The organism is Lysinibacillus halotolerans, from assembly GCF_003711845.1.
Taxonomy (GTDB): domain Bacteria; phylum Bacillota; class Bacilli; order Bacillales_A; family Planococcaceae; genus Ureibacillus; species Ureibacillus halotolerans.
The window spans coordinates 1-57,671 of the sequence record NZ_RHLQ01000015.1; the positions used below are offsets into that span (position 1 = coordinate 1).

Sequence of the window (57,671 nt, forward strand, 5' to 3'; positions counted from 1 at the left end):
ATAGACATGGTTGGACCATCTTATCGAATATTAGATACAAAAGAATGGCTAGAAAATAGTTCGGTTTAAGTGGATCAGTTTTTAATTAATAAATGGCTCAATTTTTACTTGCGAAATACAAACGTTTGTATTAAACCAATTTAATGAAGAAATATTTAAGTGCTCAAGTTCAATATTTGGGGTATTATGGATGAGATCTTGGCCTCTAATAAAGTCGGTTAACAATAATTGAACATAAACCCACATATTTGCATAATTTCGATTAGCTACTGCTTTCTTAGTGTGTTGTATTATATCGATTGCATAATTATAAAGAGTATAAAATTCTTCAGGAGAGTATATTTCCTTTTCCTGTATCGTTTTTCTTTTGGTTGAAATATATATTCTTTCTTTAGGAACAATCCCTTTTATATCGAAATAATAATTAACAAAAATTGAGAAAATCTTCTTTTCATGGACTGTTAGTTTTGAATCATCAGTTATTAACTTTGAGATAGAATCTATTTGGGTTTTAGATAGTTCATTTTGAATTTCTTTAGAAAATTTAGTGTATAGATTTATGAATGACTTAACTCTACTAATTTTATAAAGATTCTCTCCAGATAAATTATTTATTTGTATTTGGCAGAAATCTATATAAATTACTGTAGTTTCATAAAAATGAATGTTATTAAAGTTATTAATAATTGCTAAAACTAAATTAATAAATTCATTTTCAGGTGAAAATTTATTAATATTAGAAGCATTGTTACTCTTTTCAATAAGCGATTTCAATTCATTAATATTAAATTTTTCAATAATAGTTAACTTAAGTGCTCCTAAATCTAAATTAGAAATTTCTTTTTGGGGAGTGGTAATAACCTTATTAGAGTGTTCAATACTGACATTAGAGATGGAAATTAAATAATTATCCAAATCACTCTTAGGAATTTTCCAATAATTTTTCTCTTTAATAGCATTAGGAAAAGAATTATTCATTATTAAATTTCTGATATTCGTTTTATTAGAAAATCCTAAGTAAGAAATTGCATGGTCTTCTGTAAGGAATTCACTTTTAATATCTTTAGGGGAATCTATCATTTTTCTGTAATTTTCTAAATCAATTTTTGTAATTCGCCACTCAAATACCCCTTTATAAGTATTCGGAAAATTACCTTTTTTAAACAAACTTTCAACGGAGTGCCTACCTATCTTAAGTATGTCTGCTACTTCATTTATAGTGAGTGTTAAGTCATTTTCATTCTTTATATCAGATTCTAGTTTTAAAATACTTTCTAAAGGTATATAGAAAGTTCTCTTGAATTTGAATGCTCCCTTAATCTTATTCGCATACATTAAATACTTTACAGACTGGCCGCTTTTTTAATTAAGTCGTTTGGCAGCTTGTTTTAAAGTAAGACACGGTGATGAAATTAAAGTTTTTAAATGCTCCTTATAATGATTAATATCTTCAATGGGAAGTTTCCATTCACCTTCTTCTTTTATAACATTAGGAAATTGTTTATCTTCTATTAAATAGTTTAAAAATGTATTAGAGACATTTAAACATTTTAAAATTTCATTTTGGGATAAAAAAACCGTATTAAAACATTCCTCTTTCACTTTTTAGTCACCACTCATCTCTATTATCTATATTAATTAACGATGGAATATACTTAGTATGCATAGTAGAAAATTTTTCTTCTATTTTTTCGTGTATTCGATCAGTTGAACTCATATAAGTAAGTGCAGAGTTTATATTTAAATCACCACGTAAATGTGCTATTTCGTAAGGATTTTTTGCTTCTTCTGCAATCATATTCGTGAAAGTTCCTCTGCCAATATGTGTAGACCATTTCATATATTTAAGATTTTTAGCAAGAAGTTGTTGTTCGTAATCTCCCTTTGATTCTAATAGGGAAATAAAAGTATCTTTAATTTTTTGAAAATATTGTCGATAACTTCTTACAGACATAGCTTTTCCATCTCTATTAATAAAAAGTGCATTAGTATTATTTTCTTTTGGTTTATAAAGGTTAATATGATCTCTAAATAATGACTGCCCCCATTCGTGAATTTCGAATACTTCTTGGTGACGTGGTCTTTTCACAGAAGGATATTCTTTTAAATCTGTCCTATAGTTTTGATTTTTTAATATAAATAAAAAATTTCCCTTTTTTAATTTTCTTGCAACATCCGTTCTACTTAAGTTAATAACTTCAGAGATTCGAAGTCCTCCAAAAATTTGAAAATATAATCCTAATACAATTGGTTTTGCTACTAATATTGCCACTTCGATTAGAAGGGGAATATAGCTTAACGGAAGGGTATGTTCTATATATATAATAGATTGTTTAGGATATAAGGGGTTAAATGGCGATTCTATATATTCCCCAAACTGGGTGTTTGTTTTTCTAAATACATCTTTATTAAATTGCAAACAAATATTTTTTGATGATAGCCAATAATAAAATTTTGTTAGAGTACTTTCATAATCTTTTATTGTGTTTTTACTTACTCCATTTAAAACTAATTTATTTAGGTATTCAGTACCATGTAATATTGTTAGTACATTAAGTGATTTTATTCTCAATTGTTTTTTATTCTCAAATAAGTAATTTAAAAATTTTACTATATTTATAGCGTGTTTGCGTTGGGTATTGAAACTTTTATTTTTCCAATGTTCCACAATAAAATTACTTAAAGGGTGTATTACGTGAACATCTAATTTCGTATTTTTTATTGCAATTAATGCAAAATGTTTTTTTCAATTTCCTTTTTATTCTTATAAACATAGTCAATACTAACTGGTAAGACAGTAAATTTTATTGTTAGTTGATATAATTCAAGAATATTACTGTTCAATTTATCCACCACCAAAAGTTATAATTATTTTAATTGTTTAATAATTCTGTATTTATAAATACTAACAATTACCAGAACAATATACAATGATTATGTGCAAATTAATTATGTGCATTATTATAGAGATAAGCCGGTATGGAAGGAGAAAACATTTTTTATTCCTTCTATAAAAAAATTGGTTGCAAGCTTCCGGTGAAACGGTTTTGGACGTCCCAAACGACAGATGGAGCTATCCAAAAAGCGTTTACATCTAATCGACGAACAAGATGGACTGATTCGTAACTTACGAAATGCCGCCATGTATCGCTCCATTTTTGACTGGTTAATTGGTTTAAACTTAACGAGGGCGGCTACTGTAAAAGGTGGAAGGGTCATTAAAATTGGGCGGGTGATGACACCGACTCTAGCGATTGTCGTTAAAAGAGAACTAGAAATTCAACAATTTCAACCGGAACCTTACTTTCAAATTGAAATTGAATTAGGGCAATTTAAAGCTCTATGGTTTAATCCGGATAAAAATGAAAATAAATTGAAATCAAAAATAGAGGCGGAACAAATTCTTTCTAACATTGGATCAACAGTAATTGTTCGTGATATGAAAACTGAACGAAAAATAATGACTGCTCCGCCACTCCATTCACTATTAGAGTTGCAAAAGGAAGCGAATAAGTTCTTTGGATTTACTTCATCGGAAACATTAAAAATTGCACAAAGTTTATATGAAAAGAAACTGATTACATATCCTAGGACCGAGTCAAAACATTTACCAACAGCTTTTGCTCAAAATATTCAAACGAACTTACAATCCTTAAGGTCATTAGAGGAATATGAAGCAATTGTTCAACAAATTGTACAAAATCCAGGGCAAATGCAAAAAACGATCCGTTCTAAAAAATATGTTGACGATAAAAAGTTAACAGATCACCATGCGATTACAGTAACAGAAGTACCGATTGGAAAGAAAAAACTCTCTCCATCAGAGTTAAAGATTTATCATCTTATTGCGAGAAGATTATTGGCAATCTTTTTGCCCCCATATGTAATCGATAAATCGGAAATCCTTTTACAGTCTGAGGAAAACTTCTTTAAAGCAAACGGTAATGTAGTCATTGATAAAGGATATACGATTCTTTATGAAGTATTTAAAAAAAAGCAGGAGGAGCCTCTACCAACACTACGAATTAATGAAGAAATAAGGATTTTTGAGAAAAAATTATTGTCTAAAATGACAGAACCACCCGCTCGATATACGGATAGTACCTTATTAGATGCGATGTTTCACGCAGGTAGATTTATTGAAGATAAGGAACTGCAAAGAATATTAAAGGATGCAGAAGGAATTGGAACTTCAGCAACGCGGGCGGAAATCATTGAAAAGCTCATTTCTATTGGAATGATTGCAAGAAATGGGAAATCCTTTATGGCTACTCAATTTGGAATTGATGTGATTACGAGTATTGGGGAGCATGATATCGTTTCACCGGAATTAACAGCGATATGGAGTAAAAAACTGAAAGATATTGTTGATGGTCAACTTAGCTCAAGCCAGTTTTACAAAGAAATGTTGCAATACGTAAAAAATACGACCCAAGGTTTTATTAATTTAAATATGAATGTTGCAGAAAAAACCATTGAGGTGGTAGGGAACTGTATTCAATGTGGCAGTCCAGTAGTCGAAGGTTTTAAAGGGTATAGTTGCACGAAGAAAGGGTGTAAATTTTTCATCAGTAAATCGATTATGAAGGGGAAAATTACTCCTGTCGATGCGAAAAAATTATTAAGTGGTAAGGAAACAAGGGAAATCCGATTTACTTGGAAAAGTGGTAAAAAGGGGAAAGCCCGATTAAAACTAAATGGCGAAAAATTAGAATTTGTTTTTAGCGCGCCATCCCGAACTAAATAAAAATTGAATGAAATATTTCCTCTCTAAGTTAAGAAATTACACATGAATGTAATGATTTCTTTAACGATGAAGAGGTTTTATTTTTGAAAAAAAGTAAGGATTTTCTATTTAGGATTCTTTTTAAAAGTTATAAAAGAGCGGAAAGAATTGTTATAAAGGAGAAATTTTTCAGTTTTTGTGTTGTCGTTAAAGACTATTAACATAAATCCTCCTATTAATAGGATAGGAAGATTAGAATGGTTGTCTTATAAGAAAATTTGTATGGATATAACAATTATTTCTATCTTGCTAAACCGTCAACATAGTATATAATTAATTGACGAAATTATTTTAGTTTATTACTTGGTACAACGATATTATCGTTTTGTGCATCGTCTAGGAGCGGTGTGCATCTTTTATTTTCGGGTGCTGTTTTGATTTCTATTGGTTTTAGGCAAGTATGCTACCATCCAATAGAAAATGACATATAATAAACTGACCTGAGTAACTGAAGGCCAATTTTCCCATAATATAGTTGCAATTTTGGCTTCTTTCAGGTCCATTATGTTCCTTTTCATTAAATAAGCTTGACGCAAGTTTATAAAATTTGTACACTGTGAACAATCAAATGTTTTTTCAGAAAATACAATTTTTAATAGTAAGGATTTGGTGATATTGATAGTATGTAAATTTGGTGGTACTTCCGTTGCGAACGCAGAACAAATTAAAAAAGTGGCGAATATTGTGAGAGCCAATCCTGAGAGAAAGATTGTTGCAGTATCAGCACCTGGTAAACGTTTTGGCGATGATATTAAAGTAACGGATCTTTTAATCGAACTAGCTGATGCAGCCTTAAATAATGGGGATGTTTCGGGGAAATTACAAATCGTAGTAGATCGATTTAAAGAAATTACCGAAGAACTTGGAATAGATGATTCAATTTGCGATGTTATTGCAAAGGATTTGCAAGAACGGGTCGCTTTAGATAAAACAAATGAATTTTTATTTATAGATAATATTAAAGCTAGTGGAGAAGACAATAACGCAAAATTGATTGCGGAATATTTCAATGCCATTGGTTTACGTGCAAAATATGTTAGCCCCAAAAATAAATTAATATTAAACGATTATCCAGAGCGTACAATTGCACTTCCTGAAGCATATGAAAACTTAAAAGACCTAGGTAAAGGCGATGAAGTAATTGTCTTCCCAGGATTCTTTGGTTATACAAGGGAAGGTATTTTACGTACTTTCGATCGTGGAGGCTCAGACATTACAGGGTCTATTCTTGCGGCAGCGGTTAAAGCGGATTTGTACGAAAACTTTACAGATGTTGATTGTGTATTTTCTGCCAATCCTAAAGTTGTTAATAATCCAGTTGGTATTTCTGAAATTACGTATCGTGAAATGCGTGAATTATCTTATTCTGGATTTACCGTTTTCCATGATGAAGCATTAATGCCTGTCTATAAATTAGGTATTCCAGTTACTGTGAAAAATACAAATAACCCATCTGCCCCTGGAACAAAAATTGTGCCAACACGTGCCTTAACAGGGCGTCCTGTAACTGGGATATCGGCGGATAGCGGATTTTCTATTTTATATGTATCGAAATATTTAATGAATCGTGAAATTGGATTTGGACGTAAACTTCTTCAAATTATCGAGGAAGAAAATATTTCTTATGAACATACACCTTCAGGATTAGACGATATTTCTGTTGTCATTCGTTCAAAACAATTAACAGATGAAGCGGAAGAACGTATTGTTAAGCGGGTAAAAGAGGAATTACATGCGGATGACGTTTATTTCCGTCATGGATTGTCGTTAATTGTAATTGTTGGAGAAGGTATGCGTAACAATACAGGTCTTGCGGCTCGTGCTACTTCGGCCATTTCAAGAACTGGAGCAAATATCGAAATGATTAATCAAGGTTCTTCAGAAGTGAGTCTTGTGTTTGGTGTATTACAGCAAACGGAAAATCAAATTTTACGTGCCCTTTACGACGAATTTTTTGCTCCCATAACAGTCGGCTAGGAAATGACTAGCCGTAAATAAGGAAGGTTCTACAGACATACTGTAGAACCTTTTTACTTTCTTAAACCATCATTTTCATCTAGTATTGTATAGTGGAAAATAATTTGAAATATTGGTGAAGAAATAATGAAAACATATGAATACATACACCCGGAAAATATTGAATATACGGGAGAAGTGGCAATAAGAGAAGACAAGGGAGAAACAATAGCCCATTCAAGACGGGTTTACAAACATTTTTTTCAACGGATCATTGACTCTATATTTGATTATCGCTATTTTTTAAAATACGATGTTGTGGATACAGAGGGGAAACAACTATTCACAGTGAAAAAAATCAGTAGAAGAGGAAAGCTTTGGTTTGAAGGATACGATATCCAATTAAACAAAAAATATGTTATTTCTTATGAAAATTGGCGAATTGGCATTCCAACCCTTTATATAACTGATGGAGACATAAAAATTCAATTGGAAAAGGAAATGGAAGACTGGTCAAAGTTTATTTATAATGATCAAGTGATAGCTGAGTGGAAAGCAGAGTATATGGAAGATCAATTCCATATGGTGCTACATATTCATGATCAAAGTCCAATCCAAAAACCGGAATTTTTCATCGCAATTTGCCAAGCAACTTTATTTGTTGGCGCATAATGAAGGAGTGTAATTTATGAACGTTGTTTTTGTCATTACGAAAACGGGAGAAGAAATTTTGGAAATGGTGTCCAATGATGTAGCTGGTCTTCTTGCAGCAGTAAAAGGGGATAGTGTAACATTTCCCTTCGGTAGTTATCAATATGATTTTCATACATTAGACCATTATTTAGAAAATGGAGTTTATCGACAAGAACTCGTTATTTATTTAAAAGAAGAAGACAATCAATTGACTGTCATCCCTGAAACAACAGTTTGAACGTCATGAAAAGTGAGGCTAAATAGTGGTTCAACTATTTTTTATTGGAATTGTATGTTATCTTTTTTTGTTTCTATTAGCAAAACTAAATATTTTTAATGGACTAACTCGTATTTTATCTGTCATAAATATGGTTATTGTCATTGGTTTTGGACTGTTTGTACTAATAAAAACAGGTCTTTTACGTACTATAGCTACTTTTATTAGTTTACTCATCATTCGAATGTCCGAATTGGTGACGGATTTATTTTAAAACCATTTAGAAATTAAATGGGAAGTTGAATCGTAAGCAAACTTTGTGTAAATGAAAGTAAACAGTTGTTATAATGAAATTGGTAATAAAAAAGAAAGAGGGCGATATATGATGAACGCTTATGATGAATATATGAAAGGCATTGTGCAACCAATGCGCCAAGAATTAGTAGATGCAGGTTTCACAGAATTAACAACTGCCGATGAAGTAAATGAATTTATGGCGACAACAAAAGGAGTTTCTTTAGTAGTTATTAACTCAGTATGTGGTTGTGCAGCAGGGTTAGCACGTCCAGCAGTTCGCCAAGCTATTGAAGAAGTAAAACCCGATCATTTAGTAACGGTATTTGCAGGTCAAGATCGTGAAGCGACAGCTGCTATGCGCGGATTTTTTGAGGAAATTCCTCCAAGTTCACCGTCTATTGCAATTTTACGGGACGGTCAATTAGAGTATTTTATTCCACGTGAACAAATTGAAGGATATCCAGTAGAGCAAATTACGGATCATCTTGCTGGTGTTCTGAAACAAGCATGTGCCAAGTAACTGTCGTGACAACAGCTGGGAGACCAGATGAGTTATCCATGATGCTTGCTAAAAAAGCATGTGAGGAATTAAATGTACCCTTCGAACCAAGGAAAAAGCGATCTGTTACGAAAATAAGCCAACTATTAGACGCCAATGTAATCGTAGCAGGAAAAAATCGATATGAATATTATCCGAAAGGTGCTCAAACACCTTTCTTTTTTCATCCTAATTCAGCAGCCTTTCGTTTAAAGCGGGTTGCCCGTGGGGAAAAGGAACCTTTTTTACAAAGCTGTCAACTTGCAGAAGGTCATTCTTTTTTAGACTGTACTTTAGGAATGGGTTCGGATGCCATGTTAGCTGCGTATGCGGTAGGAGAAAAGGGGCGAGTTGTCGGCTTAGAAGCTGATCCGAATGTAGCTTTCATTGTGCGTAATGGAATGAAAACCTACGATACATCCGAACTACCATTAACAAACTGTATGCGTCATATTGAAGTCGTTCAAAGTGAAGCAGTTGCCTTTTTAAAACATCAAAAAAACGATTCCTTTGACGTTGTCTACATGGATCCAATGTTTGAAGAAGTTATTGAAGAAGCAAATAATTTCGAAGCATTAAGGGAAGCGGGACGTCATATTGAGCTTTCAGATGAATGGGTGATGGAAGCGATAAGGGTGGCTAAAAAACGAATTGTTTTAAAGGCCCACTATAAATCAAAGTTATTTGATCGCTTTCATTTTCAAAGGGAAATCCGATTTACTTCGAAATTCCATTATGGCGTAATAGATAAGTGAAATATTGTGTTAAACGGCTGTAGTATCAATGGATTTTACTTTACAGTGAAATGATGTTATAATGTCTATATGCTATTTTAGGGTAGCAGGTAAATAAATTTGGCGTTTCGCTAGAGTTTTTGAAGATACTTATTCACACTGGCGCAAGTATAGGCTTGCAAGGACGCGAAAGTAGGTAGGGTTTGCGTTGCTTAAGTTAGAAGGCGTTTAGTGGAATTTTACCGCGGTTAAGAACGATGCATGTTGTGCATCTATTTATAAAATTCCCCTGATGATAGGGTTGAGATTTAATTTATTTATATGTTACCTTTGAATGCTAAAGGGGTGCCTGATAAATCAGGCACCCCTTGTCTAATTTTCAGAATGAAAAAAGCTACTAAACAGTAGCTTAGGATTTACCTTTATTAGTCGGTAAAGCACATTGAAGTTAAATAACCTAATAATACAAATAAGCCAATTCCGATAGCAGCAGTCATTCAGTTGAACCTCCCTTGTGAAAAAAACAAGCTTTATTTACTTACTTATTGTACAATGAATTAGAAAAAGTTGAAACCTTTTAATGTGTAAAACGTATATATTAATAGAAGCTTTTTACAATATTGTGCGAAATTGAAGGTGATTCCATGAAAAAATGGCTACAAAAAACGCTTGTTATAACCGTAGCATTACTAACGTTTGGGTTGATAACGCCTAACCATGAGATATGGGATGCATTAGAAAATGGACACGGTAATAACGGTTCTTCAGATAGTACTATTCAAAGTAATGCCTCAAACGAACAAGTTACAACTGTTGTTGAAGATGGTTATGCTATTGAACAGTCTGAAGATAAACAAGATTTGGATTCCATCCTATTCGCAGCGAAAGAACAATCATACATAAAGTTTGGACCTAGAATCGCACCAGTTATTGGTCAAGAATTTGAAGAAAAAATTTTCCCGAAATTAGAAGAAGTCATTACGATGACATTATCTAGTTTGGACGAAGACTCAATAAAATATTTAGCAATTACAGATCGACCAAGTGGCCAATATGGAGAAAAAATTTTCCATATTTCCGATGGGACAAGCGGTAAAGATTTAATCCGTTTCCATGTGCGAACTGAAAAACGCCCACAAGACGGTTATTACTACAATTTCCATTACCACACTTCAAAAGATAAATTTGTTGCCCACCATTCATTAGGTGATATTTTTTATTCGAAAAATACTCCACCAAAATGGTTATCTTAAAACGCTGCCCATCATAGGCGGTGTTTTTTTAATGAAAATTGCTACTTTGAAAAGTGACAAACGAGCAAATAATTAATGGGTGAAAGAGTAAAGACAAAACGAATAACTGTCGCATAAAATGAGTAAATTACAAATAAATAAACTAATTTCACGCTTAAATAGTGAAAAATTTCTAATTACAAGGTAAAATAAGAATATTAAAACAATGAGGAGGATGCCGATGATAACCGGTCAGTTAGAGCGAGCGTTTCAATTAGCAGAGAAACATAAACTCGACGTAAGTACAATTTTGGAACTAAACAAAATTATTATGAAGGAGGTTAATTCAACTCCGAAAGTAGAAGATAAAATTCTTCAACAAATTATTCAAATTATTGAAAACAATAAACAGATTTTACGGGAGGCAACATAACAATTGGAAAAACAAATTGAATTGTATGATGATTTAGACACATTTGATTAAAGGCGCTGCTCAGCATAAGGAATAAGAGCAGCGCCTGTTTTTGTTTTATGCCTATTGGTTTATTTATCCAAATCTAATATAATTACATAAAATTCACAATTGGGAGTTTAGTTTTGTACATATTTATTTTAAGACATGGTGAAACAGAAGCAGATCTACTCGATGTTCATGAAGGACGAGCAGATTTTCAATTAACTAAAAAAGGTTACCTTCAAGCAAGTAAAATAGCGAAATACATTACAAATCATTATCAACCTGACGTCATTATTTCTAGTCCGATGACGAGAACAAGACAAACAACTGAGCATATTTTAAGATATTGTGATACGTATGTTGAGTTTGATGAGAGACTGATGGAGTGGAATAATGGTGTACTTGCTGGAATGAAACGAGCAGAAGTGATGGAGAAATTTCCGTTGCCACGAAACGGTCGCCCATTAACAGAAGCAATTGAAGAAGGTGAATCAGAATTGGCTTTTCGCCATCGTGTTGAAGAAGTCATATTTGAGATGCTTGAAAAACATAAAGATTGCCATCGGATATTAATTGTAAGTCATGGTGGGACTATTTCGCACATTATGAACATATTACTTAACCATTCTATAAATGAGCAGGTTATTTTTCCAACTTCAGATGTAGGACTTCATTGTATCGAAATTAAAAATGAAAAGAAAATAGTCCATTTTGTAAATTCAACTTTAAATGACTGATAATTCTGTATTTTGTTCGTTTTCACTGCTCAAATTGATTTTCAGAGAAAACATTTAATAACAACTATCCGCCATTAGATTTAGAATTATTGAATTTGCTGCTTGTTGGTTTTCGGATGCAGCGCAAACAGTTATTAGTAGTGGTGGTTGTTCGTTTCAATTAGCTGTGAGGTGATTAGATGAATAAAGTTTTGGCAATCTCGATTTTAGGAATGGGTTTAACTGGTGCCGTTTTAATTATATCGATCCCTTTGTTGTTCAAATCCCCAATAGGAAATATGTTGCAGATGGTTACTGGTTCTTCAACAATAGCTTTCGTTATTTTTGCTATCTTAGCTTTAATAGCTCGTCGGCGATTAGATGAAAAAAGTGAGTAATCTATTTGTTTGTATTATGGGATAGACAAAAATTTGTCTACTCCTTTTTTACGTAGAATGAATTTGAATATGGCGATAGTCAGTGGAAAGTAGCTGTGCGGACCGAAGAGTGGATAAGAGCTAGTCTCTATTGACTACCTTACAGCACCCGCTTCCTTTTGGGCAATAAACAAATTATTCCTTATCTAGGTTAGCACTTGATACTTAAGAATCGTTTAAAACCCTGTTCTTTAACAAGAAGTCTTCCTCTAAAATTGTAAATGTTCTTGTTATGAAATTCACTTTTACAAGTTCCTTTAAAAATATCTGCAAACTTCATTATTAATGTTTATTCTATTCCCATCAATATTTAAAAGGGAATAGTGGCAAGGTACAATGTTTTGAAATAGATAAAATGATTGCCTAACCCAGTTAGTACTTTAATGGTAATAAGTAAAATGATGAATATCACAAATTTTTCATTAAGTCTATTTGCTAATTTCTTTCCCTCTATAGGAGTCTTTAGTTGTGCTTAGAAAAATTATCATTGGTCTATTTTTCATATTTTATACATATGTTTAATTAAGAAAAAAGAATAGAAATGAAATTAACTTTCTAAAGGAAATGGAAGGCGTTTGAAGGCAACAGTTGTCAGTAAAATGGTTGGTGCTAATATAGAGGATAATACATTTTTAGTATGGATAACTAGAAATGAAGAGGGTGAAGAGATGATGAATAGTGAATATGAAACTAAAGATTTAGAAGTTGAAATATTAAAACATAACATTCGGAAAATGAAGGTTATGAATCAGATTTTTACTATTGTCATTGTGATAATCATGCTCGTCATCAATTTTTTATCCTTATTTCCTTCTTTACAATTTCCTCAAAATGCAGGTAGTCATTTGGGGTATATCCTATTACTTGTTTTTCATTTAGTCATTTATTCTATATTTCGATACCGTAAAATACATTTAACTCCATTGAATAATAAAAAAATGGCGTTTTTTATTAACTTCTATGTTACGTTTTCATTATCTTTAGCAGCACTCGTTTCGATAAAAGATTTAACTCTATATAATCCTTTTCTTATTTATACATTTATTTTATTTACTTGTAGCTCCTTTTTAATTTTAAAAGCGAAACAATTTCTACTTCCGCTAATCATTTCAAGTTTTATTTTACTTATAGGCCTATATAGTGAGCATGGTGAGTTCTCTGTTTCTTATTTACAATGGGTTTATATCGCCATTCTGCTTCCGACTGCCTTTTTACTTTCCCGTTCTCATTATGTATCCTTTGAGAAAAACTTTTATCGTCAATTGGAAATGTTAAAAGAAAGAAATCATACTCGAAGTTTAACCGAGAAGTTGAAAGAAGCAAATGATCAGCTAGAATTACAAACTTTACTTGATCCACTTACGAATTTATATAATCGAAGGGCTTATAATGAATATTTGGAAAAGTTGCAATTACAAACGTTACAATCACCGATTTTACTTTCAGTCGTGATGATTGATGTCGATTGTTTTAAATTGTACAACGATACATATGGTCATATGGAAGGTGACAATGTATTAATTCAAATCGGAATATTATTAAAAGAGCTATCCGAACAATGGAATTGTTTTACTACACGATGGGGTGGGGAAGAGTTTATATTATTATTAACGGACGTTTCAGAGCAACAGGTAGACAATATTTGTCAAAAAATACAAGATGGAGTTTCAAATTTAAATATTCATCACCGTTCATCTACGATTTCTTCGACAGTAACGGTAAGTATAGGTGCTTGTACAAAGAGAATTTATAAAAAAGAGGAAATCACTCATTGTATAAACGAAGCAGATGCTGCCCTCTACTATATTAAACAACATGGTCGGAATAACTATGAACATCGTTCTCTTATACATGTACCATAAATCTATGAAAGTATTTACCCTCATATTTTTAAAGGCCACATTATCTGTTATAATGAAAAAATTAGAGCAAGGAGTGTGGTAGAAATGGAACATCCAGATACTACTTATTTAAATTTATTACAACATATTTTAGACAACGGTGTAACAAAGGAAGACAGAACAGGGACCGGCACAATGAGTGTATTTGGGCATCAAATGCGGTTTGATTTATCGAAGGGGTTTCCGTTATTAACGACAAAACGGGTGCCTTTTAAGCTAGTTGCAAGTGAATTGTTATGGTTTATAAAAGGAGATACAAACATTCGTTATTTATTACAAAATAAAAATCATATTTGGGACGAATGGGCTTTTAAAAAATGGGTAGAATCAGAGGATTATCAAGGTCCAGATATGACAAACTTTGGTTTGAGAGCAGCAAAGGATACCGAGTTTGCTAAAGTTTTAGAGGAACAGATGTCTATTTTTAACAATAAAGTTTTAGAAGACGATGTATTTGCCGAAAAGTATGGGGAATTAGGGCCTGTTTACGGTAAACAGTGGCGTTCATGGCCAACTTCAAACGGTGAGACGATCGATCAGTTGAAAAAAGTCATCGACCAAATTAAAAATAATCCTGATTCAAGAAGACTAATCGTAACTGCCTGGAATCCTTCTGAAGTCGATGATATGGCATTACCGCCTTGTCACGCTTTTTTCCAATTTTATGTGGCAAATGGTAAGCTTTCGTGCCAGTTATATCAACGAAGCGCTGATGTATTTTTAGGTGTTCCGTTTAACATTGCATCGTATGCATTGTTAACCCATCTCATCGCCCACGAATGTGGACTGGAAGTAGGAGAATTTGTTCATAGTTTAGGGGATACGCATATTTATTTAAACCATTTGGAACAAGTAAAGGAACAGCTACAAAGAGAACCGAAAGAGTTGCCGACGTTGAACATTAATAAAAATAAAACATCGATTTTTGATATGGAATTAGAAGATATAACAATTGAAAATTACAATCCACATCCAACAATTAAAGCACCGATTGCGGTGTGAAAAACGAAGCACACTGCTATTTATTAAACAATAACAGTGTGCTTATTTGTTATTCACTAATCCAAAGGGTTAATAGTTCATCCAATCGATGTTCTAATTTTTCTAATTCCTTTTGATAGGTGATATTATTTGTTTGAGTAAATTGCTGTTTTTTCTTTTCTATTTTTTGTTCCAGCTGTTCAATTTGTTGTTCAATTGAAATAGTCTTTTCTTGTTTTTCTTCAGATGGACGATCAACTTTTTGAACGGTTGTACGCTCACTATGCTTTTGACGAGCCCAACTATAGTTTCCTTCGTATAAAAACAGTTGTTGAGCTTCTAACCAGGCGATTCGATGGAACAGCTGATTGATAAAATACCGGTCGTGGGAAACTGCGACAACGGTCCCTTCAAACTGTTGAATCGTTTCCTCTAATACTTCCCGGGATTCGATATCCAAATGATTCGTTGGTTCATCTAATATTAGCAAATTAATGTCTTGTTGCATTAATTGGGCTAAACGAAGCCGCATTTTCTCGCCTCCGCTTAAGTTCTTTACCTTTTTAAATACATCATAGCCATAAAATAAAAACTTGGCTAAAATATGTCGGGCATCGCCTTCGTTCATAGATATATTCTCTCGAAACACATCAATTAATCGGGCGTTTACATCGTTATATAAAAACTGTTGGGAAAGGTAACCTATTTTCACATTACTGCCGATTCGACATTTCCCTTCATCTTGAATAACATCACCAGTAATCATTTTTAATAATGTAGATTTACCAGTGCCATTGGAACCTACAATTGCAAAACGATCTTGCCAATTGAGTTGGAATGAAACATTTTGAAATAGCAATTTATCAAAGGTTTTACTAACGTTTTCGAATAGAACGACATCTTTTCCGCTACGATCATTTACTTGTAACTTAAGCTGCATTTTTTTCCCAATCGAAGGTTTTTTCACTAGCTCAATCCTCGCCAACGCCTTTTCCATACTTTTTGCTCGTCGATGGAGGGAAGCGTTTGGGGGATTCGCTTCATTTGCCCACTGTTTGAGCCTTTTAATGGTTTCTTTCATCTTCGTAATTTTCTTTTGTTGTTCTTCGTATTGTGTAAACTCGCTTAATATACGTGCTTCCCGTTCTTTTATAAAGGCATCATAATTTCCTATATAAGGGTAGGCAACTCCATTATCAATTTCAATTACTTTCGTGACGACTTCATTCATAAATTGTCGATCATGGCTAACAACAATTAACGTTCCTGAATAATGACTCAAGTAACTTTCTAACCATTCGATCGCTTCCATGTCTAAATGGTTCGTTGGTTCATCTAAAAGTAAAATGTCAGGATTTGTTAATAAAATTTGTCCGAGCATTACTTTTGTTTTTTCGCCACCACTTAGTAAATGGAATGGTGTATTAAGTAGGGTTTTAATGGAAAGACCATTTGCAATCATTTGAATTTGAGCATCCATTTCATAACCGCCTTGGGCGATAAATTGTTCCTGTATTTCACCGTATTGTTTTAATAACTTTTGTAAATTGTTACTATTTCCCATTTGTCCTTCTAATTGTTCCATTTGATGTTGCATATGAAGTAAAGGGGAAAAGGCTTCTTTCAATACGTCATAAACGAAACTATTTTCATAGGGTGGTATTTGATGTAAATAACCAATTGTTGCCCCTTTCTTTTTAATGATTCGTCCTGCGTCAGGGGTTTCTATATTTGCGAGCATTTTTAAAATCGTTGTTTTACCACAACCGTTTCGTCCAACAATAGCTACTCGTTCTCGTTCATGAATATCAATCGTTAAATTTTCAAAAATAATTGATCCACCGTAAATTTTTGTTATGTTTTCCGCTTTTATCGACACTGTGATTTCCTCCATTTTATACACAGTGAAGCCAAACAAAAAAGACTGCTCGATTAACAAGCAGTCTCTTCCTAATTGTGAAAAGAATGGCTAATCAGCTGTGTTTTCGATTTATTTCATTAAAAAAGGGCAGACTAATCCCGTTAATGGCAAAATCGAAAGTAATGACACGTGCAAAATAGTGGTAACAATTCATTTCCACACATGTCGTCACAGCTAATTGATTCATTCTCTTCACCTCCGTTCAAGTTAATTACATATAGTATATTCACTATTGGAAAATATGTCAATTCCCTTACTATTTTGAAAAATTATCAACTAGTGAACAATCATCTAGTAAATCACCTTTGATGATCAAGAGGTGATTTTTTTTATCGGCTATCTATGTTATTATCAAAATACGTATTGTAATCATTTATGCCTTATTTAAGGGAGCTGCAATATGAAAATAATTGTTCTAAATGGAAGACTTTTTGAGAAACTGAAAGGTTTTTTGAACGAATTCATAGAACAAATAGAAAAATAAAATATGAAGTTATTGTTTAAGTGTAAGATGATAATAGAATATACTTTTAAAGTTATGTTTTAACGAAACATCTCCTAAACGTTAACTAAAGATTTATTGGAGGATTACGATGAATTACAAAATTATTAACAAACAAGTATTTGAACAAGCACAATTACGTTCGGTTTCCGACGTTCCATTTACAGAAGAAGAACTTGAAAACGGTATGAAATTAGCGGTATCTAGAGCGGATGATACCCTTGCACTATATTTAATAGACGTGGATGGTCAGAAAAAATTTGATGTCCGTTGGGATGATTCTTCAGAAGTTTTTAGTGGTTGGTATTCGGCTTGGGATAATTTCTCATGGTGCTTATCAGTAGTGGATGGTCAAAAAACAACGAATTAAGCATCTGTTACAACAAAAAAGGCTTCAATCCTTTAAGGATTGAAGCCTTTTTTAATGGATTTTCCAATGGATAAATTATTCACATAACAGAATTTGTCTAACAAATAAATGTTTCTTCGCAACACAACGATCGCTAATTGTAAAACCGGATTTTTCAATTAAATGATCAATCGTATCGACGGTTACGATGACCGCTTTATCTGCAATTCGTCTTGCGTTTTGAATAATTTCATATTGTTGTTCACGTGTTATATGCGTATAAAGATTGTATGGTAAATCGATTATCGCTACATCATAATGCTCGTTAACTTCCGAAATCGGTCCCTTCGTAATTGTACCTTCTAGTCCAAAATAAGCGATATTTTCCCTTGCTCCTATACATACGAGGGGGTTAATATCCCTTCCGACAATATCAATCCCCATTGATAGAGCTTCAATCACTACTGTTCCAATTCCGCAGCATGGATCAATGACAGAAATACCAGCTGGTTTAGGAACGGCAATATTGGCAATAGCTCGAGCCACTCTCGTGTTTAAAGCAGTAGAATAACTGTTTGGTTTATGTAAGTGTTCACGCCAGACGGAAATACTTTTTTCGTATTTTCCGAAATACCAGTTATTTTCAATCGAAATTAATCCGAAAATTATTTCAGGATGATCTAAATCTGGCTCTCCGTCAATACATAATCCAACTTCACGTTCAATGGCCCGGCGCTCTGGATGGGGAATTTTTTTTGTTTCCCCGATATCCATCTTGTTTAAACAAACGACTTTAAAGGTAGTAGCTGTTTCTTGCATCTCTTTCAAAGAATCTTTTATCTCAGATAAATGGTGGGCTTGAAAGATGACTTGTAGTCGCTCTTCAATAAATGGGCTACGACTTGGGTCTACTTTAACATCGCTAATCATATAATTTGAAGTTGTATCGGTACCAAAAAAGGAACGCATCTCCATTCGACAAAGATCGAATTCATCTTTATGGTGAACGTAAGTGTAAATATAAGTGTCGTAATCTTGTAGGTTATTCAAATAATCATCCTTCATTCTATTGATATTCAATTGATTTTGTTAATTGATCTAAAAAGTGATAAGTAATCGATAAAACTTGTTCTATTGATTGTTCTTCGTGGAAACCTTCCATAAAATCGATTGGGATATTTAGTTCCCATAAACCTTCTTCACCAGAAAAACTACAACTATAAAAAGCATTTTCACCATGTAAATGTTCAGCTAAATAGGATTTAATCCCATCTGCATGTTTTTTTTGCACTTTAAACCCAAGCAAAACCATATAAGTTTTAAATACGTCATCGACTTCAAAGGATAAGGCATCCGTCTTAATATTTTCAAAGGAAGGGGATTCAATATAAAGGAATTCGTTCATATTTTGTTTCAAATGTTGAATTGAGGAAGTAAGAAAGGAATAATTTTCTTTTGAAATTAATTCTTCACTGTCTTTATCACAACGTTCAATGTAAACTTCTGTAAGCTTCATCTGAGGGAAACCTCCTAATTTTTTGTAGTATGTTTTTTCACAAAAATAGACAGCCTTTTAGCTGTCTTCTGTAACGTTATTGTTTATACAAGTGTACCATAATTTTCGGTAAATGTTAAAATACCAACAATTAATTTAACTTAAATAAACTTTTCGTCCAGATTTCTGTTGATGTAGGATGATTGCTTTCAAATAGATGAAATTTTGAAGCGTATGGAATGAACTCTTGATTAATGAAAGGTTTTAATGATTTTGGGCACGCATTAATTAAAATGGAATCTTTTTTTAATGTTTCAATTTGTTTTAAAAAGTCATTTTTTATTTGGGGCATTTCTGTCCACATTTTAACCCAAATTTTATCCCGTAACTCACGATAATTATTATTCATTGCTTTTTCATGGATAAAATGTAAAGAAGTTTGATAATGAACCGCATTTATAATAATCACTCGGTATTTATGTTGCTCCTCTATAACCTGATATTCGTTTAAAGTGCGAATTAATTGATTCATGTTCTTTTCTATTTTTTTCCCTGTTAGTCCTTGAGCAGCTCCAATAGGTGTTAGTTTTTCTTTATTTTGTTCATACTCGTCAATATGAGGGGATTCTAAAATAATTGCAATCGTTTTGTTTTTATAATTACTAGTAATTAAATCATCTTCAAAGTTGGAATTGGAAACAAGACTATTTTTCATTTGAGGTGTTTCAATTAGTATTTTATCATCGTTTAACTCAACAAAAAATCGAGTAACATTTTGAACTTGCTTATTCTTTTTAAAAAAGGAGCGTTTAAGGGTAATCACTTGTTTCTCTTTATCCACATTCAAATATTTACTATTACTTTTAACTAAATCGTCATAAACTGTCTCGCTAATTTCTGTGTTAATGGGATATCCTTCTAATTGAATGGATGATTTTTGTTTCATTAACGTAATCAAAAAATCACTTCCTTTATCTTTTTATTATGAAAACTATTAGCAATGAAAAATGTCTATCATTTATTTATATTAAAATTTTTGTAAAAATATGAATAAAAACGTATAAAATAGAATAGGAAAATGTCTAAAAAAGTAGGAGAGAAAATATGATTTCATTAATTGTCGCCCATGACAAAAATCGAGTTATTGGATACGAAAAGAAAATGCCTTGGCATTTACCTGGAGAGTTAAAATATTTCAAAGAACAAACGATGGGTAAACCGATGATAATGGGAAGAAAAACTTTTGAATCGATCGGTAGACCATTACCTGGCAGAAGAAATATTGTCATTACAAGAAATGAAAACTATACGGCAGAAGGGATCGAGGTCGTTTCAAGCCTGGAGGAAGCATTAAAGCTTGTTTCGAACGAAGACGAAATAATGATTATCGGTGGTGAACAAATTTTTAAATTGGCCCTTCCGATAGCAGACCGTCTTTATATAACGAAAATCGACTATGAATTTCAAGGAGATACGTTTTTCCCAGAGTATGATGGGGAGGAATGGACGATAGTTTCCAAAAGTGAACCGATCGAAGTGCCGGATGGGTATGCATATACTTACTATATTTATGATAGAAAAAAATAACCATCTTACAAAAGTTTTCGCCAACTGTAAAAAGGGTGAAAACTTTTTTATTTTATTTAAATTTTTCTAAATAATTTGAAACTTAATGACGAATTAAACGTACATAAGTTATAGGATTATTTTGGAAGATGAGGTGATATTGATTGGGCGGTTTAGAACTCCATACGATTTACCTATTTACTTTAATTATTGTAGGTTGCATCACGATTGTTTACCTATTGTTCTCCGAAGTTTTTGATGGTGTGTTTGAAGGCATTCCGTTTATTGATCCAGCTGTCATTTTATCCTTCATTACCATTACATCTGCAGCAGGTTTTTTATTAGAAAAATATAGTTCTATGACAAGTTTAATAATCCTTATAATATCTTGTATTCTTTCTGCTATTGTTAGTGCCATTATTTATTATTTCATACTTGTCCCATTAAAAAGTGCAGAAGTTTCTTTAGCTTACACGGAAGAATCCCTTGGTGGTCAAGTGGGAAAAGTGATTGTTCCAATTCCAGTAGATGGATTTGGTGAAATCGTAATCGAAACGGTCAATGGAGTCATATCGAAACGGGCGACAGGATTTGATAACGAAGCGATTGATTATGATGAGGAAGTTCTCGTCATCGAAGCAAAGGAGGGCACCGTTTATGTAAAGAAATACGAATCAACTTTTCAATTTAAATAATTAAGGGGGAATTATTATGATGCTAAGTACAATGATTATTATTGGGGTCGCATTGTTTATCATTGTGGCCATCGTTGCGGTTTATATTACAAAATACAAAACAGTGGGACCAGATGAAGCATTGATTGTAACAGGTAGTTTTTTAGGATCAAAAAATGTCCACACAGATGACTCGGGTAACCGCATTAAAATTATTCGTGGTGGAGGAACATTCGTTTTCCCGGTATTCCAACAATCTGAACCACTTAGTTTATTATCTAGTAAACTAGAAGTAACAACTCCCGAAGTTTATACAGAACAAGGAGTTCCTGTAATGGCCGACGGTACGGCTATTATAAAAATTGGAGGATCTATTTCAGAAATCGCCACAGCAGCAGAACAATTTTTAGGGAAAAGTAAACAAGATCGAGAAAATGAGGCGAAAGAAGTTTTAGAAGGTCATCTCCGCTCCATTTTAGGGTCAATGACAGTGGAAGAAATTTATAAAAATCGAGATAAATTCTCCCAAGAAGTGCAACGAGTTGCAACGCAAGATTTAGCGAAAATGGGGTTAGTCATCGTATCCTTTACAATTAAGGATGTTCGCGATAAAAATGGTTATTTAGATTCTTTAGGGAAGCCGAGAATTGCCCAAGTAAAACGGGATGCCGATATAGCAACAGCCGAGGCTGAAAAAGAGACACGTATTAAGAAAGCGGAAGCAGAAAAAGAAGCCCAAAAAGCTGAATTGTTACGGGCGACAGAAATTGCAGAGGCAGAAAAGGAAAATCAATTAAAAGTTGCAGAATTCCGACGTGAACAAGATGTGGCGAAAGCCCATGCGGACCAAGCTTATGAGTTGGAATCAGCCAAGGCAAAACAACAAGTAACAGAACAAGAAATGCAAATTAAAATTATTGAACGTCAAAAGCAAATTGAGTTGGAAGAAAAAGAAATACTACGTCGAGAGAAACAATACGATTCCGAAGTGAAGAAAAAAGCGGATGCGGATCGTTATGCGATTGAACAAAATGCTGCCGCTCAAAAAATGAGAGAATTGGCACAAGCAGATGCTGAAAAATATCGTATTGAATCGCTAGCTAAAGCTGAGGCGGAAAAAATTCGTTTGGACGGGTTAGCAAAAGCTGATTCGGAACGTGCACAAGGTGAAACGGAAGCAGAAATTATTCGATTAAAAGGTTTAGCTGAAGCTGAAGCGAAACGAAAAATTGCTGAAGCCTTCGAACAATTCGGTCAAGCGGCAGTACTTGATATGATTATTCGTATGATGCCAGAGTATGCAAAAGAAGTAGCAAGTCCGTTATCTAACATCGATAAAATTACAGTGGTTGACACAGGAAATGGGGAAGGTGGCGGTGCAAACCGCATTACATCTTATGCAACGAACTTAATGTCCTCACTCCAAGAAACGTTAAAAGCTTCTTCCGGGATTGATGTAAAAGAACTCATCGAAAATTTTTCAGGTAAAAGAACATTCGATCAACCGATTCAACAACTAGATGAAAAGGAAGAAGAGAAACATTTAGTATAAATATGTTATCGTAATGAACAAAGCGATTAATCATATGATAACGACTAAAATTTATAGTATAATGCAAAAATACTTTAGTAGTTGTATAAAAAAGGAGTTATCATATGGTTTCTGTCATTATAAGTTTTGGAAGATTGATGAAAGCGTTGTTTCATGCAGTGAAAGAGCCTAAATTTGTTAGCATTTTAACAACAGTTGCTTTCATCGTTTTATCTGGTACTTTGTTTTATTCTAAATTTGAAGGTTGGTCTTATCTTGATGCTGCCTATTTTGCAGTCGTCAGTTTAATTCCTACAGGAGTGAATACGAACCTTACCCCTTCGACAAGTGGAACAAAACTGTTTACGATTTTGTATTTAATTATAGGTACCGGTTTAATGTTTGCGTTACTTTTGACATTAGGTCGTTCGATGATTAAAGAGTCTCCAAAAAGAAAATACCGCTTAAATAAAAATATACACATTGATGAGACTGAAGTGCCGACTCAGTTGAAAACAAAAACATTACCAAACAAAAAATGATAAAAGAAGTCCTAAGTTGGAGAGAACTAGGACTTCTTTTTTTGACATCTTGTTGACATATAAGGATGTTATAATATGTTGAAAAAAAGAGATGCGTATCGAAAAGGGTGATTCTCTAGTGAGCAAAGTAATGATTGTTGAAGATGAACTGGCCATCAATAAAGTGTTAAAAGCCTACTTAGTAAAGGAAGGATATGACGTTATACAAGTGTTTACAGGGCTAGATGCTATGACTAATTTTATAAATGAAAATCCTGATTTAGTATTATTAGATGTGATGTTGCCTGGAAAAGATGGTTGGACGATATTAAAAGAAATTCGTCAAAACGGCAACTGTCCAGTCATTATGTTAACGGCTTTAGGTGATGTCCATTATAAATTAGAAGGATTCCATGAAGGAGCAGATGATTATATCGCAAAACCGTTTAATGCAGATGAAGTGGTAGCCCGTGTAAAGGCAGTATTAAAAAGATCCTCCTTCATCCAAATGGATACAGTGAAATTTGGCCAATTAGAAATAGATTTTAAAGGGCATTCGGTTTATTTAAACGGAGAAGAGGTCGTGTTAACGCCACGAGATTTATCAGTACTATTGTTTCTAGCAGAACACCCAAATCAAACATTTACACGGGACCAGCTTATTGAACAAGTGTGGGGGTGGGAATATGATGGCAGTGATCGGGCGGTAGACTTAGCCATTAAGCGGCTTAGAAAAGCCCTTGCCCATTGGCCACCAGAGCAAGGGGAAATTAAAACTTTAAGAGGGTTAGGTTATCAATTCCATGTCTATAAAAAATAAACGAGTTTCCTTATTAACTTATTGGACGAGTAGATATGTATTAACATTATGTATTGGCTTGCTCATTATATCGCTTATTTTCGCGATGTGGATACGTCATACAACATTAGAATATCGTCTTGAAATGATGACGTTTATGGCAGAAGATACAGTGAAAAGAATTACGGATACACCAAAAGAGTTGCCTAAATCGATTGAAGAAAGAGATTGGTTTAACTTTCGAGACATCGATCCAATTGTTTACATCGTTGATCAAACGGGAGAGTTGGTTTCTGTCAATAGACCTTTTAACCCACTCGTTGATATTGATTTTAATGAATTGTTACAAAATAAAGAGTTAAGTAAAATAAAAAGTCCTTCTACGAATGAAACATATTATGTAGTAAAGAAAGAAATTGAAATGGAAAACGAAGTCGTCGGCTGGGTTTTTGTACTGGAAACGAAACAACATTTAACTGAAGTAAAGCAACAGTATGGTCAATTGGCGATATTTATTATTGCCCTTGGAATATTAGGTTGGGTTGCCATTTATTTTTTATCCCGCAGACTATCCCGACCGATTATGAAAGTAGCAGAAGCTGCGAAACAAGTGCAATCGGGAAATTATCATATTCAATTATCCTCTTCTATAAAAGAAAATGAAGTATATGAGCTTGTATCATCCTTTAAGGATATGGCAAGTCGTCTGCAACAGTTGGAGAAAACGAGAACGGAGTTATTAGCAGGAGTTACTCATGAATTAAAGACACCGGTTACATCCATAAGTGGGCTCCTACAAGCTGTTAAAGATGGTGTTGTCACGGGAGATGAGGCGGAAGAATTTATAAAAATGGCCTTAGTGGAAACAACAAAAATGAAAACAATGGTTGGAGATTTATTGGCTTTTAATTCCTTTGCGGTTGATGCAGTACCAGTGAAAATAAACCATTATGAAATTAATCGATTGATAGCTGATATCTTTTCCCAATGGAAGGCAACTTTACCTGATCGGCAAATCGACTTCGATTACCATTGTTTAGAAAGGGAAGTATTTGTATTAGCTGATTTAGTTCGAATCCAACAAATTGTAACGAACCTATTAACAAACGCAAGCCAATCGATGATTGATGATGGGAAAATTACGATTACATTAGAGGAAAGGGAGCATGATGTCACAGTATTTGTAAAAGATACAGGTTCCGGTATAAATAAGGAAGATCAACCTTTTATTTTCGAACGATTTTTTAGAGGGGAAAATAAAAAATATACTGTGCGCGGTCTCGGTTTAGGGTTACCTCTTAGTAAAATGATGGCCCAATCAATCGGAGGGGACCTTCAGTTAAAAGAAAGTAACCAAAGCGGTACTTGTTTTGAACTCCTATTGAAAAAAGTGAAACGTAGCGAAGATTGATCGCTACGTTTTTTCATATTCGATTTATTTAATCTTTGACATCTTGCTGACACATTCGCCAATTAAAGTTGAACATGTACTAAAAGAGATAAAAACGGAGGAATTAAAATGATGAAACGAAATGATTTGAAAAAAACGTTAAAAGTGATGACCCTTCCAATTGTTGCAAGTATATGGTTAGTAGGATGCTCAAGTAAATCAACTTTGATTGCCTCAGTAAATGGTGAAGAAATTACGGAAGAGGAATTAAATGAAACGTTAACAGCCCAATATGGATCAGAAGTGTTAGATTCATTAATTACGGACAAAATCATTGAGCTTGAAGCAAAAGAATTAGGCGTTTCAGTTTCGGAGGAGGAACTTCAAGCGGAATATGAAGAGTATGCTTCCCAGTATGGAGGGGAAGAAACGTTACTTGAAATGCTCGATTCCTATGGGATGGATGTGGAAGATATAAAGAAGGATATGGAAACGTATTTGTTAACTTTTAAAGTAATGGAAGATGATTTAGGCATTACAGATGATGAAATACAGACCTTTTTTGAAGAAAATAAAGAAACCTATGGACAAGCTGCTGAAGTGGAAGCTAGCCATATTTTAGTGGAGGATGAAACAATTGCACAAGAGGTAATCGGAAAATTAAATGCAGGAGAAGATTTTGCTGAGCTAGCGAAAGAATATTCTACTGATACGGCAACGAATGAAGATGGTGGAAACCTTGGATACTTCGGTACAGGGGAAATGGCAGAAGCTTTTGAAACGGCAGCTTTTGCAATGGAAGTTGGTGACATTAGTAGTGAACCAGTGGAAACGGAATATGGGTTCCATGTTATAAAAGTAACGGATAAAGTGGAGGAAAAAGAAGCGGTATATGAAGAAGTGAAAGATACTGTTTATCAAGACTTATTAGAATCGAAGGCAAATGAACAATATGCAACGTGGCTAACAGAAAAAATGGGTGAATACGATATCGTGAATAAACTAACGGAATAAAAAAGATTTTTTGTAAGAAGTGAAAAATCTGCTCCTTTTAAAGGGCAGATTTTTTTAAATACATTGAATTCATAAGTATTAATTTTATAAGTAAATGGCAACACAAATTACCATACAAGCACAACCTGCTATGACAAATAAATGCCAAATCGCATGGTTATAAGGTAGCTTTCTCCAAGCATAAAATATAGCTCCAAACGTAAACAATAACCCACCTATTAATAAGAAGGTAAAGCCATCGAATTGTAAAAATTCATATAGAGGCTTAATAGCAAATATGATTAACCAGCCCATTGCAATGTAAAGCAATAAAGAAAAGGTCTCAAACTTATGAATAAACAAACATTTAAAGACGATGCCAAATAGTGCAATGGACCAAACGATACTTAAAAGGACGATTCCGAGCACACCACCGATTGCAATTAATAAAAAGGGGGTATACGTCCCTGCAATTAAAACATAAATGGATGAATGATCTAAAATAGAGAAAAATCTTTTATATTTTTCGGGCATACTATGCAATAAAGTGGACATTAAAAACAGCAGAACGAGTGATGCTCCAAAAATGGAATAGGCAGTAATCTCGATTGCATGTCCCGATTGTACACCTATTAGGATTAAGATGACACATGCTGGAATGCTGATTAGCAATCCAATGCCATGGGTAATGGCATTCCATAATTCTTCTTTCCAATTTTTATAATCAAATGCTTCTTCATGATTCATTGAACTCACTCCTATCCTGTTCACTATACTGCGAATCGGATTGTTCTAACACTATCATTTGTCATATTGTTTCACTATCGTGGGATGGATATAACTATAACAGAGTACGAAGTTTATCCTTAATGTAATTACATTTGTCATGTTTACAGTCATAAAACATTCTCATTATAATGAAGTTATGCTATAAAAGGATGTGTCATTTTGGGACGAATTCATATTGTAACTGATTCAACTTGTGATTTAACAAAACAAGAATTATTAGAACATGACGTAAAAGTGGTACCTTTATCGATTCAAATCGAAGGGAAAACATATGTTGATGGAGAAGACATCGAGCCTGAATCATTTTTAGAGTTAATGAAAAATGCAAAGGAATTACCAAAAAGCTCTCAGCCCGCTCCAGGCAAGTTTAAAGAACTTTATGATGAACTTGGAAAAGATGGAGATCAAATTATTTCCATTCATATGACAGGTTCTATGAGTGGTACCGTTGATTCTGCTAGACAAGCGGCTGAATTGTCAAAATCCGATGTAACAGTTGTTGACTCTAGATATATTGCCATTGGACTAGCTATTCAAATTCGAGAAGCGATTCGATTACGGGATGCTGGGGCAACCGTTGAAGAAATATTATCTAGACTTGATGAAGTTAGAAAAAATACAAGATTATTTGTTGTCGTTGATACGTTAGAAAACTTAATTAAAGGTGGTCGAATTGGGAAAGGGACAGGTATGATTGGCTCTTTATTAAATATTAAACCGATTGCCACTTTGGATGATGGTTCATATACGCCAGTTGCGAAAGTAAGAAGTCATAAACAAGTTGTCAACTTCTTGTTTAAACAATATGAAGAAGATACAAAAGGGAAGACGGTAAAAGCAGTGGGGATATCCCATGCGGATGGTTTAATGACTTTAGGCAATCCGTTAAAACAATTAATTGAATCAACAGGATTCCATCATATAGAGACAAAATTTACTTCTCCGATTATAAGTACCCATACAGGACCTGGAGCTATCGGATTTATTTATTTTGCAGAATAACAAGAAAACTCGCTATCATTCGCTCATATACTATTCATGAGGTGATTGATAGCTTTTTTTATTGAAAAAATGCCCACATTTTAATTAGGAAACATGAAAATTTTGTGAAAGGAGTCATCATACTGAAAATTATAACCATTCTATTGGTCATATGTTTTTTTCTTTTTGGTTGTGCAGCAAATGTCACAACAAATGAAATAAATGATTTAAAGTCCCTTACCGAAACTATGGATTCAACAGAGGAAACAAAGGATACTTCAAAAAATACATTGCCATTTACAATAGAAGATTATATTTTTGATGATTTCTCAAAGCCTGAGGCGGTTCAAGTAGAAGATAAAAAAATATATTATTTAGCATTAGGGGATTCATTAACCCGTGGAGTTGGGGATGAAGAACACAAAAATGGGTATACTAAAAGATTAGCGGAGAAGCTTGAACAATGGACAGAAATCTCTGAAGTCGTACTGGACAATAGAGGCAAACGAGGGCGCAGAAGTGACCAGTTACTTTCGTTACTTGAAAAAGGGCATTACGATTCGGAAATTAGAAACTCTGAATTAATTACAATGACCATTGGCGGTAACGATATTATGAAAGTCGTCAAACAAGATTTATTTGAACTAAAAAAAGAAGCATTTGATAAAGAATTGGTAAAATTTCGTGAGCGGTACGATCAAATTATGGAAGAAATTCGAATGAGAAATCCCGATGTACCAATTATTTTAATTGGTTTATACAATCCCTTTTCACTGATTACCGATGAAATAACAGATCTGGAGTCAATCATTTCTGAATGGAACCAAACGATTGAGGATATTTCAAAAAAATATGATAATGCTTGTTTTGTGGATGTGGAAGATTTATTTGATTCCAATGCAAATTTAGTTTATCATACAGATTTCTTTCATCCGAATGGCTACGGATATACAATTATGACAGAGCGAATTGTATCAATGATGAAATCTTGTCAAGTAGAAGAGCAATCAAATGGCTTGTTTTTATTTGATTAAAAATACTCTATAGATTACCTCTACTTCTGTTTTGACGTCACTTTAGAAAAAATAGTAGCATACATAGTTAAAATGGAAACAGATCTTGATGTTAAGGAGTGGACGATGGTGAATAAATGGAAAGTCGCCTTTTTTCTTTTAATAGGGACAATCATTATATTAGTTGCAATTTTCATATTTTGGGCGGCTTCTCCAGGGGAAGATGTTCAAATTGGAAGGGAAAGTATAACGGCTCAACCGACTGATAGTGTATTGTTAGTTGAAACAACAGCTGAAGATTTTGAAAAAATTGTATTAAAATTTTTGGAAAATGAGTTGAAAAGTACGTCTCTTCCAGTCGATATTGTTGTAGGTGATGCAATCATTTTAAAAAGTGAATTGACCGTATTTGGCGTTACGGTACCCTTTTCAATGGAATTTGACCCTATTGTAAATGAAGATGGCAATGTTCAATTAAAGCAAACTTCTGTAAATGTTGGTAAACTAAATATACCACCTGTTACTGTTTTAAAATTAATGAATGATGCAGTCGAATTTCCTCAATGGATTGTCGTACGACCAAATGAAGAAGAAATTTTTGTTGATTTGTCGAATTTATCTTTACCTTCTGGAGCCCATATAAAAGCGAAAGAAATCGATTTAGAAAATAACTATATTTTGTTAGAAGTGATCGTACCAAATAAATAAGGAGGGTTGTCTTTTGAAAAAAGAAATTGCTACGTTTGCAGGTGGTTGCTTTTGGTGTATGGTGAAACCCTTTGATCAACAACCGGGAATTGAGGAAGTAGTATCAGGTTATACAGGTGGACATGTTGAAAATCCTACTTATGAACAGGTGTGTTCGGAAACAACCGGTCATTTGGAAGCTGTCCAAATCACCTTTGACCCGGAAGTATATCCATATAAAAAATTAGTGGAGACTTACTGGACATTAATCGATCCGACTGACCCAGGAGGTCAATTTTACGATCGGGGAGAATCCTATACAACGGCAATTTTTTATCATAATGAAGAGCAAAAAAGAATTGCAGAAGAGTCAAAGGAACAACTGGAGAAGTCGGGAAAATTTAATAAGCCAATTGCAGTGAAAATTTTACCTGCAAAAACTTTCTACCATGCAGAAGATTATCATCAATATTACTATAAAAAAAATCCAATGCATTATGAACGATACCATATCGGTTCAGGAAGAGCAGCATTTATTCAACAAAATTGGGGGAATAAACATGAATAAAGAAGAGAGACTTAAACAATTAACTGAAATGCAATATTATGTAACACAACAACAAGGTACAGAGCCACCATATCAAAATGAGTATGATCAACATTTTGAAGAAGGAATTTACGTCGATATTGTATCTGGTAAACCATTATTTAGTTCGAAAGATAAATATGATGCGGGTTGTGGCTGGCCAAGTTTTTCGAAACCGATTGAAGAGCAAGAAATAACGGAGCATTTTGATACTTCCCATGGGATGAGACGTGTGGAAGTTAGAAGTAAAACAGCAGATTCCCATTTAGGACATGTATTTCCTGATGGTCCACAGGAGTTGGGCGGTTTACGGTATTGTATTAACTCCGCAGCTCTACGGTTTGTACCGAAAGAGAAATTAGAAGAAGAAGGATACGGGGAATACTTAAAGCTTTTTGAAAAATAACGTATAACTTATAGACGGATTTCCTTATATATTAAAACTTCTTAATGAATCGTGGGGAATGATTTCTTCCCCGCGATTTTTATCTATTCAAACGATTTGTTTTACTATTCTTTCGTTATATAATGGAAAATAAAATCTCTACTTTTTATTCGCTTTTAAGTAAGGAGTGTCCATGTGAAAACTAGTTTTTACTTATATGTTCTTTCTTTTAGAGGGGGAGATTGGAATGATCCGAAAACTCGATTTGCGGAAAGGGCTTTTTTAGATCATAGTTTTCCAATTGCTAGCTCTTCCTTTGAAGAACTATCCAGCTATATCGAAACAATGGCGGATGAACATTTAACGACCCAAGCCTTTGATGAACTATGGGACTTATACGAAACGAAGTTCGGATAATCGACAATTTTTCGTCAATTTTATCGTGAAAAATTTGTATAAGAAGGTAAATCATTGCACAATGTTAGAAAAGCAAGTATATTTTAATTTGAGAATATTGGAAAGAGGGATTATTCATGAGTGTCCATATTAATGCAAAACAAGGTGAAATCGCAGATACGATATTATTACCAGGAGATCCATTACGTGCGAAATATATTGCTGAAACATTTTTAGAAGATGTAACTTGTTATAATGAAGTTCGAAATATGTTTGGCTATACAGGTACATACAAAGGAAAACGTATTTCTGTACAAGGTACAGGAATGGGTGTGCCGTCAATTTCTATTTATACAACAGAGTTAATGCAAGAATACGGTGTGCAAAAATTAATCCGTGTTGGTACTTGTGGAGCAATTCAAAAGGATGTTAAAGTACGCGACGTGATTATCGCTCAATCTGCCTCAACAGATTCAAAAATGAATGAAATTATTTTCAACGGCATTGATTTTGCTCCTACTGCAGATTTTGATCTATTATTAAAAGCTTACAATGCTGGTGTAGCTGCTGGATTAAATTTAAAAGTAGGTAATATCTTTACTGCTGATATGTTTTATTCAGATGAAAATCAAAACGAAAAATTAGCTCAATATGGTGTACTAGCGGTAGAAATGGAATCAGCTGCCCTTTATACACTAGCTGCTAAATTTGGACGTAAAGCGCTATCTGTATTGACGGTTTCTGATCATATTCTAACAGGTGAAGTAACAACATCTGAAGAACGTCAAACAACATTTAACGATATGATTGTCGTTGCCCTTGAAGCTGCAATTCAAGAGTAATAATCATCTGATGCTTTGCATATTTCATTTCGTAAGGCTGTCTTTTGACAGTCTTTCTTTTCGTAAAGATGTGAAACTGTTATGATGGTAGTAACGACTTTTAAGTGTAAAATGAGAGTGGTGAACTAGATGGATGATCAAAATCAACAAGAAATGGAACAAAAAGAACAAACGGACAATATTGAACAAGAGGAACAATTAAAGCCTGCAAAAAAATTTATTCGCATTAAACCGTTTACTTTTATTATGCTGATGTTCTTCACCATAATAGTTACAGCGGGTATAACAATCTTTACTTTAACTTTCGGAGATAAGAAAGTAGTAGAAGTGACAGTACCAGAAGAAAGAAAAGAGTTTTCAAAATTATATGAAGCTTATGATGAGTTAAAGCAAAATTATTATGTCGATATAGATGAGAAAGCTGTCATTACTGGTGCTATTAACGGTATGTTTGATGCTTTAGATGATCCATATTCTGATTTTATGGATGAGACAGAAGCAGAACAGTTCAATAGTGATCTTTCATCAAGTTTCCAAGGAATTGGAGCGGAGATTCAAGAACGGAACGGCAATATTGTCATCGTATCACCAATTAAAAACTCACCTGCTGAAAAAGCTGGGCTATTACCTGAAGATATTATTTTGACGGTAGACGGGGAAAGTATTCAAGGCATGAGTGCTTCAGAAGCGGTTTTATTAATTCGTGGTGAAAAAGGTACACCTGTTAAGCTTACAATCCAACGGGGTGACTCGGACGAATTAATGGAAGTAACGATTGTTCGAGATGAGATTCCAATTGAAACAGTTTACGGAGAAATGGGAGACGATAAAATTGCCCATATCCAAATTACATCTTTCAGTGAACAAACTTATGATGAATTAACGGCCATTTTAGAAGAGTATGAAAAGAATGGAATGAAGAGCGTTTTATTAGATGTTCGACAAAATCCAGGTGGTTATTTAAATTCAGCGATTGAAATTGCCAATTTATTTATTGACGAAGGAAAACCGATTGTACAACTAGAAGGTCGTGAAGGGGAAGCAGATCCAGAAGTGATACTAGCAGAAGGCGGTAAGAAATATAATCTTCCTGTTGTCGTTTTAATTGATAACGGTAGTGCATCTGCTTCTGAAATTTTAGCTGGTGCTTTAAGGGAATCAGCAGGAGCGAAAATTGTTGGTCTTACAAGCTTCGGTAAAGGAACAGTCCAAACAGTAAGTACATTGCCGGACGGCTCTAATTTAAAATACACAACTGGTAAATGGTTAACACCTAATGGTAACTGGATTAATGAAAAAGGGATTGAACCAGACGAAGTTGTAGAATACCCTGCTTATGCGACAGTTACTTATATTAATCCAGAAACAGAATTTACTGTTGGCAATGTATCCGAATCTGTTAACTCTGCAGAGCAAATTTTAAATGCGTTAGGTTATGATGTTGGAACAGTTGACGATCAGTTTGACGAAGCAACGAAAGAAGCTGTTGAGCAATTCCAAGAAGATCAAAAATTAGATCCAACTGGAGTTATTGTTGGAGAAACGACTTATGCTTTGATGGATACTATTCGAGAAAAAATAGAGAAAGAAGATCCACATGTATTGAAAGGAAAAGAAATTTTAGCAGGAAATTAAAAATTTCGGATCAATTCAATGATGTAGAACAATTATAAAATGATGTAGAAAGGGCTGTTTTTGTTCGAGTATCGAGCAATGAACAGCTCTTTCTTCCATAATAGAAGGATGTGTCAAAATGAAAGATGTCTATTTATTTAGTGGATTTTTAGGTAGTGGAAAAACGTCCATGTTAACGGATGTATTACGACAATTGAAGGAAAAGGGGTTAAAGCCTGCTGTTATAATGAATGAATTAGGGAAGTTGCCCTTTGACTCCCGAGCAGTTGATGAAGATGTCCCTCTAAAGGAAATGTTAGAGGGGTGTATTTGTTGTTCAGGTGCTGAAAAAACGGAAGCTCAAATTCAATCTTTGCTTATGGATTCCGAATTCGATGTCCTTATTATTGAAACAACGGGGGCTGCCCATCCCGTGGAAGCGTTGGATGCGGTATATTCACCTCTTTTTGCAGAGCAGTTGAATATTAAGGGAATCGTAACGGTAGCAGATAGTAAGCTATGGTTAGAACGGGAAACGTTAACACCTCAAGTTCGAAGTCTCTATTTAGAACAAATTCGTCATGCCCATCTTTTATTAGCAAACAAGATGGATTTATTAACGGAAGTAGAACAAGCAAAAGTTGTTTTTGAAATGCAAAATGTGAATCCAAACGCTTTTATTTTACAGACGACAAACGGTAAAGTGCCGCTTTCACTATTAGAGAAATTAAAGGCAACAGCACACAAGTCGAAAGAGGACATTGAAATCGCTAGAATCGGCACTCAATTATATTTAAGTTCACGATTAGTAGAGTTAAAGACAAGTTATACGCAGGAACAATTTGAAGAATGGGTACGCTCATTGCCTTCAACTGTATATAGAATAAAAGGATATGTTCCGATAGAAGGAATTAAAAATCCGATGTTATTCCAATATGCATATGGTTTAGTTCAATGGTTGCCAGAATATATTCATATGCCTTCTAAAATCGTTATGATTGGAGAAAATATTCAAGAAATAGAAGTTTTAAATGAGAAATAGTGTAATATTGTTGTAATATAAGAAATGAATTTGCATTATAAAACGAACTCAAAAATTTGTCAATAGCATTTCGCAGGTAAGTTCTTTGATAATAGGAAAATTTTATTAGAAAAATAGATAAATAAAGTCATAGTTTATGAGGTTCAATCATTTGCTTGGTACTGTTACCAAGTTATGGTCCATATTTTTCAACTTTTCTCGTATATGATTAGTTGCGAGAGGAGGAATACAAAATGAAAAAATGGTTTATCACATTTTGTGCACTAGGTTTAATCTCAACACAAGTTCCGACAGCAGATGCTGCGTCTAATAATGAGGAAGGTCAAAATATATCAGTTCAAAGCATGGTGAAAGTTGTTAATCCAGATCAATTCGAAAATGCTTTAAACAACTTTTTAAACAACTGTTCTTTAACTGATGAGGCAAGCATTAAAGACCTTGCGAATAAATTATCAATCTCTACAACTAAATTAGAAGAATTACTAGCTTCTAAAGTACAAGAAGAAGCAAAGCATAATCCAGAACAAGCGAAGGAAGTAACAGTTCCATCAAAAAATGAAACTACTAATAAAGAAGTAGTGAAAACACCAGCACCAGCTGAGGAACAAAAAGAAGTTACAGCTCCTGAAGCAAAACCTGTAACAAACAATAACACACCAGCACCAACTACAAATAATGAAGCAGCTCAAAAACCAGCAGCACCAGCTGCAGAAAACGGTTCTGTTTCTGCATTTGAAGAAAAAGTTATCGAATTAACAAATGCTGAGCGTGCTAAACAAGGTTTAAAACCTTTAGAAATGTATGCACCATTAATGTCAGTTGCTCGTGAAAAATCTGCTGATATGGCGAAAAATAATTATTTCTCCCATACAAGTCCTACTTACGGAAGCCCATTTGATCAAATGAAGGCTGCAGGTATTTCATATAAAGCAGCAGGTGAAAATATTGCACAAGGTCAAAGAACACCAGAAGAAGTCGTACAAGCTTGGATGAATTCTGAAGGTCACCGTGCAAACATTATGAACGCTAACTTTACACACATTGGTGTAGGTTATGTGGCAGATGGAAATCACTGGACACAACAATTTATTCAACTATAATAGTTGGTTAAAATACCGGGACAAGAATTCATTCTTGCCCGGTATTTTTTTATTTTGAATTATTTTATATGAATCTTGATTTTCCCCGTCAATCTTATTTAAAATGGGTTTGGTCCATAAATTATGGTACAATATTGACTGAAAAAGGATGACTAAAGCAAGGCTTACTATTGTTTTTTCATTTATATTTTTTGCAATCATATATATTTAAATGAAATACAAATTATTGTATTTAGATAGGAGATTTCTGTGAAACAAAAATCAATTATTTTAACTGGTGGCGGCACAGCCGGTCACGTTTCTTTAAATCAAGCAATTATCCCTTCCTTACAAAAGGAAGGATATGATGTACATTATATCGGTTCTTATGATGGAATTGAGAAAGAGTTAATTACCGAAAGTTTTCCCGAAGTACCTTATCACAGTATTGCAAGTGGTAAATTACGTCGATATTTTTCAATGAAGAACTTTTCAGATCCATTTAAAGTTTTAGCTGGCGTTGGGCAAGCATTTAGGATTATTCGTAAGGTTAAGCCATCTATCATCTTTTCCAAAGGTGGGTTTGTATCAGTACCTGTTGTCATCGCGGCAAAGTTAGCAAAGATTCCTGTAGTGATTCATGAATCAGATGTTACACCAGGTCTAGCTAACAAAATTGCTTTACCGTTTGCTTCCCATGTATTTACGATTTTTCAAGATACATTAAAGTATTTACCAAGCGATAAAGCAACATGTACCGGTTCTATTGTTCGTGAACAATTATTTACGGGTAATGCATCTGTAGGAAAAAAACGATGTGGGTTTGAAGAGCGGAAAAAAGTGCTTCTTGTCATGGGAGGAAGTTTAGGTTCGGCTGTTTTAAATGACGCATTACGAAATAATTTACCGGAACTATTAAAAGAATTTAATATTATCCATTTATGCGGAAAAGGGAATGTAGATACTACTTTAGATCGCTTAAAAGGCTATAAACAATTCGACTATGTGACAACGGAACTGCCCGACTTACTTTATGCTGCGGATTTTATTGTCTCTAGAGCTGGTTCTAATTCAATATTCGAATTTTTAGCATTAAAAAAACCGATGTTATTAGTACCTCTTTCAGCATCTAAAAGTCGTGGAGATCAAATTTTAAATGCCAATATTTTTGAACGTCAAGGTTTTGCCCACGTATTAGAAGAAGAACTATTAACGAAAAATACATTCATGAAGGCGATTGAGGCTTTGAGTACAAGAAAAGATGAGATGATTGATGCGATGGAAAAAGCTGAAAGCCCGAAAACTCCTGATGAAATGGTTAGCCTTATTCTTCAATACGAAAAATAAATATTTATTGATTATGATATGAATAGCGTAAAAAAGTAGGTGGTTCATTCAATGAATCACCTACTTTTACTATTGTATTCTTTTATTAAAGTATAAGCATTGAAAAAGAATGTTACATTGCTTGTTCTTCGTTTGCTTGTTCCTTTGCTGTTACGATGTAGAATAAGTCTTTTGGGATTTTATATAAGTCGAATTTTACCTCACCACTATTAATTTCTTCATATAATGCCGGATGGGATTCTTTCGCACAAACGACATACGGTAATTTTTGGGAGGCACGTTTCGATTTTTCGTTTTCTTTTCGGATTCGTAAAAATACGGTATGGAAATCCTTTTCAAAAAATAGCTCTGTTAAAAACTCATGTTTTGCAGCTTGGTTGTATCCTTTACCCTGATAAGGTGCACCTATCCAAGTCCCAAGGAAGCCAGCGCCATCTTGAACGTCATATAGATTAATGGTACCAATTGGTTGACCCCAGTCATCGGTTATCGTTCGTGAAATCGTCTTTCCTAGTTGTTCCTCTTCCAATAACTGTTTTGTTATAAATAAATATTCTTCAGGAGAATATGCTTTATGACGAACAAAAGGGAAAACGGTTGGATGTATCATTAATTGGTATAACTCATTTGTTTCAGAAAGATCTCGATATTTTAACAAATGAAACGCCTCCTTTTTTGGATAGTTGCAAATCCGAAAATTACTTTGTCACAAGGCAACAGAACAAAATAATATAACGAAAGGAACAAGACGTCAAACAAAAAATTTTAGATTTTTTCGTTTCTCAAAATCAACTTTAAAAAAATAGTTGAGATGATAATATCATATTATAAATATTCTATTCTATACAAAAATTTAAACTTTTTATTACGCAATTCGCTATGACGAATTTGTGGCGAAAATATTAAAAAAGTATAAAAAAGTGTTCCTTTTATTAAGTTGATTCAACCTATATAAACACTTATTATAGTAGTAAATAGAAAGAGAGCGGGTGAGCTGATGGAAAGAACTTTATTAAAAGTTCATGGATCAGGCAATACATTTTATTTATATCAAACTAACAATGAAAATGAAGTTGATTGGACTAAGTTAACAACTTGGTTATGTCAAAAAGAAAACAACGGTGGAGCTGATGGTTTATTGCTAGTTTTACCATCAACTATTGCCGACGCCAAAATGAGAGTCATAAATGCTGACGGTTCTGAAGCTTCCATGTGTGGAAATGGTTTACGTTGTGTTGCTAGATTCGTATGCGAACAACTTGAAAAGGAAGAAGCGATCATTGAAACGATGAAAGCCAATTTGAAGGTGCGAAAAGAGTCACCTCTATTAGAAGATATTCCAACATATGCCGTTGAAATATCACCAGTGTCCTTTGCTCTAAGTAGTTTACCTATGAGCTATAAAGGTCAAGAGGAAATTCGTCATCAAATTATCCAAGAATTTTCAACAACCATTCCTTTTACGGCTGTTTCTGTTCCGAATCCCCATTTGATTGGAATCGTGGACCAAACTTATATTGAAAACAATACGCATCAAAAATCGTTAGCTGAGTTATTAAACGGTGAAAACGAGTATTGTGTTGATGGCGTAAACGTAAGTTATGTTTATCCAATGAAAAATGACACAATTTTTGTTCGAACTTTTGAACGAGGAGTAGGTTTTACGAATGCATGTGGTACTGCAATGACCGCTTCAGCCCTTGTGTCGAAATTAAACGGCTTCGTTCATAATGATGTCATTACCGTATTCAATCCGGGCGGTTTTGTAAAATGTGAAGTGAAAACAAATGGCGATCGTTATGAATTAACGTTAATTGGAAACGCAACGGTTACTGCCGAATACACTTTCGACATCCATAACTTAACATTTTTAAACTATAACGAAACGGATGAACAGAAACAGTATGAAAAAAGCATTGAGTTAGTAAAAAAAGAAACAGCTTCTTTTGCAAATTAATGATCAAATTTAATACATTACAATAATAATAGGTTTTAATGAACTGCAAATGAACCCATTGTTAATTTTTTGTAAGATACTTTGGGAACTAGTTCCACCATTTCAAAGAAAAGTCATAGTAGTTTTATTAAGTCCTCGTTTTAAGTTAAACTTAAGACGAGGATTTTTTATACAATTTTCGAGGGATGATTCAATGAAAAAAAGAATTTTAATAGTGGAAGATGAAAAAAATATAGCTCGATTTATGGAATTGGAATTAGAGCATGAATATTTTGACGTAACAGTAACCCATGATGGGAGAGATGGTTTAAATAAAGCGTTAGAACAACAGTTCGATTGTCTCTTGCTTGATGTCATGCTGCCAGGTCTAAATGGAATTGAAATTTGTCGCCGCGTCCGAGCGAAATCCGATGTACCGATTATTTTAATTACGGCAAGGGATGCGGTAATGGATCGGGTGGCAGGGTTAGATTCTGGAGCAGATGATTATATTGTGAAGCCATTTGCCATTGAAGAATTGCTTGCTCGAATACGTTCTGTCTTAAGAAGAACTCAAAGTATCGGAGAAAAAGAACTGGAGAAAGATGAAGAAATTTGCGTTCGAGAATTAGTAATTAAGCCACAATCCTATGAAGTTTTCTTTGAAAATAAAAAACTTGAATTGACGAAAACAGAGTATGATTTATTAAAACTATTATGTGAAAATAAAAATCGTGTTTGTGAAAGGGAAATGATTCTACAATCGATTTGGGGCTACAATACGGAGGTAGAAACGAATGTGGTAGATGTTTACATTCGCCATTTGCGATCTAAACTAAAGACAGATTCAAATCCATATATTGAAACTGTGCGCGGAGTAGGATATGTGGTGAGGGAATGAATAAACTGAAGAACGCCATTTTTAAAAATCAATCATTAAAAAAGAAGTGGATTTTATCAACGTCCATTGTCATTTTTATAAGCTATGCTGCCATTTGTACAGTTATTTATTTTGCCCTATATTCATGGCTTTTGCAAAATGAAGAAAATAATGCGATACGTACCGTAGATGACTTAACATCCTTCTTTAATTCTCAAAATGGCTCTATTTCGATTCAAGAGTTTCAAGGAAATACAGGATTATTTAAAGCGATAGTAAATCAAAATCAAACGGTAAGAATTTTTAATAAGGATGGTTATGAAGTATTACGGATCAATGACGAATCTTCTGCAGCTCCAATTGAATTAGATTATGAGAAAATAAGAAAAACGATTGTGTCAAAGGAAGTAATTGATAATCGAGATGTATTTGTTGTAAACAAAATGGTGACCATTGGACCTTTTACAGGCATCATACAACTCATCCATCCTCTTGAAACGTTTCAATCGATGATGCAATACGTTTTAACAACTATGTTAATCGCAGGGTTAGGAGCATTGCTCATTGCAGGTGCTATTGGATATTATTTAGCCAATGTTTTAATTCGACCTATACAAGATTTGAGGGACTCCATGTTATCCATTCGAGATAAAGGTTTTGAAGAAAAAATTCACTTAGCCTATAATGCAGATGATGAAATAGGCGACTTACTGAATATTTATGAGTCGATGATGAACGAATTGCAAATTTCCTTTGCAAAACAACAACAATTTGTTTCTGATGCATCCCATGAATTAAGAACACCGATTCAGGCTATCGAAGGACATTTATCATTAATTAAAAGATGGGGTAAAAACGATCCGGATATTTTGGAAGAATCATTAACTTCTTCACTAGAAGAAGTTGTTCGAATGAAGAAAATGATTGAGGAGTTATTAGATTTAGCGAGAAAAGAAAAGAGAGACGAACATTCATATGCTAATATCGGAAAAGTTCTCACATCTGTGAAAGATGAGCTAATAATGATTTATCCCCAAACAACGATTCGCATTAAAGAAAACGGTGAACCAAAGCAGCCAAATGTTTCTGAAAATGCATTGGCACAAATCATACGCAACATTGTAGAAAACGGAATAAGATATAATGATAAAAATCCGGTTATTAACATTGAAGTCCATTATTTATCTGAAAGTCTTTTTATGACGATAAAAGACAATGGGATTGGAATTGCAAAGGAACATTTACCATATATTTTTGATCGTTTTTATCGAGTGGATACTTCAAGGGAAAATATCGGTGGTGGTACAGGTCTTGGATTAAGTATTACGAAGATGTTAGCTGAAAAATATCACATTGAAATGGATGTGGTAAGTGAAGTAGAAAAAGGTACAACTTTTACATTAAGTTTTAAAATTTAATGAAATTTTTTCATAAATTCCTGCTTAAAACGGTTATTTGCCAAAAAAATTGCTCATTTTGAGAAAAATAGTTGTATTTTTTGTGAAGAGTAGTAAGATTGAAATGGAAAAAAAACGTTCTTCGATAAATAGCAATAGATAATTTGTATTGTAGAAGAATGGTAAAATATGAAATAATATTCTAGGTAAAACAATGGAACTGCCTTAGGGCGAAATTTGGAGGTTATTCTCATGTCGAACAATGTATTATTTGCTGGTTCCCCTTGGTCAGCATTCTCTGGTCCTAACTTAGGTTATGTAATGGAGCAATATGATTTATATTTACAGTCTCCAGAACAAGTAGAACCAGAACTCGTTACCCTTTTCCAACAATTTGGTGCGCCAGTTCTTGGTGGAGAGCAAGTTGCTGTTGAAGGCGTAGCACACGAAACAGGCAATATTCAAAAAATATTTGCTGCGGTTAAATTAGCTGATGGTCTACGTTCCCACGGGCATTTAGCTGCGGATATTTACCCTTTAAAAGACCGTCAATTAGATTCTTCACGCATCGAATTATCCGCTTACGGATTAAGTGAAGCCGATCTAACTGCAATGCCAGCTTCATTATTCTTTCATAATGTCCCTGGAAGCGTTACCAACGGAAAGCAAGCAATTGACTATTTACGTGCAATTTATACTGGAAAAATTGCTTATGAATATGCTCATGTTGATGATGCAGAACGTCAATGGATTCAAGATAAAATTGAATCAGGTAAAACAACTGTAAGCTTAACTACTGAACAGAAAAAAGAGTTATTAGAAAGATTAACACGCGTTGAAGATTTCGAAAGATTTATTCATAAAACGTTCGTAGGTCAAAAACGCTTCTCAATTGAAGGTTTAGATACATTAGTTGTATTGTTAGACGAAATTGTTAAAAAAGCCGATGACGAGAAAATGAAATTTTTACAAATCGGTATGGCTCACCGAGGCCGTTTAAATGTATTAACACATGTAGTAAATAAACCTTATGACATGATGTTTGCAGACTTTGCCCATGTGCCAAATGACTATTTCTTCCCTGAAGATGGTACTTTAGAAATTTCTAAAGGTTGGACTGGTGATGTGAAATACCATATGGGAGCTACTTACACAAAAGACTCAGGAATGAAAGTGAAATTAGCTTATAACCCATCACACTTAGAAGTTGTAAGTCCAATTATTACAGGTTCAACTCGTGCTGCTCAAGAAGATACTACGAAGCCAGGTGCACCTGTTCACGATGCATCAAAAGCATTAGCGGTACTTGTACATGGTGATGCAGCATTTGCCGGGGAAGGAATCGTTCAAGAAACATTTAACTACGCGGAAACAACTGGTTTCTCAACGGGTGGTTCAATCCATATTATTTCAAATAATATGATTGGTTTTACAACAGAACATTTTGATTCTCGTTCAACTCGCTATTCTTCAGACGTGGCAAAAGGTTACGGTATTCCAGTAATTCACGTTAATGCTGACGATCCTGAAGCAGTTGTACAAGTAGCCCACTTAGCGTTTGAATATCGTCAAACCTTTGGCAAAGATATTTTAATAGACTTAATTGGATATCGTCGATTCGGTCACAACGAAACGGATGACCCAACAGTAACCAATCCTTTAACATATAAAATTGTTTCAACTCATCCTACAGTACGTGTTCTTTATGGAGAAAAATTAGCTAATGAAGGAATTCTTTCTTTAGAACAAGTGAAAAAACTGGATGAAGAAATTTACGCAGAAATGCAAGCTTCTTATGATCACGTAAAAGAAGTAGGTGCTACTAAAGGCCACTTCGAAATCGAAATGCCAGAAGAAGTGAAAAATGAATATCCAGAAGTTGAAACAAGCGTTTCAAAAGTAGATTTAAAACAAATAAATGAAGATCTTCTTGCTTGGCCTGAAAGCTTTGAACCTCAAAACAAGTTAGCAAAAATATTAAATAAACGTGTAGAAGCATTAGAAACGGATAAAATTGATTGGGGTCACGCAGAAACATTAGCATTTGCTGCAATTTTACGCGATGGTAACCCAATTCGTATTAGTGGTCAAGATGCTCAACGTGGTACGTTCTCTCAACGCCATTTAGTACTTCATGACAAAAATAATGGCGCAGAATTCGTTCCATTACACAACGTATCGGATTCAAAAGCATCATTTACTGTTTATAATTCTCCATTAACAGAGGCGGCAATTGTTGGCTTTGAATATGGTTATAATTTAGAAAATGAAAATGCTTTAACAATTTGGGAAGCTCAGTTCGGTGACTTTGCGAATATGGCCCAAATTATGTTTGATAACTTTATTTCATCTGCCCGCTCTAAATGGGGTCAAAAATCAGGATTAGTTCTTTTATTACCAAACGGAATTGAAGGACAAGGTCCGGAACATTCATCAGCTCGTATTGAAAGATATTTACAATTATCAGCTGAGAATAACTGGATTGTAGCGAACTGTTCAAATGCAGGTAACTACTTCCACTTACTTCGCCGACAAGCGAAAATGCTTGGAACTGAAGCAATCCGTCCATTAGTTATTGTTTCACCAAAATCATTACTTCGCCATCCGTTAGCTGCAGCATCTTTAGAGCAGTTATCTGAAGGGAAATTCCAAGAAGTAATTGAACAACCAGGTTTAGGTGGAAATGCGAAAAAAGTAGAACGTATTATCCTTGCTTCAGGTAAAGTAACAATTGATTTAGCAGATCGTATTCAAGATGGTAAAGGGTATGAAAACATACACATTATTCGTGTGGAACAACTATATCCTTTCCCAACACAAAAAATATCTGAAATTATTGCGAAATATCCAAATGCAAAAGAAATCGTTTGGGTACAAGAAGAACCTAAAAACCAAGGTCCTTGGAAATATGCACTTGAATATTTGCTAGACCTTGCTGATGGTAAAAAAGTGAAATATGTTGGTCGTCCTGAAATGTCTTCAACTTCTGAAGGAGACATGGATTCTCATAAAATTGCACAAGCAAAAGTTATTGACGAAGCTCTTTCTAAATAAACTTTTGATGTTAATATTCAAATAGGCTATTACATGTTAGTAGATGCATGTGTGCCTTCTATTTCAAAGGTACACATGTTTATTCAAAGGAGGATATCAAAGTGGCTGAAATTAAAGTCCCTGAATTAGCAGAATCGATTACAGAAGGTACAATTGCCCAGTGGGTAAAAAAAGTTGGAGATCATGTTGAAAAAGGCGAATTTATCGTTGAATTAGAAACTGATAAAGTTAATGCTGAAATTATTTCTGAAGAAGCTGGCGTTTTAACTCAAATCCTAGCTGAAGAAGGCGATACAGTTCTTGTAGGTCAAGTAATCGCTGTTGTTGAAGCTGGAGAAGGCGCAGCGCCAGCACCAGCTGAAGAAGCTCCAAAAGCTGAAGCTACACCAGTAGCAGCTGCACCAACACCAGCACCAGCTGCAACTCCAGTAGTAGAAGAAACTTCAAACGAACGCGTTGTTGCTTCTCCAGCAGCACGTAAATTAGCACGTGAAAAAGGCATTGATTTAGCATCAATTTCACCAGTAGATCCACAAGGTCGCGTACGTGTACAAGACGTAGCTGCTCATGGTACAGCACCTGTAGCAGCACCAGCAGCACCAGTTGTATCTACAAATGGTCCGATTGTTTTCACACCAGCAGCTGAATCTGACCGTGTAACAATTGAAAAAATGAGCCGTCGTCGTCAAACGATTGCAAAACGTTTATTAGAAGTTAAACAATCAACTGCAATGTTAACAACATTCAATGAAATTGACATGACAAACATCATGGCTTTACGTAAACGCAAACAAGAAGAGTTCGTAAAAGCAAACGATATCAAACTTGGATTTATGTCATTTTTCACAAAAGCAGTTGTTGCGGCGCTTAAAAAATATCCATACGTTAATGCACAAATCGTTGGAGATGAAATCCATTTAAATAACTTCTTTGATATCGGTATTGCGGTTTCAACTGAAGAAGGTTTAGTTGTACCAGTAGTCCGTGATGCAAATAGCAAAAACTTTGCTGAAATCGAAAAAGATATCGCAGAATTAGCGAAAAAAGCTCGCGACAAAAAATTAGGCCTAAACGACATGGCTGGTGGATCATTTACAATTACAAACGGTGGTGTATTCGGTTCATTAATGTCTACTCCTATTATGAACGGTACTCAAGCTGGTATTTTAGGTATGCACTCTATCGTTAACCGTCCAGTGGCTGTTAACGGGGAAGTGGAAATCCGCCCAATGATGTATGTAGCTCTTTCTTATGACCACCGTATTATCGATGGTAAAGATTCTGTTGGATTCTTAAAAACAGTTAAAGAGTTAATTGAAAATCCTGAAGATTTACTTTTAAATTCTTAATTATAAGGAAGCCTCTAGCGAAATTATTTTGCTAGAGGTTTTTTATATTTCGACCTTTAAAATGGAATATATAACTATATGAATATTTTATTAATCAGAATAATCAATGTTGACACAAAGATGTTAATATAGTAACATATTAATAGTAATTTAATATTAAAACCTCACGTTACGAGTGGGGTAGAGGCGCGATATTTATTAGTTTTTCATGGAGCTTAGAGCAAAGCAATGATATGGAAAATAGGAAATGTCGCCGAAGTGTGTAAGTAGGCTCTCTACTTCATGCTGGGTCTGCAGTGAATAATTGCAGGACTGTCTCAGATGGAGTTTCCCAACCATCTGAGGGGTGCTATCTCAATCGGGAGCGTAAGAGGATTTGGGCTTTTCTATTCAAGCGACCTAAGTTCATCTTAGGTCGCTTTTTGCGTTATAAGCTCGAAAAAAGTAAAAGGAGAGAGAAAGATGTCGAAAAAAATTACATTATTAATGACGACTTTATTAGCAGTCATTTTACTTGCTGCATGTGGCAGTTCTGAGGAAGGTACTTCATCATCCTCTTCAAAGGAAGATAGCGATGTATTAAAAGTAGGTTTAGAAGCTGGTTATGCACCGTTTAACTGGACACAACAGGATGATTCAAACGGAGCAGTTAAAATTGAAGGTTCTGAAGAATATGCTGGTGGCTATGATGTAGAAATTGCAAAACGTGTTGCCGATGCATTAGGGAAAAAATTAGTGATTGTTAAAACAGAATGGGATGGGCTACTTCCAGCATTAGAATCAGGTGTAATTGATGCCATTATCGCAGGTATGAGTCCAACCGATGAACGTAAAAAAGTCATTGATTTTACAGAAAACTATTACACTAGTGAACTCGTTATCGTTACAAAAGCTGGTGGAAAATATGCCAATGCGAAAACATTAGCGGATTTTGCAGGTGCTAAAATCACTTCTCAGTTAAACACAACAAATTATGAAGTAATCGATCAAATTCCAGATGTACAAAAAGAAACAGCGATGGAAAGTTTCTCTCATATGCGAGTTGCATTGGAATCTGGAGTAATTGACGGCTATGTTGCTGAAAGACCAGAGGCAGTATCTTCGACTGCTGCAAATGAAAACTTTGTATATGTAGAGTTGGAAGATGGTTTTGAAACGAAAGAAGAGGATACAGCCGTTGCAATTGGTCTTAAAAAAGGCGATGAAAATTTAGAAGCAATTAATGAAACATTAAAATCCATTTCTGAAGAAGAACGCAAACAGCTAATGGATGAAGCAATTGCAAATCAACCTGCAGCAAAATAATTTTCACATAGTAGCACTGGTCGAATTATCCGGCCAGTGGCTCTATTTTTTCAAACAGAGAAATAGATAAGGCAAGATGATTTTACTATCGAAACTTCAATTATGATATGTTCGATTTTCTAAAATATTTAGGAGGATATTTATGAGTTTAGATATTATACTCTCAATTCTAGAAGAGAATTGGCCAAGTTATTTACGTGGCGCATATATGACGTTAGTCATTGCTATTATTAGTACAATTATTGGTGCTCTTATCGGATTGTTTATCGGTGTTATGCATACGATACCCCTTCGTAAGAAATCGATAAAATCTGTTATTTTAAAAGTATTCAATTTCATATTAACAGTTTATGTGGAAATTTTCCGTGGTACACCAATGATTGTACAAGCAATGGTTGTTTTCTATGGTTTAGCTGCTTACGGATTAGAATTGGATCGCTTTGTTGCTGCCCTTGTCGTTGTCGGATTAAATACAGGTGCTTACATGGCTGAATATGTTCGTGGTGGGATTGCATCAATTGATAAAGGTCAATATGAAGCAGCTGAATCGATTGGAATGAGTCATTTTCAAACGATGCTTCATGTTATTTTACCCCAAGTTTTCCGAAATATTTTACCTGCAACGGGTAACCAATTCATTATGAATATTAAAGACTCTGCGGTATTAAGTGTAATTAGTGTAACGGAACTATTTTTTACGACAAAATCGATTGCCGGTGCAAACTTCCGCTTTGCAGAATCTTACGTTATAACATGTGTCATCTATTTAATCATGACATTAACCGCTACATTTATATTACGTTATATCGAACGAAAAATGGATGGCAAAAATGCCTATAAAGTAGAACAAAAACAAACGATTTAAAATCTTATCGCGTAAGGAGTAAACAAGATGGAAAAAGTAATTGAAATCAAACATCTAAATAAATCATTTGGTAACAATGAAGTTTTACGCGATGTGAACTTTTCAGTTTCGAAAGGTGAAGTGGTCTGTTTAATCGGTTCATCAGGTTCTGGAAAATCCACGCTACTTCGTTGTATTAATTTATTAGAAACGCCAACGGCTGGCGATATTATATATAATGGTACGAATATTTTAAATGATCAACATGACATTAAACGCTACCGTACCCATTTAGGAATGGTATTCCAACAATTTAATCTTTTTGATAATCATAATGTTTTAAGCAATTGTATTATTGGACAACAAAAAGTATTAAAACGAACAAAAGAAGAAGCAAAAAGAAACGCTTTAAATTATTTATCTGTTGTTGGAATGGAGAAATATGTTAATGCGAAACCGCGACAATTATCTGGTGGACAAAAGCAACGGGTAGCAATTGCTCGAGCGCTATCGATGGATCCGGAAGTAATGTTATTCGATGAACCAACATCTGCGCTAGATCCTGAAATGGTAGGAGAAGTTTTAAAGGTAATGCGTAAATTAGCAGATGAAGGTAGAACGATGCTTATCGTAACCCATGAAATGGAGTTTGCTCGAGAAGTATCGGACCGGATTGTTTTTATGGATAAAGGGGTTATTGTGGAAGAAGGTCCTCCTGAACAAGTATTAGTTAACCCATCTCAAGAAAGAACGAAAGAATTTTTAAAACGAACATTAAAATAATCGATGCGGGGCGATCCAAAATGGATTGCCCCTTTATTGTTGTAGTACTGGCATTTCAGTTAATTCATTTTCCTTTGTTAACTGTTCTTTAACTTCATCTCTATTCATTTTTTCATCTATCCGCTTTTTAAATATGGAAACGATAACTGACACAATAAATGCGGAAACGGAAGAATAAATGAAACCAATCCATCCTATTGAATATAAAGTTGTTAAAATGATGAAAAGGTCAGAAATGAATAATGTCTTTCCTGGATCCCATTGAAATTTTCTTTGTAAATAGAGTGATAAAATACTTGTTCCACCAAGGGATGATTTATTAAGGAACAAAAGGAGTACCCCGCAACCGACGATGACACTACCAACAATAACGCCAATCCAAGTAGGAATTGAGATTTCAGGCATTACCATCTCAGTTATATAGGACAATATACTAAGGATGGCAATGGCAAGGACAGTGGATAACGTAAACTGTAAACCTAGTTTTTTAATAGATAGGATAAAAAAAGGGATGTTCACTATCATATAGGTAATGGGAAAGATTAGATCAATCCAATAGGAAATGCTTAGTGCTAAACCAATCGATCCTCCTGTGCCAACATGAGCACTATGTAAAATAAAAACGCCAATGTTCACTATAAAGCAGCCTAAAAAAAGTTGTAAAAATCGCATAGATGTTTCCTCTCTAAATGATGTTTTTTGTCAAACTTTGTAACTTATCGTATAAATCGTATTATAAAAAAATTTAAGCTGCAATCGTTCCATGTAACGCGTTGAAACTTTAAATGGCTAAAGTGATTTATAGCTTCAAAACAAAAAGAGTCCTAGATTAGAACTCTTCATTGGGCTGAACTATTTATTCGATTTAATATACATTTCAAATGCTGGTTATGTAAAACTTTTCTAACTCGAGAAATCGTTTTATAAGTTGCATATGTTAATTCTTCTATTTCTTCGTAAGTATGTCCGTTTAATAACAAACGAGCGACTTCCAACCTTTGTGCAAAGGCTAGAATTTCTTTTTGTGTACATAAATCGTTAAAAAAATCTTCGCATTCTTCCATTGTTCGTAATGCGAGAAATGCCTTCATTAATTGTTCGGTTTTATAATCATACAAATTGTCCATTCATAACCTCCAATGGTAGACGTAAATTCATTATTTCTAAATAAACTTGAAAGTAAATGAATAGATTAAATAATATTAACTTCTAGAATTCCATTCAGAAATAATAATAAAGACAATGGCAAAAATAATAACAATCATAAAAAACCAACTTGGAACACCACTGAAAGACAAATCGATCACCTCTTCAAATAATGTAACATTTTTCATGATTTTCATACAATGGAGAACGAAAAATTCCACAAATGAATCGAAATCGTTTAAAATAGAAAAGAAAATAAAAGTAGGTCAGTTTAAAGTGAGGTAAAATGATGTTAAATTTAAAATGGAAAGATGCACCAACAATTCGCAAAGTAAAATGCGTCAATACAAATGCTGAAAAATACTTAGTATCCAATGTGTTAACAGTAGGGAAAGAGTACGAAGTGAAAAATGAAACTGAGGAATTTATCTTTGTCATCGATAACACTGGTAATGTTGGTGGCTATTATAAAGATTATTTTGAATAATGTACATTACAAAAGCACGATTGTTTTTTTAACGAAACAATCGTGCTTTATTATATAAAGGGGAGAAGAATCTTAGTATTATGAATGAATGTCCGGAAGTTTTGCTTCGATTGTCGCCTTTTGTTCATTGCTAATCGCTTGTACCCGTAATGTTTCTTCGATAGATTCGATTAATTGGTATTGTGTTTGTTTAAAGGAATCAATTTCTTCATGGGTAATTGGTTTCTCTTTGTTTTGGCCAGATGCTTCAATTATTTTAGCATTTTTCCGTAACATTTGTTCTGAAGTATCCATTAATCTGCGACTAGCAGATTCAGCACGCTGCTGTCGACTTAAACTAATCAACATTGCAATTTGTGTTTGCCATAAAGGAATCGTCGTCATGACCGATGCTTGAATTTTTTCCATTAACATTTGGTTCGTTTGTTGGATTAAACGAATTTGAGGTGCTGTTTGTATAGCAATTTCTCTAGAAATTTGTAAATCATATATTTTTTTATCCAACCATTCAATCGAACTTTTTAAATCATTTAAAAGCTGTTGATCCATTGGGTTAGCGGAAGTACTTGCTTTTTTCTCTAATTGAGGTAAATCGTGATTTAGTAAATCCTTTTTTTTCATTTCTCCAGCTGCAATAAACAGATTTATCCGGTGAAAATAATCTTCATTTAAATCAAACAAGTCATTTAACAATTTCATATCTGCCAACAAACCCTTTTGAGCATGTTGCAATTGAATACTTAAACGATCAATTTGTTTACTTAACCGATTATATTGGGTCGCAATTTCTTGTAACGAAGTTTTTGGCTGATTAAATAATTTTCTGAAGAAGCCTTTGTTTTTTTCAATTAAATCATCTGGATTCACTTTCTCTAAATGTTGCATTAATTTAAATAAAATTTCCCGAATAGGTGAGGTATCATTCCGTTGAACAGAAACTAACATATTATGGGTGAAGTTTTTTAGTTTTTGTTGAACTTCCTCACCAAAACGAAGGACATTTTCATATTGTGAAACGTCCAATTGGCTTGCTATTAACAATGCTTCCGATTGCTGGTCCCTATTTAAGGTATTAAAAGTGGGTGTATCAACCGAATAATCATGACGAATCGTCACATCAAAAAAAGAGCTTCCATTCTTTGAAAACTCTTCAAATGGATTAATGGCGCTCTTTTTTTCCGACACTATTTGTCACCTCTAAGTTCTATTTGCCTTTGCTGTTTTGCATTTTCAAACTTTACATAATCTAGTTCGATTTTTAAGTTTTCTAAATCCGATTCAAGGGCAGATTTTAAATCGTTTTCCATTGTTTCATGTAAGCCCTTTAATGTTCGACGTGTATCTTCTAAAGTAAGGTGTATTTCAGAATCTTTTACTTGTTGCTGAGATAACATGGAATAGTTTTCAGTTAACTGTACAGCAGATGGTAAATGGGAGTAGAAGAAATCTTCTACAGAATAAAATTTCCTCGGGTTCATTTGCACGATATTTATGATTCGTTTCGATATTTTTGTCATTTCATTTAACAATTTAAATGAACGTACTGACCGAACTTGAATAAACTGTTGTGTTAAAGAATGAAGATGTGATTTTGCCTTTTTAATTTGCATAGCAATTTGTTTATATTCAGAGCGGGAAATACCGAGCTCTTTGCATTTTTTTCTAATTTGAAAGGATTTGATCCCTTTATTACTTAAATAATAGGCAGCTATTGTAATAATTGGCACGAACAACATGCCCAAATCAAAATTAACTACGGTTATAATAAATACTGTAAAACTAGATAAAAAGTTGAATGCATGTCTAGTTATAAAATTCATAGCACCAAGCATAGTCGTACCTCCTTCATCTTATAAATGTATTACGTAAATGGTTTGTATAAAGTTTCAAAGTAAGTGTATTTTGTTTTGAAATAGATTCATTTTAAAGTTTCCACATTGCTAAAAAAGTAAAAGAATATTTTATACTTTTTATTATAGTATAACCATTTTAAACTTTACAAAAGATAGAACAACGAATACGAATTATCAGTTGTCCATAGCTTAATGGAGAATTGAAGTATGGATATTCTAAATAGTGAAAAGCAAACAATAAAGTCGAGACTTCAACTTTCAGAACAATAAAATTTCTTTTTTATACAAATTTTGTATCTTCTAAACGCTTCCGGTAGACATTTTCCATTGCATTCACTAAAATACATACTAATAGAAGGAAAGGATCGTCGTGCAGTGTATCAACTCATTTATATGAAGGCAGATTATGAACCATGGTGGAAATTTGAAGGTTGGGAATCCAATATTGTATTAACAAAACAATTTCAAACAGAAGCTGAATTGAAAAAGGGATTACAAGAAATGTTACAAGATTTCAGAAGTCGATATGAACATGAAGCAAATAAAGAAGGCGTATATTATGCCTTTTGGACAGATGAAGAGCGGGAATATTGTGATGCTTGTGATGATGATATACAAATTTATCATGGTATAATTGTGGAAAAATCGGTTTAAAATATTGTATAACCGATCAATTGACAGAAATAAAAGAAAAATGCGAAAAAAAGTGCATTTAATGTTTGACAAATTGTAATATGATGGTATACTTTAAGTAACAATAAAATTGCTAGGCCGGGTACAAATGATTCACATATTACAAAGAGTGATCGGTGTAAAGTCGGTACTCTTCGTAATATGTGAATTTTTTATTTCGGTAAAACAATCACATATTGTTAACATTTATTTTTTGGAGGTTTTCTTAAATGAAACAAGGTACAGTAAAATGGTTTAACTCAGAAAAAGGTTTTGGATTCATCGAAGTTGAAGGTGAAAACGACGTATTCGTACACTTCTCAGCTATTCAAGGTGAAGGTTTCAAAACACTTGACGAAGGTCAAAAAGTGGAATTCGAGGTTGTTGATGGTAACCGCGGACCACAAGCTGCTAACGTTGTAAAACTTTAATTATTACTAATTAAATGAGACCGTTAATCTGAGGCATCCCTAAATTTAGGGATGCCTCTTTATTTTGTTTTAAAAGAAGGAAGAGTAGGGCTCAATATTTTCTTTTTAACAATAATTATATTATGTTAACAAAATATTTAACTGGATTTCGTGAGAACTTATCACGCTATTAAAATAACAATAATTTTATTATGTAAACTTATTACATAAAAATAGACCACAAACTAAAGGGAAGTTTGTGGTCTATTAGTAAAAATTAATTAATTCCTTGAGCTTCTTTCCACTCTAAGAACTCATCGTAAGTTAGCTGTTTATCTAAAATTGAACCATCTTCTTGAATTTCAATAACGCGGTTGGCGATGGTTTGAATAAATTGATGGTCATGGGATGTGAAAATCATCGCACCTTTGAAACGAATTAATCCTTCATTTAAAGCTTGAATCGATTCAAGGTCAAGGTGGTTTGTAGGTTCATCTAAAAGAAGTACATTCGCATTGGAAAGCATCATTTTAGATAACATACAACGCACTTTTTCTCCCCCTGAAAGGACAGAAGGGGATTTTTTCACTTCTTCACCAGAGAACAACATACGACCTAAGAAGCCACGTAAAAATGATTCAGTCTCATCGTCAGGTGAATATTGACGTAACCATTCTACAAGTGATTTTTCTGTTCCTTGGAAGTATTGATCGTGATCAAGTTCAAAATAACTTTGAGTAGTTGTGACACCCCATTTGAACGAACCACTATCAGCAGGGCGACGTTCCATTAAAATGTCCATTAATGCCGTTTTTGCAATTGGATTCCCAATTAAAATAATTTTATCTTCTTTATTCATTGTAAAACGTACATCTTTAAATAACGTTTCCCCATCTTGCGTCGCTGTTAAGCCATCAACAGTTAATACGTCATTACCGATTTCACGCCCAATTTGGAAGTTAATGAAAGGATATTTACGGCTAGAAGGTTTAATATCTTCTAGTTCAATTTTCTCTAACATTTTTTTACGTGAAGTTGCTTGGCTAGATTTCGAAGCATTAGCAGAGAATCGAGCAACGAAGGCTTGTAATTCTTTAATTTTTTCTTCTTTTTTCTTATTTTGGTCTTGTGCCATTTTAAGTGCTAATTGACTAGATTCATACCAGAAATCATAGTTACCAACGTAAAGTTGGATTTTCCCAAAGTCAAGATCTGCGATGTGCGTACACACTTTATTTAAGAAGTGACGGTCATGGGAAACGACAATAACTGTATTTTCAAAGTTAATTAAAAACTCTTCTAACCATTTAATTGCTTTTAAATCTAAATGGTTAGTAGGCTCATCTAGTAATAAGACATCTGGCTTACCGAATAAAGCTTGGGCAAGTAATACTTTTACTTTATCCGAACCTTCTAGTTCAGCCATCTTCATGTAATGAAGATCATCACCAATACCTAAACCGTTTAATAATGTGGCAGCTTCTGAATCTGCTTCCCAACCGTTTAAGTCTGCGAATTCTCCTTCTAATTCAGCAGCACGCATACCGTCTTCATCAGAGAAATCTTCTTTCATATAAATCGCATCTTTTTCAACTTTCACTTCCCAAAGACGTTTATTCCCCATGATAACTGTATCAAGGACGTTGAATTCATCGTATTCGAAGTGATTTTGTTTAAGGACGGAAAGACGTTCATCTTTCCCCATTGAAACATGACCTTCTTGGGGTTCAATATCCCCAGATAAGATTTTAAGAAATGTTGATTTACCAGCACCATTTGCACCGATTAAACCATAACAGTTTCCAGGTGTGAATTTAATATTTACGTCTTCAAATAGTTTACGATCGCCATAACGAAGACCTACATTACTAACTTGGATCATGTAAGCTCCTCCTTTTATTGTTATTCAGTTTCAAATTGTTTTTAAAAGTGATGTTCTATTTTCTCTTTTGTACACAATGTTTCTATTATAACACGTAGTATGAATATTTTAAACAATGAACGTGTTTAGAATAAATTATTTACTTTCCATTTTCTAAACGAATAGGGAGTACTATCCGTTATACTGTTCCGCATATGATTTTATGTTGATAGGTTGTCCTAGTCTTAAAAACAAAGTCATATAGATTTGCTTTCTAACTAGATGAGGAAAAGAATTGGAGGAATGGAGAATGTGTAACAAAAAAGTGTATGTGCTGGATACAGGTACGATGAAGATGGATAAAAACTATATGATTGCGATGCATAATCCTGCAAGTATTGACAATCCAAACCCGCCAGCTGAGTTTGTTGAATTTCCAATTTATGCGGTGTTAATAGATCACCCAGAAGGGAAAATTCTTTTTGATACTGGATGCAATCCTGATGGCATGGGGGAAAATGGACGTTGGCCAGAAGGGGTTCAAAAATTATTCCCTACTTTTGCTAGCGAGGAATGTTATTTAATTAACCGTTTAGAGCAATTAAAAGTGAGTCCGAAAGATATTAAATATGTCGTTGCTTCCCACCTTCATTTGGATCATGCGGGTTGTTTAGAACTATTTACAAATGCAGAAATTATCGTACATGATTCAGAATTATCCAACGTGATGAAAATGTTTGCGATGTCACGGGATATGGGTGCCTATATATGGGGAGATGTAATGGCATGGATTCAACATGATTTACGTTGGCGTACGATTAAACCATATGAAAAAGAAGTGACCCTTGTAGAGGGGATTAAAATCATTAATTTTGGACCTGGACATGCTTATGGGTTATTAGGGCTTCATATCGAGCTGCCTGGCGCGGGTAATTTATTGCTTGCTTCTGACGCCCTTTATACGGCTGAAAGTTTTGGCCCTCCTGTTAAACCCCCTGGAATTTTATATGATTCCGTCGGCTACAACGCAACAGTAGAATACATTCGGAAATATGCAAATGAATATAATTCAACGATTTGGTTTGGTCACGATGCAAATCAATTTAAAACATTGATTAAATCGACGGAAGGTTATTATGAATAACTAAATAATAGTCAAAAGGGGAGAGGTCATTTGAAAATTAAATCAGCTATACTAAGATCTTCCGGTGTAGCACAACCTTATACGAAAAGTAAACCAATCCAAATTGAAACGGTTGAACTTGATCCTCCTGAAAAAGGGGAAGTGCTAGTAAAAATAAAAGCGGCAAGTTTGTGCCATTCTGATTTGTCAGTAATCAACGGTAGTAGACCACGTCCATTGCCAATGGCACTCGGTCATGAAGCTTCAGGTATAGTGGAGCAAGTAGGAGAAGGGGTAACGAATTTTTCACCTGGAGATAAAGTGATTTGCATTTTTGTTCCTAGTTGTGGTCATTGTATCCCTTGTTCAGAAGGAAGACCTGCCCTTTGTGAGCCAGGTGCTGCGGCAAATGGAAGAGGCACGTTAATTGGCGGAGGCATTCGTATTCATACTGAAACAGAGGATATTGCTCACCATATTGGAGTATCCGCCTTTTCGGAATATGTCGTTGTATCGGAAAACTCCTTAGTTAAAATAGAAGAGGATTTACCATTTGAAAAATTAGCCTTATTCGGTTGTGCAGTTATTACGGGTGTCGGTGCAGTTGTGAATACAGCGAATATTAAACTTGGCAGTACTGTTGCGATTGTTGGATTAGGTGGAATTGGTTTAAGTGCATTAATTGGAGCAATTGCTTCCGGTGCCAGAGAAATTATTGCGATTGATATTAATGAAAATAAGCTAAAACAAGCATTGAAATTTGGTGCAACCGCTGTATTTAATTCAAAGGATGAAAATATCAGTGAAAAGGTAAAAAACTATTCGAATGGGGGAGTCGATTATGCCTTTGAAACAGCTGGGGTAGTAGCAGCAATGGACGTTGCCTATGCTGTTACAAAACGAGGAGGCACAACAACAACGACGGGATTACCCCATCCGGAGCATAAATTTGCTTTTCCTTATGTATCGTTAACAGCTGAAGAAAAGACTATTAAAGGTTCTTATGTTGGCAGTTGTGTTCCGAAACGGGATATACCACGTTTCATTCAAATGATGAAGCAAGGTCGATTACCCGTGGATCGTTTAGTATCCAATATTATTTCACTAGAAGAAATTAATGAAGG

The 57,671-nt window shown here is 34.1% G+C and carries 61 protein-coding genes and 1 riboswitch (1 of these 62 running past the window's edge); of the genes, 45 read left to right on the top strand and 16 right to left on the bottom strand.

Features of this window, described 5'->3' with window-relative positions; genetic code table 11:
* Positions 1 to 81: 81 nt before the first annotated feature.
* Genes EC501_RS07600 through EC501_RS07610 form a run of 3 tightly spaced genes read right to left on the bottom strand, consistent with a single transcriptional unit; the run spans position 82 to position 2,668 of the window.
* A complete protein-coding gene (locus EC501_RS07600) occupies positions 82 to 1,335 on the bottom strand; it encodes a helix-turn-helix domain-containing protein (RefSeq protein ID WP_122971703.1) in 1,254 nt (417 codons plus the stop codon).
* 27 nt (positions 1,336 to 1,362) lie between these two features.
* Positions 1,363 to 1,602 carry a hypothetical protein gene (locus EC501_RS07605; protein WP_122971704.1) on the bottom strand — a complete coding sequence of 80 codons (240 nt, stop codon included), beginning with the start codon at positions 1,600 to 1,602 and terminating at the stop codon, positions 1,363 to 1,365.
* Positions 1,603 to 1,609: 7 nt separating this feature from the next.
* On the bottom strand, positions 1,610 to 2,668 hold the full coding sequence (locus EC501_RS07610) for a hypothetical protein (protein ID WP_241559300.1): 1,059 nt from the start codon (positions 2,666 to 2,668) through the stop codon (positions 1,610 to 1,612).
* A gap of 399 nt (positions 2,669 to 3,067) precedes the next feature.
* Between EC501_RS07610 and EC501_RS07615 the strand changes: the two genes are divergently transcribed.
* From EC501_RS07615 to EC501_RS07675, 13 genes are all read left to right on the top strand, one after another.
* A complete protein-coding gene (locus tag EC501_RS07615; protein ID WP_122971705.1) occupies positions 3,068 to 4,747 on the top strand; it encodes a type IA DNA topoisomerase in 1,680 nt (559 codons plus the stop codon).
* A 654-nt stretch (positions 4,748 to 5,401) separates the two neighbouring features.
* Entirely contained in the window at positions 5,402 to 6,763 is a 1,362-nt protein-coding gene (locus EC501_RS07620; protein ID WP_122971706.1) for an aspartate kinase, read from the top strand.
* Between the two features lie 126 nt (positions 6,764 to 6,889).
* Positions 6,890 to 7,414, top strand: a complete 525-nt coding sequence (locus EC501_RS07625; RefSeq protein WP_122971707.1) for a tubby C-terminal domain-like protein — start codon at positions 6,890 to 6,892, stop codon at positions 7,412 to 7,414.
* Between the two features lie 16 nt (positions 7,415 to 7,430).
* Positions 7,431 to 7,673, top strand: a complete 243-nt coding sequence (locus EC501_RS07630) for a thymidylate synthase (protein ID WP_122971708.1) — start codon at positions 7,431 to 7,433, stop codon at positions 7,671 to 7,673.
* A 25-nt stretch (positions 7,674 to 7,698) separates the two neighbouring features.
* Positions 7,699 to 7,926, top strand: coding sequence for a hypothetical protein (locus EC501_RS07635; protein WP_122971709.1), 228 nt, complete (start codon positions 7,699 to 7,701; stop codon positions 7,924 to 7,926).
* A gap of 111 nt (positions 7,927 to 8,037) precedes the next feature.
* Entirely contained in the window at positions 8,038 to 8,469 is a 432-nt protein-coding gene (locus EC501_RS07640) for a BrxA/BrxB family bacilliredoxin (RefSeq protein WP_122971768.1), read from the top strand.
* Positions 8,457 to 9,242 (top strand): class I SAM-dependent methyltransferase, encoded by a 786-nt coding sequence (locus tag EC501_RS07645; RefSeq protein WP_122971710.1) that lies wholly within the window; start codon positions 8,457 to 8,459, stop codon positions 9,240 to 9,242. The genes EC501_RS07640 and EC501_RS07645 overlap by 13 nt, the downstream gene beginning before the upstream one ends.
* Before the next feature lie 623 nt (positions 9,243 to 9,865).
* Positions 9,866 to 10,474: a YpjP family protein gene (locus EC501_RS07650; RefSeq protein ID WP_122971711.1), complete on the top strand. Its 609-nt coding sequence runs from the start codon at positions 9,866 to 9,868 to the stop codon at positions 10,472 to 10,474.
* A gap of 220 nt (positions 10,475 to 10,694) precedes the next feature.
* On the top strand, positions 10,695 to 10,886 hold the full coding sequence (locus tag EC501_RS07655; protein ID WP_122971712.1) for an ABC transporter permease: 192 nt from the start codon (positions 10,695 to 10,697) through the stop codon (positions 10,884 to 10,886).
* A 164-nt stretch (positions 10,887 to 11,050) separates the two neighbouring features.
* The gene (locus tag EC501_RS07660; RefSeq protein ID WP_158599683.1) at positions 11,051 to 11,647 is read left to right on the top strand and encodes a histidine phosphatase family protein; all 597 of its coding nucleotides are present in this window, start codon (positions 11,051 to 11,053) and stop codon (positions 11,645 to 11,647) included.
* Between the two features lie 179 nt (positions 11,648 to 11,826).
* Complete coding sequence (locus EC501_RS07665; RefSeq protein ID WP_122971714.1) at positions 11,827 to 12,024, top strand: hypothetical protein; 198 nt, start codon at positions 11,827 to 11,829, stop codon at positions 12,022 to 12,024.
* A gap of 614 nt (positions 12,025 to 12,638) precedes the next feature.
* Positions 12,639 to 13,925 (top strand): GGDEF domain-containing protein, encoded by a 1,287-nt coding sequence (locus tag EC501_RS07670; protein ID WP_122971715.1) that lies wholly within the window; start codon positions 12,639 to 12,641, stop codon positions 13,923 to 13,925.
* Between the two features lie 84 nt (positions 13,926 to 14,009).
* The gene (locus EC501_RS07675; RefSeq protein WP_122971716.1) at positions 14,010 to 14,966 is read left to right on the top strand and encodes a thymidylate synthase; all 957 of its coding nucleotides are present in this window, start codon (positions 14,010 to 14,012) and stop codon (positions 14,964 to 14,966) included.
* A gap of 49 nt (positions 14,967 to 15,015) precedes the next feature.
* Here the strand turns inward: EC501_RS07675 and abc-f are convergent, their stop codons facing one another.
* Together abc-f and EC501_RS18715 are read right to left on the bottom strand one after the other, a co-directional pair.
* Complete coding sequence (abc-f, locus tag EC501_RS07680; RefSeq protein ID WP_122971717.1) at positions 15,016 to 16,824, bottom strand: ribosomal protection-like ABC-F family protein; 1,809 nt, start codon at positions 16,822 to 16,824, stop codon at positions 15,016 to 15,018.
* Positions 16,825 to 16,918: 94 nt separating this feature from the next.
* Entirely contained in the window at positions 16,919 to 17,053 is a 135-nt protein-coding gene (locus EC501_RS18715; protein WP_277749712.1) for an RAxF-45 family protein, read from the bottom strand.
* 406 nt (positions 17,054 to 17,459) lie between these two features.
* Here EC501_RS18715 and EC501_RS07685 point away from each other — a divergent pair, with 406 nt between their 5' ends.
* Positions 17,460 to 17,738, top strand: a complete 279-nt coding sequence (locus EC501_RS07685) for a hypothetical protein (protein ID WP_122971718.1) — start codon at positions 17,460 to 17,462, stop codon at positions 17,736 to 17,738.
* A gap of 75 nt (positions 17,739 to 17,813) precedes the next feature.
* Here EC501_RS07685 and EC501_RS07690 read toward each other — a convergent pair whose 3' ends face one another.
* From EC501_RS07690 to EC501_RS07700, 3 genes are all read right to left on the bottom strand, one after another.
* Complete coding sequence (locus tag EC501_RS07690) at positions 17,814 to 18,767, bottom strand: TRM11 family SAM-dependent methyltransferase (RefSeq protein ID WP_421930388.1); 954 nt, start codon at positions 18,765 to 18,767, stop codon at positions 17,814 to 17,816.
* A gap of 16 nt (positions 18,768 to 18,783) precedes the next feature.
* Positions 18,784 to 19,233 carry a hypothetical protein gene (locus EC501_RS07695; protein ID WP_122971719.1) on the bottom strand — a complete coding sequence of 150 codons (450 nt, stop codon included), beginning with the start codon at positions 19,231 to 19,233 and terminating at the stop codon, positions 18,784 to 18,786.
* Positions 19,234 to 19,363: 130 nt separating this feature from the next.
* Complete coding sequence (locus tag EC501_RS07700; protein ID WP_122971720.1) at positions 19,364 to 20,170, bottom strand: hypothetical protein; 807 nt, start codon at positions 20,168 to 20,170, stop codon at positions 19,364 to 19,366.
* 146 nt (positions 20,171 to 20,316) lie between these two features.
* On the opposite strand from EC501_RS07700, the gene folA reads away from it, so the two are divergent.
* The 7 genes from folA (at position 20,317) to EC501_RS07735 (ending at position 26,707) form a co-directional block, all read left to right on the top strand.
* A complete protein-coding gene (gene folA / locus EC501_RS07705; protein WP_122971721.1) occupies positions 20,317 to 20,799 on the top strand; it encodes a type 3 dihydrofolate reductase in 483 nt (160 codons plus the stop codon).
* A 143-nt stretch (positions 20,800 to 20,942) separates the two neighbouring features.
* The gene (locus EC501_RS07710) at positions 20,943 to 21,473 is read left to right on the top strand and encodes an NfeD family membrane protein (protein WP_122971722.1); all 531 of its coding nucleotides are present in this window, start codon (positions 20,943 to 20,945) and stop codon (positions 21,471 to 21,473) included.
* Positions 21,474 to 21,489: 16 nt separating this feature from the next.
* Positions 21,490 to 23,004, top strand: coding sequence for a flotillin family protein (locus tag EC501_RS07715; RefSeq protein WP_122971723.1), 1,515 nt, complete (start codon positions 21,490 to 21,492; stop codon positions 23,002 to 23,004).
* Between the two features lie 104 nt (positions 23,005 to 23,108).
* Positions 23,109 to 23,525, top strand: a complete 417-nt coding sequence (locus EC501_RS07720; RefSeq protein WP_122971724.1) for a potassium channel family protein — start codon at positions 23,109 to 23,111, stop codon at positions 23,523 to 23,525.
* Between the two features lie 118 nt (positions 23,526 to 23,643).
* Positions 23,644 to 24,324, top strand: a complete 681-nt coding sequence (locus EC501_RS07725; RefSeq protein ID WP_122971725.1) for a response regulator transcription factor — start codon at positions 23,644 to 23,646, stop codon at positions 24,322 to 24,324.
* The gene (locus EC501_RS07730; RefSeq protein WP_122971726.1) at positions 24,308 to 25,714 is read left to right on the top strand and encodes a HAMP domain-containing sensor histidine kinase; all 1,407 of its coding nucleotides are present in this window, start codon (positions 24,308 to 24,310) and stop codon (positions 25,712 to 25,714) included. Before EC501_RS07725 ends, EC501_RS07730 begins: the two co-directional genes overlap by 17 nt.
* A gap of 108 nt (positions 25,715 to 25,822) precedes the next feature.
* The gene (locus tag EC501_RS07735) at positions 25,823 to 26,707 is read left to right on the top strand and encodes a peptidylprolyl isomerase (RefSeq protein WP_122971727.1); all 885 of its coding nucleotides are present in this window, start codon (positions 25,823 to 25,825) and stop codon (positions 26,705 to 26,707) included.
* Positions 26,708 to 26,791: 84 nt separating this feature from the next.
* Here EC501_RS07735 and trhA read toward each other — a convergent pair whose 3' ends face one another.
* Positions 26,792 to 27,433 (bottom strand): PAQR family membrane homeostasis protein TrhA, encoded by a 642-nt coding sequence (gene trhA / locus EC501_RS07740; protein WP_122971728.1) that lies wholly within the window; start codon positions 27,431 to 27,433, stop codon positions 26,792 to 26,794.
* 201 nt (positions 27,434 to 27,634) lie between these two features.
* Here trhA and EC501_RS07745 point away from each other — a divergent pair, with 201 nt between their 5' ends.
* The 11 genes from EC501_RS07745 to EC501_RS07795 all read left to right on the top strand — a co-directional run bounded on the left by EC501_RS07745 (position 27,635) and on the right by EC501_RS07795 (position 37,447).
* Entirely contained in the window at positions 27,635 to 28,477 is an 843-nt protein-coding gene (locus EC501_RS07745; RefSeq protein WP_122971729.1) for a DegV family protein, read from the top strand.
* A gap of 104 nt (positions 28,478 to 28,581) precedes the next feature.
* Positions 28,582 to 29,490 carry a GDSL-type esterase/lipase family protein gene (locus tag EC501_RS07750; protein WP_241559301.1) on the top strand — a complete coding sequence of 303 codons (909 nt, stop codon included), beginning with the start codon at positions 28,582 to 28,584 and terminating at the stop codon, positions 29,488 to 29,490.
* Between the two features lie 108 nt (positions 29,491 to 29,598).
* The gene (locus EC501_RS07755) at positions 29,599 to 30,177 is read left to right on the top strand and encodes a YpmS family protein (protein WP_158599684.1); all 579 of its coding nucleotides are present in this window, start codon (positions 29,599 to 29,601) and stop codon (positions 30,175 to 30,177) included.
* A gap of 13 nt (positions 30,178 to 30,190) precedes the next feature.
* A complete protein-coding gene (gene msrA / locus EC501_RS07760; RefSeq protein ID WP_122971731.1) occupies positions 30,191 to 30,724 on the top strand; it encodes a peptide-methionine (S)-S-oxide reductase MsrA in 534 nt (177 codons plus the stop codon).
* On the top strand, positions 30,717 to 31,148 hold the full coding sequence (msrB, locus tag EC501_RS07765) for a peptide-methionine (R)-S-oxide reductase MsrB (RefSeq protein ID WP_122971732.1): 432 nt from the start codon (positions 30,717 to 30,719) through the stop codon (positions 31,146 to 31,148). Before msrA ends, msrB begins: the two co-directional genes overlap by 8 nt.
* A 174-nt stretch (positions 31,149 to 31,322) precedes the next feature.
* Positions 31,323 to 31,544 (top strand): YozE family protein, encoded by a 222-nt coding sequence (locus EC501_RS07770; RefSeq protein WP_122971733.1) that lies wholly within the window; start codon positions 31,323 to 31,325, stop codon positions 31,542 to 31,544.
* 116 nt (positions 31,545 to 31,660) lie between these two features.
* Complete coding sequence (deoD, locus tag EC501_RS07775) at positions 31,661 to 32,365, top strand: purine-nucleoside phosphorylase (protein ID WP_122971734.1); 705 nt, start codon at positions 31,661 to 31,663, stop codon at positions 32,363 to 32,365.
* A gap of 129 nt (positions 32,366 to 32,494) precedes the next feature.
* Positions 32,495 to 34,000, top strand: a complete 1,506-nt coding sequence (locus EC501_RS07780) for a lmo1851 family serine protease (protein WP_122971735.1) — start codon at positions 32,495 to 32,497, stop codon at positions 33,998 to 34,000.
* Between the two features lie 118 nt (positions 34,001 to 34,118).
* The gene (locus tag EC501_RS07785) at positions 34,119 to 35,021 is read left to right on the top strand and encodes a CobW family GTP-binding protein (RefSeq protein ID WP_122971736.1); all 903 of its coding nucleotides are present in this window, start codon (positions 34,119 to 34,121) and stop codon (positions 35,019 to 35,021) included.
* 233 nt (positions 35,022 to 35,254) lie between these two features.
* Positions 35,255 to 36,121, top strand: coding sequence for a CAP domain-containing protein (locus EC501_RS18790; RefSeq protein WP_122971737.1), 867 nt, complete (start codon positions 35,255 to 35,257; stop codon positions 36,119 to 36,121).
* Positions 36,122 to 36,370: 249 nt separating this feature from the next.
* Entirely contained in the window at positions 36,371 to 37,447 is a 1,077-nt protein-coding gene (locus EC501_RS07795) for an undecaprenyldiphospho-muramoylpentapeptide beta-N-acetylglucosaminyltransferase (RefSeq protein ID WP_122971738.1), read from the top strand.
* A gap of 112 nt (positions 37,448 to 37,559) precedes the next feature.
* Here the strand turns inward: EC501_RS07795 and EC501_RS07800 are convergent, their stop codons facing one another.
* A complete protein-coding gene (locus tag EC501_RS07800) occupies positions 37,560 to 38,105 on the bottom strand; it encodes a GNAT family N-acetyltransferase (protein ID WP_122971739.1) in 546 nt (181 codons plus the stop codon).
* A gap of 339 nt (positions 38,106 to 38,444) precedes the next feature.
* On the opposite strand from EC501_RS07800, the gene dapF reads away from it, so the two are divergent.
* From dapF to EC501_RS07840, 8 genes are all read left to right on the top strand, one after another.
* Entirely contained in the window at positions 38,445 to 39,404 is a 960-nt protein-coding gene (dapF, locus tag EC501_RS07805) for a diaminopimelate epimerase (protein WP_122971740.1), read from the top strand.
* 193 nt (positions 39,405 to 39,597) lie between these two features.
* Entirely contained in the window at positions 39,598 to 40,284 is a 687-nt protein-coding gene (locus tag EC501_RS07810) for a response regulator transcription factor (RefSeq protein ID WP_122971741.1), read from the top strand.
* Positions 40,281 to 41,681: a HAMP domain-containing sensor histidine kinase gene (locus tag EC501_RS07815; RefSeq protein ID WP_122971742.1), complete on the top strand. Its 1,401-nt coding sequence runs from the start codon at positions 40,281 to 40,283 to the stop codon at positions 41,679 to 41,681. The genes EC501_RS07810 and EC501_RS07815 overlap by 4 nt, the downstream gene beginning before the upstream one ends.
* Positions 41,682 to 41,912: 231 nt before the next feature.
* Positions 41,913 to 44,714, top strand: coding sequence for a 2-oxoglutarate dehydrogenase E1 component (locus EC501_RS07820; protein WP_122971743.1), 2,802 nt, complete (start codon positions 41,913 to 41,915; stop codon positions 44,712 to 44,714).
* A gap of 101 nt (positions 44,715 to 44,815) precedes the next feature.
* Positions 44,816 to 46,063, top strand: coding sequence for a 2-oxoglutarate dehydrogenase complex dihydrolipoyllysine-residue succinyltransferase (gene odhB / locus EC501_RS07825; RefSeq protein ID WP_122971744.1), 1,248 nt, complete (start codon positions 44,816 to 44,818; stop codon positions 46,061 to 46,063).
* 173 nt (positions 46,064 to 46,236) lie between these two features.
* Positions 46,237 to 46,423, top strand: a riboswitch (Lysine riboswitch).
* A gap of 102 nt (positions 46,424 to 46,525) precedes the next feature.
* The gene (locus tag EC501_RS07830; RefSeq protein ID WP_122971745.1) at positions 46,526 to 47,368 is read left to right on the top strand and encodes a transporter substrate-binding domain-containing protein; all 843 of its coding nucleotides are present in this window, start codon (positions 46,526 to 46,528) and stop codon (positions 47,366 to 47,368) included.
* A gap of 142 nt (positions 47,369 to 47,510) precedes the next feature.
* Positions 47,511 to 48,233 (top strand): amino acid ABC transporter permease, encoded by a 723-nt coding sequence (locus tag EC501_RS07835; protein WP_122971746.1) that lies wholly within the window; start codon positions 47,511 to 47,513, stop codon positions 48,231 to 48,233.
* Positions 48,234 to 48,260: 27 nt separating this feature from the next.
* The gene (locus tag EC501_RS07840) at positions 48,261 to 48,995 is read left to right on the top strand and encodes an amino acid ABC transporter ATP-binding protein (protein WP_122971747.1); all 735 of its coding nucleotides are present in this window, start codon (positions 48,261 to 48,263) and stop codon (positions 48,993 to 48,995) included.
* Between the two features lie 33 nt (positions 48,996 to 49,028).
* Here EC501_RS07840 and EC501_RS07845 read toward each other — a convergent pair whose 3' ends face one another.
* From EC501_RS07845 to EC501_RS18720, 3 genes are all read right to left on the bottom strand, one after another.
* Positions 49,029 to 49,667, bottom strand: coding sequence for a YitT family protein (locus EC501_RS07845; protein ID WP_122971748.1), 639 nt, complete (start codon positions 49,665 to 49,667; stop codon positions 49,029 to 49,031).
* 167 nt (positions 49,668 to 49,834) lie between these two features.
* Positions 49,835 to 50,122 carry a YerC/YecD family TrpR-related protein gene (locus EC501_RS07850; RefSeq protein ID WP_122971749.1) on the bottom strand — a complete coding sequence of 96 codons (288 nt, stop codon included), beginning with the start codon at positions 50,120 to 50,122 and terminating at the stop codon, positions 49,835 to 49,837.
* Positions 50,123 to 50,197: 75 nt separating this feature from the next.
* Positions 50,198 to 50,329 (bottom strand): hypothetical protein, encoded by a 132-nt coding sequence (locus EC501_RS18720; protein ID WP_277749713.1) that lies wholly within the window; start codon positions 50,327 to 50,329, stop codon positions 50,198 to 50,200.
* 101 nt (positions 50,330 to 50,430) lie between these two features.
* Here EC501_RS18720 and EC501_RS07855 point away from each other — a divergent pair, with 101 nt between their 5' ends.
* Entirely contained in the window at positions 50,431 to 50,628 is a 198-nt protein-coding gene (locus EC501_RS07855; RefSeq protein WP_122971750.1) for a DUF6501 family protein, read from the top strand.
* Between the two features lie 78 nt (positions 50,629 to 50,706).
* Here EC501_RS07855 and EC501_RS07860 read toward each other — a convergent pair whose 3' ends face one another.
* On the bottom strand, positions 50,707 to 51,813 hold the full coding sequence (locus tag EC501_RS07860) for a toxic anion resistance protein (RefSeq protein ID WP_158599685.1): 1,107 nt from the start codon (positions 51,811 to 51,813) through the stop codon (positions 50,707 to 50,709).
* A complete protein-coding gene (locus EC501_RS07865; protein ID WP_122971752.1) occupies positions 51,813 to 52,460 on the bottom strand; it encodes a 5-bromo-4-chloroindolyl phosphate hydrolysis family protein in 648 nt (215 codons plus the stop codon). Before EC501_RS07865 ends, EC501_RS07860 begins: the two co-directional genes overlap by 1 nt.
* A gap of 348 nt (positions 52,461 to 52,808) precedes the next feature.
* Here EC501_RS07865 and EC501_RS07870 point away from each other — a divergent pair, with 348 nt between their 5' ends.
* Together EC501_RS07870 and EC501_RS07875 are read left to right on the top strand one after the other, a co-directional pair.
* On the top strand, positions 52,809 to 53,135 hold the full coding sequence (locus EC501_RS07870) for a DUF1033 family protein (RefSeq protein WP_277749714.1): 327 nt from the start codon (positions 52,809 to 52,811) through the stop codon (positions 53,133 to 53,135).
* Between the two features lie 248 nt (positions 53,136 to 53,383).
* Entirely contained in the window at positions 53,384 to 53,584 is a 201-nt protein-coding gene (locus EC501_RS07875; RefSeq protein ID WP_036179813.1) for a cold-shock protein, read from the top strand.
* 256 nt (positions 53,585 to 53,840) lie between these two features.
* Here the strand turns inward: EC501_RS07875 and EC501_RS07880 are convergent, their stop codons facing one another.
* Positions 53,841 to 55,445 (bottom strand): ABC-F family ATP-binding cassette domain-containing protein, encoded by a 1,605-nt coding sequence (locus tag EC501_RS07880; RefSeq protein ID WP_122971754.1) that lies wholly within the window; start codon positions 55,443 to 55,445, stop codon positions 53,841 to 53,843.
* Between the two features lie 289 nt (positions 55,446 to 55,734).
* On the opposite strand from EC501_RS07880, the gene ahlS reads away from it, so the two are divergent.
* Together ahlS and EC501_RS07890 are read left to right on the top strand one after the other, a co-directional pair.
* Positions 55,735 to 56,568: an AhlS family quorum-quenching N-acyl homoserine lactonase gene (gene ahlS / locus EC501_RS07885; RefSeq protein WP_122971755.1), complete on the top strand. Its 834-nt coding sequence runs from the start codon at positions 55,735 to 55,737 to the stop codon at positions 56,566 to 56,568.
* Positions 56,569 to 56,598: 30 nt separating this feature from the next.
* On the top strand, positions 56,599 to 57,671 hold the 5' portion of the coding sequence (locus EC501_RS07890; RefSeq protein WP_122971756.1) for a zinc-dependent alcohol dehydrogenase family protein. Its footprint extends 55 nt past the window's final position; only the first 1,073 of its 1,128 coding nucleotides appear in the window; its start codon is at positions 56,599 to 56,601; its stop codon lies off the right edge, out of view.

Coding starts and splice junctions, on each gene's coding strand:
- deoD (WP_122971734.1), top strand. CDS start 31,661: ATGAGTGTCCATATTAATGCAAAACAAGGTGAAATCGCAGATACGATA.
- EC501_RS07810 (WP_122971741.1), top strand. CDS start 39,598: ATGAAAAAAAGAATTTTAATAGTGGAAGATGAAAAAAATATAGCTCGA.
- EC501_RS07850 (WP_122971749.1), bottom strand. CDS start 50,122: ATGGACAATTTGTATGATTATAAAACCGAACAATTAATGAAGGCATTT.
- EC501_RS07640 (WP_122971768.1), top strand. CDS start 8,038: ATGAACGCTTATGATGAATATATGAAAGGCATTGTGCAACCAATGCGC.
- EC501_RS07715 (WP_122971723.1), top strand. CDS start 21,490: ATGATGCTAAGTACAATGATTATTATTGGGGTCGCATTGTTTATCATT.
- EC501_RS07780 (WP_122971735.1), top strand. CDS start 32,495: ATGGATGATCAAAATCAACAAGAAATGGAACAAAAAGAACAAACGGAC.
- EC501_RS07655 (WP_122971712.1), top strand. CDS start 10,695: ATGATAACCGGTCAGTTAGAGCGAGCGTTTCAATTAGCAGAGAAACAT.
- EC501_RS07865 (WP_122971752.1), bottom strand. CDS start 52,460: ATGCTTGGTGCTATGAATTTTATAACTAGACATGCATTCAACTTTTTA.
- dapF (WP_122971740.1), top strand. CDS start 38,445: ATGGAAAGAACTTTATTAAAAGTTCATGGATCAGGCAATACATTTTAT.
- EC501_RS07625 (WP_122971707.1), top strand. CDS start 6,890: ATGAAAACATATGAATACATACACCCGGAAAATATTGAATATACGGGA.
- EC501_RS07720 (WP_122971724.1), top strand. CDS start 23,109: ATGGTTTCTGTCATTATAAGTTTTGGAAGATTGATGAAAGCGTTGTTT.
- EC501_RS07685 (WP_122971718.1), top strand. CDS start 17,460: ATGAATTACAAAATTATTAACAAACAAGTATTTGAACAAGCACAATTA.
- EC501_RS07875 (WP_036179813.1), top strand. CDS start 53,384: ATGAAACAAGGTACAGTAAAATGGTTTAACTCAGAAAAAGGTTTTGGA.
- trhA (WP_122971728.1), bottom strand. CDS start 27,433: ATGAATCATGAAGAAGCATTTGATTATAAAAATTGGAAAGAAGAATTA.
- EC501_RS18715 (WP_277749712.1), bottom strand. CDS start 17,053: ATGAATCAATTAGCTGTGACGACATGTGTGGAAATGAATTGTTACCAC.
- EC501_RS07650 (WP_122971711.1), top strand. CDS start 9,866: ATGAAAAAATGGCTACAAAAAACGCTTGTTATAACCGTAGCATTACTA.
- EC501_RS07630 (WP_122971708.1), top strand. CDS start 7,431: ATGAACGTTGTTTTTGTCATTACGAAAACGGGAGAAGAAATTTTGGAA.
- EC501_RS07695 (WP_122971719.1), bottom strand. CDS start 19,233: ATGAAGCTTACAGAAGTTTACATTGAACGTTGTGATAAAGACAGTGAA.
- EC501_RS18790 (WP_122971737.1), top strand. CDS start 35,255: ATGAAAAAATGGTTTATCACATTTTGTGCACTAGGTTTAATCTCAACA.
- EC501_RS07855 (WP_122971750.1), top strand. CDS start 50,431: ATGTTAAATTTAAAATGGAAAGATGCACCAACAATTCGCAAAGTAAAA.
- EC501_RS07730 (WP_122971726.1), top strand. CDS start 24,308: ATGTCTATAAAAAATAAACGAGTTTCCTTATTAACTTATTGGACGAGT.
- msrB (WP_122971732.1), top strand. CDS start 30,717: ATGAATAAAGAAGAGAGACTTAAACAATTAACTGAAATGCAATATTAT.
- EC501_RS07665 (WP_122971714.1), top strand. CDS start 11,827: ATGAATAAAGTTTTGGCAATCTCGATTTTAGGAATGGGTTTAACTGGT.
- folA (WP_122971721.1), top strand. CDS start 20,317: ATGATTTCATTAATTGTCGCCCATGACAAAAATCGAGTTATTGGATAC.
- EC501_RS07645 (WP_122971710.1), top strand. CDS start 8,457: ATGTGCCAAGTAACTGTCGTGACAACAGCTGGGAGACCAGATGAGTTA.
- ahlS (WP_122971755.1), top strand. CDS start 55,735: ATGTGTAACAAAAAAGTGTATGTGCTGGATACAGGTACGATGAAGATG.
- EC501_RS07815 (WP_122971742.1), top strand. CDS start 40,281: ATGAATAAACTGAAGAACGCCATTTTTAAAAATCAATCATTAAAAAAG.
- EC501_RS07600 (WP_122971703.1), bottom strand. CDS start 1,335: ATGTATGCGAATAAGATTAAGGGAGCATTCAAATTCAAGAGAACTTTC.
- EC501_RS07845 (WP_122971748.1), bottom strand. CDS start 49,667: ATGCGATTTTTACAACTTTTTTTAGGCTGCTTTATAGTGAACATTGGC.
- EC501_RS07840 (WP_122971747.1), top strand. CDS start 48,261: ATGGAAAAAGTAATTGAAATCAAACATCTAAATAAATCATTTGGTAAC.
- EC501_RS07615 (WP_122971705.1), top strand. CDS start 3,068: ATGGAGCTATCCAAAAAGCGTTTACATCTAATCGACGAACAAGATGGA.
- EC501_RS18720 (WP_277749713.1), bottom strand. CDS start 50,329: ATGAAAAATGTTACATTATTTGAAGAGGTGATCGATTTGTCTTTCAGT.
- EC501_RS07735 (WP_122971727.1), top strand. CDS start 25,823: ATGATGAAACGAAATGATTTGAAAAAAACGTTAAAAGTGATGACCCTT.
- EC501_RS07675 (WP_122971716.1), top strand. CDS start 14,010: ATGGAACATCCAGATACTACTTATTTAAATTTATTACAACATATTTTA.
- EC501_RS07835 (WP_122971746.1), top strand. CDS start 47,511: ATGAGTTTAGATATTATACTCTCAATTCTAGAAGAGAATTGGCCAAGT.
- EC501_RS07880 (WP_122971754.1), bottom strand. CDS start 55,445: ATGATCCAAGTTAGTAATGTAGGTCTTCGTTATGGCGATCGTAAACTA.
- EC501_RS07830 (WP_122971745.1), top strand. CDS start 46,526: ATGTCGAAAAAAATTACATTATTAATGACGACTTTATTAGCAGTCATT.
- EC501_RS07820 (WP_122971743.1), top strand. CDS start 41,913: ATGTCGAACAATGTATTATTTGCTGGTTCCCCTTGGTCAGCATTCTCT.
- EC501_RS07785 (WP_122971736.1), top strand. CDS start 34,119: ATGAAAGATGTCTATTTATTTAGTGGATTTTTAGGTAGTGGAAAAACG.